Genomic DNA, 57,671 nt, shown 5'->3' with positions numbered 1-57,671 from the left:
ATTCTGGTGAAAGTCGCTTCAACCGCCGTCACCGCGAAACTGATGGGCGCCGATCGCGAGCAACTGTTATCAGCCTTGTCCCATGCATTCGCCGATGGTCAGGCGCTGCGCACTTATCGTCATGCCCCCAACGCCGGCTCGCGAAAATCCTGGGCGGCGGGGGATGCGTCGAGTCGCGGCGTGCGTTTGGCGGATATCGCCATGCGTGGCGAAATGGGCATTCCCGGCGTGTTAACCGCGAAGCAGTGGGGCTTTTATGACGTGCTGTTCAGCCACACCAACAGCGATCTGACGCTGAAACCGGAAGATAAGCGCGCCTTCAGTTTCTCGCGACCCTTCGGCAGTTACGTGATGGAAAACGTCCTGTTCAAGATCAGCTTTCCTGCCGAATTTCACGCGCAAACCGCCTGCGAAGCAGCCGTGACACTGCACCCGCAGGTGCGCAATCGCCTGCACGAAATCGACAAGATTGTCATCACCACCCACGAGTCGGCGATCCGCATCATTTCCAAGGTCGGGCCGCTGGCGAATGCCGCCGACCGCGACCACTGCATCCAGTACATGACCGCCGTGCCGCTGGCGTTCGGCAATCTGGTCGCCGAGCAATACGAAGACGATTTCCACCGGGCGCATCCGATCATCGATGTGCTGCGCGAGAAAATGGTTATCGTCGAAGAACCGCGTTTCACCCGCGAATACCTGGAGCCCGACAAACGCTCGATTGCCAACGCCGTGCAGGTGTTTTTCAAGGACGGCAGCAGCACTGAAAACGTCGTCGTGGAATACCCGATCGGTCACCGTCGTCGCCGTGCCGAGGGCATTCCATTGCTCGAAGACAAATTCAAAGCCAATCTGGCTACACGTTTCACCGGTCAGCGCAGCGGCGAAATTTTCGCGTTGTGCAAGGATCCGGCGCGGCTTGAAGCGACGCCGGTCAATCGCTTTGTGGATATGTGGGTTATCTGAACCACTTTTCCACAGGCAGTTTGGTGATCGCAAAACCGCTCAACAAAATCGCCGAATAGATCATCAGCTCCCGGGACAGGGTTTGCCCCTCGTACCAGGCGCCGATGATCACGGCGAACACCGGGAAAATGATAAACACGAACGACAGAATGATCGGGCTCAAGCGTTTAAGCAGCAAAAAATAAACGATGAATCCACCGACCGAAGCCACCAGCCCGAGATACAGCAGGGCGCCCCACGAGCGTGTGGTCACTTGCGCAAACACTGGCGCCTCAACGCTCAAGCCGACAATAAATAACATCAACCCAGCGATACCGATCGGCAAGGTGTTGTAGGTGATCACGCTGATCGCGCTGCCGTGCTTTTTTGTCACCACGTAACACAGCGCATGCATCACTGCCGCACACAGAATCGCCAGCACTCCCAGCCATTCGGCCTGATCCAGATGCAGCCCCTGGCTGCGAATGATCATGAACAGGCTGCCAAAGCCGATGGCGATGCCGAGCATCTGCGAGGGGTAGATTTTCTCGCGCAGAAACAGCGCGCAAAACAGCAGGATAAACACCGGCATGCAACTGAACAGCAGGGCGGTCAGACCCGATGACACGTGCATCTCGCCGTAGTTGAGCAGGTAGTAGGGCAGGCTGAAATACGACAGCGTGACGAACACAAAGAACCAGCGGCTTTGCCGAGGGAACAGCAACGGTTCCTTGCGCACCATGGCGAAGCTCAGAAACAGCGGAAAAGCGATCAGAAAGCGCAGGCCGGCGGCGGTCAGCGGCGGCACACTTTCCACGGCAATTTTGATCCCCAGCCACGTGGTGCCCCAACTCAGGCAGACGATCAGGAACAGCGCGCTGGTGATCAATCCGGCGAGCCACGGTTTGCTGATGTTTATCGGGACGCTGACAGCTGTAGACATGGTTTGTACTCCGAACGGCAGAATTGACCTGATCACAGAAACAGTCTATTTCTGATTGAACCTGTTTCAAGCACGCTATTCGGGGTGACAATGACTGTCAAAGTAAGTATTGCCATGGTGTCAATCCTCCGTGACGGTCTCGTCAACGGCGTCGGCGTGAAGTACAAGCGCCTTGCAGACGGCGTTGCGCAGGCCATCGAGGAAGGTGTGATCGAGGCAGGCTGTAAATTGCCGCCGCACCGACTGTTGGCCGACAGCCTGGGCGTGACCATTGGCACGATCAGCCGTGCCTACGGTGAGCTTGAACGTGTGGGATTGGTCGTTGCCCGCGTAGGCGATGGCACTTACGTGCGTCAGCGCGGCGTGGATCAGGCGCAGGACAAAGGCTTTCGCAATGTCAGCGATGAGCCGCCAACCTGCTTCGACATGAGCCGCAATCAGCCGATTCCGGGGCAGGAGACAACCTTCATCAGCCAGAGCCTGCAAGACCTCGCCAATGAGCCGGGCGTCTTGCGGCAGCTGTCCGGGTACACCGCCGAGGGTGGCATGGCGCGGCATCGCGTGGCGGGCGCCGTTTGGCTCAGCCATGGCGAGTTCGTACCGCACGCCGATCAAGTGCTGTGCGTCAACGGCGGCCAGCATGGCTTGCTGTGCGCGTTGATGGGTTTGCTCAAGGCGGGGGACACGCTGGTCACTGAGCATTTGTCCTACCCCGGTTTGATCAGTGTCGCTCGTCAGCTCGGGATAAAACTGATCGGCGCAGCGATGGATGACGAAGGACTTTTACCTTCGGCGCTGGAGGACATCTGCCGTCAGCATCGCGTTTCGGCGCTGTATTGCACGCCGACGATCCAGAATCCTACGGCCGCTGTCATGTCGATCACCCGGCGCGAGGCGATTGCCGATATCTGCCGCCAGCACAATCTGCTGATCATCGAAGACGAAGCTCATGCGGTACTGGATCGCCAGCGCCCGTCACCCCTGAGCCATTTCGCCCCGGAGCGTTCGATACTGATCGGCAGTTTGAGCAAGGCTGTTTCAGCGGGGCTGCGCGTCGGTTATCTGCATGCGCCGCAAGCGTTGATCGGGCGTATCAGTTCAGCCATTCGCAGCACCTGCTGGATGGCTAATCCTTTATCGATGGAAGTGGCGAGCCTGTGGATCGAAAACGGCATGGCTGAGCGTTTGCTGGACGAGCAGATCAGCGAGATTGCTCGGCGTAAAGCGCTGGTCGCGCCTGTTCTGCAGGGTTTGAATTACAAGACGCACACCTTTAGCCCGCACTTCTGGGTGGAAGTCCCCGAGTTGTGGCGCGCATCGCAGATTGCGGCGGAGTTGAAGGAAAACAATTATCTGGTCGCCACCGCTGAGGCGTTCGCGGTCGGGCATACGGCGGTGCCGCAGTTTATTCGGGTGAGTGTGTGTAATGCGGTGGGGGATGATCGGTTGTTGCTCGGCGGGTTCGAAGCGTTGGCGCGGGCATTAACCGAGACCGTGTAATCGTTCTTCGCGAGCAGGCTCGCTCCCACAGTGGACCGCATTCTTTCAGTTGGAATGCATTCCCCCAGGTGGGAGCGAGCCTGCTCGCGAAGGCGTCGGATCAGGCAATGCAGAACTATTTGAAGCGCCGCTCGACACCTTTCTCCACCAGAATCTTCGCCGAAATCTCTTCCACGGAAAAATGCGTGGAGTTGATGTTGGGGATGTTCTCGCGGCGGAACAGATTCTCCACTTCGCGCACTTCGAACTCGCACTGGGCGTAGCTCGAATAACGGCTGTTGGGCTTGCGCTCGTTGCGGATCGCGGTGAGACGGTCCGGGTCGATGGTCAGGCCGAACAGCTTGTGCTGATGGGCGCGCAAGGCCGACGGCAGGGTCAGGCGCTCCATGTCGTCTTCGGTCAGCGGGTAGTTGGCTGCGCGGATGCCGAACTGCATGGCCATGTACAGACACGTCGGCGTTTTACCGCATCGCGACACGCCCACTAGTATCAAATCGGCTTTGTCGTAATAGTGCGTTCGCGCGCCGTCGTCATTGTCGAGGGCGAAGTTCACCGCCTCGATGCGCTCCATGTAATTGGAGTTGTGCCCGATCGAATGGGATTTGCCGACGGTGTAGGAAGAATGCTCGGTCAGTTCCTGCTCCAGCGGGGCGAGGAAGGTCGAGAAAATGTCGATCATGAAACCATTGGACGTTGCGAGAATCTCACGGATGTCCTGATTGACGATGGTGTCGAAGATGATCGGACGAAAGCCGTCGGTTTCAGCGGCTTTGTTGATTTGTTGTACCATGGCCCGCGCTTTTTCAACGCTGTCGATGTACGGTCGCGTGAATTTGCTGAAGGTAATGTTTTCGAACTGCGCCAGAAGGCTTTGACCCAGGGTTTCGGCAGTGATGCCGGTGCCATCGGAGATGAAGAAAGCAGATCGTTTCATTTGCACCTTGGGCCTTAAGCTAATGAGCATTTCTGGATATGATAGGCGCGATTTGTCGGCCGCGACTGGCCCGCATTCTCACTTATTTTCCAGGTCCAGGCCATACAACCGGCCAAGGCTCCCCCGGGCCGCCGGTTTCTGAGCTTTTCCAACACAGTTAGTGGAGAGATCACCTTGGTAGAGTACGTAGTTTCCCTCGATAAGCTCGGCAAACACGATGTTGAGCATGTGGGGGGCAAGAACGCATCCCTGGGCGAGATGATCAGTAACCTGGCAGGCGCCGGTGTTTCGGTCCCCGGCGGTTTCGCCACGACGGCTCAGGCTTATCGTGATTTCCTCGAACTGAGCGGCCTCAACGACCAGATCCACCAGGCCCTCGACGCGCTCGACGTTGACGACGTCAACGCCCTGGCCAAGACCGGCGCGCAGATCCGTCAATGGATCATGGACGCCGAATTCCCTGAAAAACTGAATGCCGAGATCCGCACTGCGTTCGCCGCGCTGTCGGCCGGCAACCCTGACGTGGCCGTGGCCGTGCGTTCTTCCGCCACCGCCGAAGACTTGCCGGACGCCTCGTTCGCCGGTCAGCAGGAAACCTTCCTGAACATCCGTGGTGTGGAAAACGTTATCCGCGCCGCCAAAGAGGTGTTCGCTTCGCTGTTCAACGACCGTGCGATTTCCTACCGCGTGCACCAGGGCTTCGACCACAAACTGGTCGCCCTGTCGGCAGGCGTGCAGCGCATGGTGCGTTCGGAAACCGGCACTGCCGGCGTGATGTTCACCCTCGACACCGAATCCGGCTTCCGTGACGTGGTGTTCATCACCGGCGCCTACGGCTTGGGCGAAACCGTCGTACAAGGCGCGGTCAACCCGGACGAATTCTACGTACACAAGGGCACGCTGGAGGCCGGTCGTCCGGCGATCCTGCGTCGCAACCTGGGCAGCAAAGCCATCAAGATGATCTACGGCGACGAGGCCAAGGCCGGTCGTTCGGTCAAGACCGTCGATGTCGACAAGGCTGAGCGCGCGCGTTTCTGCCTGAGCGACGCTGAAGTCAGCGAACTGGCCAAGCAAGCGATGATCATCGAGAAACACTACGGCTGCCCGATGGACATCGAGTGGGCCAAGGACGGTGACGACGGCAAGCTGTACATCGTGCAGGCGCGTCCGGAAACCGTGAAAAGCCGCACCCAGGCCAACGTCATGGAACGTTACCTGTTGAAAGAAACCGGCACCGTGCTGGTGGAAGGTCGTGCGATCGGCCAGCGCATCGGCGCCGGTAAAGTACGCATCATCAAAGACGTCTCCGAGATGGACAAAGTCCAGCCGGGCGACGTACTGGTGTCCGACATGACCGACCCGGACTGGGAACCAGTGATGAAGCGCGCCAGCGCCATCGTTACCAACCGTGGCGGGCGTACCTGCCACGCGGCGATCATCGCGCGTGAGCTGGGTATCCCGGCAGTGGTCGGTTGCGGCAACGCCACCCAACTGCTGAAGGATGGCCAGGGCGTGACCGTGTCCTGCGCCGAAGGTGACACCGGTTACATCTTCGAAGGCGAACTGGGCTTCGACATCAAGAAGAACTCCGTCGACGCCATGCCGGAGCTGCCGTTCAAGATCATGATGAACGTCGGCAACCCGGACCGCGCCTTCGACTTCGCGCAGCTGCCGAACGCCGGTGTCGGCCTGGCCCGTCTGGAATTCATCATTAACCGCATGATCGGCGTCCACCCGAAAGCGCTGTTGAACTACGACGGTCTGCCGCAGGAAATCAAGGACAGCGTCGACAAGCGTATCGCCGGTTACAACGACCCGGTCGACTTCTACGTCGACAAACTGGTGGAAGGCATCAGCACCCTGGCGGCGGCGTTCACGCCGAAAAAAGTCATCGTGCGTCTGTCGGACTTCAAGTCCAACGAATACGCCAACCTGATCGGCGGCAAGCTCTACGAGCCGGAAGAAGAAAACCCGATGCTGGGCTTCCGTGGCGCTTCGCGTTACATCAGCGAATCGTTCCGCGACTGCTTTGAACTCGAATGCCGCGCGCTGAAGCGTGTGCGCAACGAGATGGGCCTGACCAACGTCGAAATCATGGTGCCGTTCGTCCGTACTCTGGGCGAAGCCAGCCAGGTAGTCGATCTGCTCGCCGAAAACGGCTTGAAGCGCGGCGAGAACGGTCTGCGCGTGATCATGATGTGCGAACTGCCTTCCAATGCGATCCTGGCTGAAGAATTCCTCGAATTCTTCGACGGTTTCTCGATCGGTTCCAACGACCTGACTCAGCTGACGCTGGGCCTGGACCGCGATTCCGGTATCATCGCGCATCTGTTCGACGAGCGTAATCCGGCGGTCAAGAAGCTCTTGGCCAACGCGATTGCCGCGTGCAACAAGGCCGGCAAGTACATCGGCATCTGCGGTCAGGGTCCTTCGGACCACCCGGATCTGGCCAAGTGGCTGATGGAGCAGGGCATCGAAAGCGTGTCGCTGAACCCGGATACCGTGCTGGAAACGTGGTTCTTCCTGGCGGAAGGCCAGACACCGGCTTAAAGAGTATGTGAACGGCCCGCTTTCCTTGTGGGAGCGAGCCTGCTCGCGAAGACGGAGCAACATTCAACAGTGATGTTGGCTGACACCCCGCTTTCGCGAGCAGGCTCGCTCCCACAGGAGGCGGGCTTTGAGATTGAAGTAGGGCGGGCTCCTGTAGATGCCGCCCTTTTTTGTGCAAGAGCATTATGCAAAGCAGCAGCAACCTATTTCCTGTCGCCCTGATCAGCGCCGAACGGCGTGGCGATCTGAGCGAAGACGTTTATCGCTTGAAACCCGGCAACAGCCCGGACTGGTCCGTGGAGATCGCCGTCACCCGTCTGGGTATGGCCGACGACTCGGCACCTCGCGGTGTGCCAGTGATTCTGCTGCACGGCAGTTTTTCCAATCGCCGCTTCTGGTTTTCACCCAAAGGCCTGGGCCTGGGCGCGTATCTGACGCGTCTGGGCTACGACGTGTGGATTCCGGAGATGCGCGGCCATGGCTTGTCGCAGCGCAACGAGGAATACCGCCGCAACCGTGTCGCCGACTATGCCCGTTACGATCTGCCGGCGATTGCCGCGTTCGTGCGTGAGCAGAGCGGGCAGATTCCGCACTGGATCGGCCATTCGCTGGGCGGCATCACCTTGGCCGCCGCGCTGGGTGGCGAATACCTTGGCGAGCCTGCGGTGGCTTCTGCCGCGTTTTTCGGCACACAGGTCAGCCGCACGTATTGGCCGTTGAAAATCCCGCCGGTGGAGTGGAGCGGGCGCTTTATCCTCAAGCGCTTTGCGCAACTGTCGGGTTCGCGCCTCAAGCGTGGTCCGGAAGATGAGCCGATCGGCCTGGCGCTGGAAAGCATGCGCTGGTACGGCTTGTTCGGCCGCTTTGGCGACAAGGACAAGGATTGGTGGGCCGGTCTGGCCGATGTTCAGGTGCCGGTGCTGGCGGTTAGCGCCGCCGGCGATCATCAGGATCCGGCCTGGGCCTGTCGCAAACTGTTCGAGCAGATCGGTGCCGAGCACAAGCAATTCATCAACCTGGGCCGCGAGCAGGGCTTCAACGATAATTTCGGCCATGTTGAAATGTTGGTGAGCAAAGCGGCGCAGACTGAGGTGTGGCCGCTGGTGGCGCGCTGGTTGAATGATCAGCACACGCCGTTGCTGGGCGAGAAACCCGACCTGGCTGCGGCGATCTGAGTGCGAAGGCCTTGAAATGGGCATTTCGTTCAGGTTGGCTTGCGGCTAAGATATGACGAATTGTGCGGTTCTGGTCATATTCGGTGGCAGTTTAGCGATTACGTTTCAGCGTTTGTTCAGGTTCATTCAGCGAACATTCAATGAGCTAAGGTAAACAGCGACCACCGGAACTCGTCTCTTCAGAACGCGGCATCCTTGATCGTCTTGCTTTTTACAGGAGTTTTTCGATGAACCATTACCTTACGCCTGACCTGTGCGACGCCTATCCGGAGCTGGTGCAGGTGCTGGAACCGATGTTCAGCAATTTCGGTGGCCGTGATTCGTTCGGCGGCGAGATCGTGACCATCAAATGTTTCGAAGATAACTCGCTGGTCAAGGAGCAAGTGGACCTGAAGGGTCATGGCAAGGTGCTGGTCGTCGATGGCGGCGGGTCCCTGCGTCGAGCGCTGCTGGGCGACATGCTCGCCGAAAAAGCTTCGAAAAACGGTTGGGAAGGCCTGGTGATCTACGGCTGCATTCGTGACGTCGATGTGATCGCACAGACCGATCTGGGTGTACAGGCCTTGGCCAGCCACCCGATGAAAACCGACAAGCGCGGCATCGGTGACCTCAATGTCCCGGTGACGTTTGCCGGTGTGACGTTCCACCCGGGCCACTATATTTATGCGGACAACAACGGCGTGATCATCTCGCCGAGTCCGCTGAAAATGCCTGAATAAGAATTTCGACAAAGGGATGCGGATGTTCGAGGAAGAAAACGCGCAATGGGGGCTGGTGCATGCCCTGGTGCTGGATGGTAAAGGCGGTGCGCGTTCGATAGCCCGGACTGAGCTCGACGATTTGCAACTGCAGGCGCATGAAAGCCTGTGGCTGCATTGGGATCGTAGCCATCCGCAAACCCAGACCTGGCTGCGCAAATCCAGCGGCCTCAATGAATTCACCTGCGACTTGCTGCTGGAAGAGAACACCCGGCCGCGCCTGTTGCCGTTGCCCGATTCCGAGCTGCTGTTGTTCTTGCGCGGGGTCAATCTCAACCCGGGCGCCGAGCCGGAAGACATGGTCTCGGTGCGCATTTTCGCCTCCGCCCAACGGGTTATTTCCCTGCGTTTGCGGCCATTGCGCGCCACCGATGAGCTGTTGGCTCAGTTGGCGGACGGCAAGGGTCCGAAAACGGCCTCTGAACTCATCCTTTATCTGGCGCAGTTCCTCACCAACAAGGTGCAGGATCTGGTCACGTGCCTCTCGGAAATCGCCGATGAGGAAGAAGAAAAGATGGATGCCGACGAACGGTATACCCCCGAGCATGGCGCCATTTTGCACATCCGTCGGCGGGCTGCCGGGCTCAAGCGTTTCCTTGCGCCGCAGCGGGATATTTTCGGGCAGATGACGCGGATAAAACTGCCGTGGTTTGTCGATGACGACGCCGATTACTGGAACGAATTGAACAACAGCCTGACCCGCTACCTCGAAGAGCTCGAATTGACCCGAGAGCGCGTGGGGCTTGTGCTGGAGGCCGAAGACCGGCGCTTGAGCGAGCGCATGAATCGCACGATGTACCGCTTCGGGATCATCACCTGCATCTTTTTACCGATGAGTTTCATCACCGGTCTGTTGGGTATCAACGTCGGCGGAATTCCGTTCTCCAGCAGCCCTTATGGTTTCCTGATCGCCTGTTTGACCGTGCTCGCTCTGGCCTTCGGTCAGTGGTGGTTATTCCGTCGTTTGCGCTGGGTCTGAAAATGGCGCATGTGACCCAAGCAAATTTGCCCGCGTCTTTCACAGACATCACGAGAGGTGCGTATGCACGATCCGTTTGAACAGTCTTTGCGCGACATGCTCAACGCCTCGCCGTCCAGCCGCGACGACGATGCCTGTCTGGGCCGCGTACTCAAAACCGCCAACCGCCAGGTCGGCGCCGGTGATCTGTTCAGCCTGCTGGGCCGCTGGCTGCCCGCGCTGATGATCGCCTTGAACAACGGATCGGCCCATGTCTCGCCGGTTTCCCGTCTTCGTAAACCTACCGCTCGCACTGCTGATAAGGCTGATTGAATATGGAACTCGACCTCTGGACTCAGAGCCTCGTCACTGCAATGACTGCGTTGTGGACCAAAGTAGCCAACTTCATTCCGAACCTGTTCGGCGCACTGGTCGTGCTGCTGTTGGGTTTCGTCGTGGCCAAGCTGCTCGATACCTTACTGTCCAAGCTGCTCGCCAAACTCGGTCTTGATCGCCTGATGGGCGGTACCGGGCTGACCAAATTGATGTCGCGCGCCGGGTTGCAAGTTCCGATCTCGACTCTGATCGGCAAGATCGTTTACTGGTTCGTCCTGCTGATTTTCCTGGTTTCTGCAGCAGAATCCCTTGGCCTTGAGCGAGTTTCGGCTACGCTGGATATGTTGGCGCTCTATTTGCCGAAAGTATTCGGCGCGGCGCTGGTGTTGCTGGTAGGTGTTTTGCTCGCGCAACTGGCCAACGGTTTGGTGCGCGGCGCAGCAGAAGGCGTAGGCCTGGACTACGCTTCGGGGTTGGGGCGCATTGCGCAGGGGCTGGTCATCATCATCAGCCTCTCGGTTGCGATCAGTCAGCTCGAAGTCAAAACCGACCTGCTGAACCATGTGATTGTCATTGTATTGATTACCGTTGGTCTGGCGGTTGCGCTGGCCATGGGTTTGGGAAGCCGGGAAATTGCCGGTCAGATTCTTGCGGGAATCTATGTGCGTGAGTTGTATCAGGTTGGGCAACAAGTGCGTGTTGGCGAGGTCGAAGGCCAGATCGAAGAGATCGGCACGGTTAAAACCACATTGCTGACCGATGAGGGTGAGCTAGTCTCTCTCTCCAATCGGATCCTGCTGGAACAGCATGTGAGTAGCCGCTAACCCGGCAAACCCTGCTAATGTATGCCGCCGCAAAATGCCAGCTGACGCTGGCTGCGGCGGACATTGACCTGACTGTCGGCACGACTTGTTTTGAATAAAGCCCAAACGCTATCCACGCGCTACGACCCCCGCGAGCTCTCTGATGAGGAGTTGGTCGCGCGCGCGCATACCGAGCTGTTTCACGTAACGCGTGCCTATGAAGAACTGATGCGCCGTTACCAGCGAACATTATTTAACGTTTGTGCGAGATATCTTGGGAACGATCGCGACGCAGACGATGTCTGTCAGGAAGTCATGTTGAAGGTGCTGTATGGCCTGAAGAACTTCGAGGGTAAATCGAAGTTCAAAACGTGGCTCTATAGCATCACGTACAACGAATGTATTACGCAGTATCGGAAGGAACGGCGAAAGCGTCGCTTGATGGACGCATTGAGTCTTGACCCCCTCGAGGAAGCGTCCGAAGAAAAGGCGCCGAAACCCGAGGAGAAGGGCGGGCTTGATCGCTGGCTGGTGTATGTGAACCCGATTGACCGCGAAATTCTGGTGCTACGATTTGTCGCAGAGCTGGAATTTCAGGAGATCGCAGACATCATGCACATGGGTTTGAGTGCGACAAAAATGCGTTACAAACGTGCTCTAGATAAATTGCGTGAGAAATTTGCAGGCATTGCTGAAACTTAGTTCAGCGCAAATATCTCTTACGTGTAGGCAAGTTCTGATAGACTTGCCGCCGAGTTGTCCCCCGGTTTGCGGGACTGCTTCACAATCACCAGATGGGGATTTAACGGATGAAACTGAAAAACACCTTGGGCTTGGCCATTGGTTCTCTGATTGCCGCCACTTCGTTCGGCGCTCTGGCACAAGGCCAAGGCGCAGTTGAAATCGAAGGCTTCGCAAAGAAAGAACAATTCGACAGCGCTCGTAACTTCAAGAACAACGGCAACCTGTTCGGCGGTTCGGTCGGTTACTTCCTGACCGACGACGTTGAACTGCGTCTGGGCTACGACGAAGTGCACAACGTGCGTTCCGACGACGGTCGTAACATCAAGGGCGCGAACACCGCTCTGGACGCTCTGTACCACTTCAACAACCCAGGCGACATGCTGCGTCCATACGTATCGGCTGGTTTCTCCGATCAGAGCATCGGTCAGAACGGTTCCGGCGGTCGTGACCGCTCCACCTTCGCCAACGTTGGCGCTGGTGCCAAGCTGTACTTCACCGAGAACTTCTACGCCCGTGCTGGCGTTGAAGCTCAATACAACATCGACCAGGGCGACACCGAGTGGGCTCCTAGCGTCGGTATCGGTGTGAACTTCGGTGGCGGCTCCAAGCCTGCTGCTGCTCCAGTTCCAGCACCAGCTGAAGTCTGCTCCGACAGCGACAACGACGGCGTTTGCGACAACGTTGACAAGTGCCCAGACACCCCAGCCAACGTAACTGTTGACGCTGATGGCTGCCCGGCAGTTGCTGAAGTTGTTCGTGTTGAGCTGGACGTCAAGTTCGACTTCGACAAGTCGGTTGTGAAGCCAAACAGCTACGGCGACATCAAAAACCTGGCTGACTTCATGAAGCAGTACCCATCCACCACCACTACTGTTGAAGGTCACACTGACTCCGTCGGTCCTGACGCTTACAACCAGAAACTGTCCGAGCGTCGTGCAAACGCCGTTAAGCAAGTTCTGACCAACCAGTACGGTGTTGAATCGTCCCGCGTTCAATCTGTTGGCTACGGCGAATCCCGCCCAGTTGCTGACAACAAAACTGAAGCTGGCCGCGCTGTAAACCGTCGCGTAGAAGCGCAGGTTGAAGCTAAATCTAAGTAATTAGATGCCGCTCTGAGAAAAGCCCGGCTCAGGCCGGGCTTTTCTTTGCCTGCGATTTGGCTTTCGAAAACTACGCAGCCCCTGTGCAGGCTGCGATCCGTTGATCTTCAACAACAGCCGCCACCGCGCCGATCACCAGAATCGCCGGGCTTTTCAATCCAAACGCACACGCATCAACACTCATGCGCGACAGATCACTCCGGCATTCGCGCTGCTGCGGCAATGACGCATTCTCGATCATCGCCACCGGCGTATCCGCTACCATCCCGCCCGCCAACAACTGATCGCGAATCTCGCCCAGCTTCGCCACGCCCATGTAAATCACCAGCGTCGTGCCGCCTTGCGCCAGCGCCTGCCAGTTCAATGGGCTGTCGTCCTGGGTATGCGCAGTCACCAGGGTCACCCCACGCGCCACGCCCCGCAGTGTCAGTGGAATATCACACTGCGTTGCCCCGGCCAGCCCGGCGGTGATGCCGTTGACCAGCTCCGCTTCAACACCACGCTCACGCAGCCACTGCGCCTCCTCTGCGCCACGGCCGAAAATGCACGGATCGCCGCCCTTCAGCCGCACCACGCATTTGCCTTGGCGGGCGTAACGCAGCATCAATCGATGGATAAACGCCTGCGGCGTTGAGCGGCAGCCGCCGCGTTTACCCACGGCAATAATGCGCGCGCCGGGGCAGTGTTCCAGTACCGCAACGTTGACCAGATCGTCGATCAGCACCACATCGGCTTCGCGCAAGGCGCGCACCGCTTTGAGGGTCAGCAGTTCCGGATCGCCGGGGCCTGCGCCTACCAGCCAGACTTTTGCATTCATGCTGCTTTCCTCATCAGATGACGGCGACCGGCTGCAACTCGGCAGCCAGCAAGCGTTTTATTTCCGGGACGCACGAGCCACATTGCGTGCCGCAGCCCAATTGATTTTTCAAACCCTGCAGATCCAGCCCTTGGCGAATGCCGTCGCAGACCGCGTTTTGGCTGACGTTCTTGCAATTGCACAGGGTTTTATCCGCAGCGATCTGCGTCCCGGCACTGCCCGGCGGAGCACTCATCGGTGCCAGCAGCCAACGCCTTAGCTGGTCATCGGCGCGACCTTCCAGCCACAACCCTTGCAGCCAGTGCCGGGCGAGGGTTTCGCCGGCCAGGCGAAGCGCGGTAATGCGACCGTTTTCAATACGTACGCGCTTGCCAATGGCACGGCGCGGATCGTCATAGGCCAAAACAGGGCCATCGATCAGCGACAGGCATTGGTCGATCTCACCGAGCAATTGCGCATCAGGCGCCTCGCTGCTGGCAGCGCGTATCAGCAATGCCGATCGTTCACGTCCGACAAGGCTGAGACTCACGTAGGAAAATGCCTCACAGAGCGGCCGTAGCGTCTCGAAATGCCGTTGAACATCGCCCTCGATCAGTGCGAAAAGCTGCCATGGCAGATTGACCGGCTCCAGACGCACACCGCTGTGTTTCAGTTCCGGTTGTTTCGACAATGGATCAAAGGCCGACAGGGTCAGGCTGTTCACGCCGCCCTTGAGAAAGCGGTCACCCCAGTGCATCGGTAAAAAAGCCTGACCCGGGCGCACGCTGTCATCGCTGCCGACCGCGACAATCACCGCGCCGCGACGACTTTTCAGATTGACCAGATCACCCGGCTGCAAGCGCTGCCGGCGCAGTTCGTCCGGGTGCAGGCTCAACACCGCCTCGCTGACATGCCCGAACAGTTGCGCCGCGGTACCGGTGCGGCTCATACCGTGCCACTGATCGCGCAGGCGGCCAGTGATCAACGTCAGTGGAAAGCGTGCGTCGCGCTGTTCTTTGGCGGCGCGATAGGGGTCGGCAATGAACTGCGCGCGCCCACTGACCGTAGGAAAAATACCGTCCTCATACAGGCGTGGCGTGCCTTCGCGGGCACCGACAGGGAAGGGCCATTGCTGCGGCCCGATTTCGTCGATCAGCGCATGACTGATCCCGGACAAATCCAGATCCCGCCCACGTGTCAGTCCTTTGAATTCATCGAACAGCTGCGACGGTTGATTGAACGAAAACAGGCTCGGCTCAGCGGGGCGCAGACGTTTCTCCAGACGCTGTGCGAAGTCCACGGTAATCGCCCAATCCGGCCGCGCGTCACCCGGTGGGAGAATGGCTTTGCGCACGTGAGAAATTCGCCGCTCGGAATTGGTCACCGAGCCTTCCTTCTCGCCCCAAGTTGCGGCGGGTAGCAGGAGATCGGCGAACGCTGCGGTTTCGGTGGTGCGAAAGGCTTCTTGCAGAACCACAAACGGGCAGGCCTCAAGCGCTGCTCGCACCGAATGTTGATCCGGCATTGATTGCGCAGGGTTGGTGCAAGCAATCCACAGCGCCTTGATCTTGCCACTGCGCACCTGCTCAAACAGTTCGATGGCGCTGAGGCCGGTGCTCTCCGGCAATTGATCGACGCCCCAATAAGCCGCCACCTCGGCGCGATGTTCAGGGTTGGCTGCCTCGCGGTGACCGGGCAACAAGTTCGACAAGCTGCCGGTTTCGCGCCCGCCCATGGCATTCGGCTGACCGGTAAGGGAGAAAGGTCCTGCACCCGGCCGGCCGATTTGCCCAGTGGCCAGGTGCAGATTGATCAACGCACTGTTCTTCGCGCTGCCGGCCGTGGACTGGTTCAAACCCATGCACCACAGCGACAGAAAACTTGGCGACGTGCCGACCCATTCGGCGCACTGCTGCAGTTGCTCGACACTGATCCCGCACAGCTGCGAAACCATTTGCGGGGTGTAATCGCGCACCAGATTTTTCAGCTCGGCCAGACCTTCGGTGTGCGCCGTGACGAAGTCGCGATCAATCCAGTCTTCCCACAACAACAGATGCAAAATCCCATGAAACAAGGCGACATCAGTACCGGGCAGAATCGCCAAATGCAGATCGGCGAGGTCACAGGTGTCGGTTCGGCGTGGATCAATGACGATGACTTTCATCTGTGGGCGGCGGGATTTTGCCTCCTCCAGTCGACGAAAAAGTACCGGATGGGCGTAGGCCATGTTACTGCCGACAATCATCACGCAATCGCTGAGTTCCAGGTCCTCATAACTGCACGGCGGGGCATCGGCGCCGAGACTGCGCTTGTAGCCGACCACGGCTGAAGACATGCACAGGCGTGAATTGCTGTCGATATTGTTGGTGCCGACCAGCGCCCGCGCGAGTTTGTTAAAGGCGTAGTAGTCCTCGGTCAACAGTTGCCCGGAGATATAGAACGCCACGCTGTCCGGACCGTGCTCGCTGATGGTTTCGGCGAACACGTTGGCGGCGTGTTCCAGTGCGGTGTCCCAATCGCTGCGGCTGCGTGCCAGGCCTTTGCCCAGACGCAGTTCCGGGTATAGAGCGCGGGCCGCGAGGTCGCCGGTCAGGTGCAGGGTCGAACCTTTGCTGCACAGTTTGCCGAAGTTGGCCGGATGCGCCGGATCGCCGCTGACGCCGAGGATGCGCTCGCCGTCATGCTCGATCAGCACGCCGCAGCCGACCCCGCAGTAACAGCAGGTCGAGGCGGTCGTCTGGCGGTTCATCAGCTGGCGTCCCGCAGGGCCAGTTGCACGCGACCATTCTCGACCCGTGCCGGGTGATGGTGCGCGCAGCCGATGTCCGGCGCCTGAGCTTCGCCGGATTCAAGGTCGATCTGCCAGTTGTGCAGCGGGCAGGCGACGCGTTTGCCGTAGATCAGGCCTTGCGAGAGTGGTCCGCCCTTGTGCGGGCAGCGGTCGTCGAGGGCGAAAACCTCATCGTCGCTTGTACGAAAAATCGCGATGTCGCCTTTCGGCCCGGCAATGATCCGTGAACCGAGGGCGTTGATTTCTTCGAGGGCGCAGATATCCAGCCAGTTCATGCTGGCACCTCCAGATTTTTCACCGGGATCACGTCGAATTCTTTCTTCAGTTGCGGCTGGGCCAGGCGTTCTTTCCACGGGTCCTGCTCGAACGAAAGCGAGAATTGCAGGCGCTCGTTCAGGGCTTTGCGGCGCTCGGGGTCTTCCAGCACGGCTTTCTTGATGTGCTCCATGCCGACCCGTTGCAGGTAGTGCACGGTGCGTTCGAGGTAGAAGGCTTCTTCGCGATACAGCTGCAGGAAGGCACCGTTGTACTCGCGCACTTCTTCGGCAGTTTTAAGCTTGACGAAGAATTCGGCGACTTCGGTTTTGATCCCGCCGTTGCCGCCGATGTACATCTCCCAACCGGAATCGACGCCGATGATTCCTACGTCTTTAATTCCTGCTTCCGAGCAGTTGCGTGGGCATCCGGAGACCGCCAGTTTCACTTTGTGCGGCGACCACATGTTGAACAGGTCGTGCTCAAGCTCGATGCCCAGTTGTGTCGAGTTTTGCGTGCCGAAGCGGCAGAATTCGCTGCCGACGCAGGTCTTCACGGTGCGGATGGATTTGCCGTAGGCATGCCCGGACGGCATGTCCAGGTCTTTCCACACGCCGGGCAAGTCCTGCTTCTTGATGCCGAGCAAGTCGATGCGTTGCCCGCCGGTGACCTTGACCATCGGCACGTTGTACTTGTCGGCGACGTCGGCAATCCGCCGCAGTTCTGACGGATTGGTCACACCACCCCACATCCGTGGCACCACCGAATAAGTGCCGTCCTTCTGGATATTGGCGTGCGCACGTTCGTTGATCAGGCGTGATTGCGGGTCGTCCTTGGCTTCGCCGGGCCAGGTGGAAATCAGGTAATAGTTGAGGGCCGGGCGGCACGTTGCGCAGCCGTTCGGCGTGCGCCAGTTGAGGTAGCTCATGGTGCCGGAGATGGTTAGCAGATGCTGTTCGCGAATCGCTTGGCGAATCTGGCCGTGGTTGAGGTCGCTGCAACCACAGATGGCTTTTTCGCTTTTCGGTTTGACGTCCGCCGCGCCGCCGACGGTGTTGATCAGGATCTGCTCGACCAGCCCGGCGCACGAGCCGCAGGAGCTGGCCGCCTTGGTGTGTTTCTTCACCTCATCGACGCTGAACAGGCCGTGTTCCTGAATGGCTTTGACGATGGTGCCCTTGCACACGCCATTGCAGCCGCAGACTTCGGCGGTGTCGGCCATGACCATGGCTTTGTCCTGGCCCTGATGTCCTACATCGCCTAATGCATTTTCTCCGAACATAAGGTGATCGCGGATCTCGCCGATGGCGTGATTCTCACGAATCTGGCGGAAATACCAACCGCCATCTGCCGTATCGCCGTACAGACAGGCGCCGACCAGCACGTCATCCTTGATCACCAGTTTTTTGTACACACCGCCGATCGGGTCGGAGAGGGTGATCGTTTCGGTGCCTTCACCGCCCATGAAGTCGCCAGCGGAAAACAGGTCGATGCCGGTGACTTTCAATTTGGTCGAGGTTACTGAGCCCTGATAACGGGCGAAGCCCAATTGTGCGAGGTGGTTGGCGCAAACCTTGGCCTGCTCGAACAACGGCGCGACCAAGCCGTAGGCAATGCCGCGATGGCTGGCGCATTCGCCGATGGCATAGATGCGCGGGTCATAGGTTTGCAGGGTGTCGTTGACCAGAATCCCGCGATTGCACGGGATGCCGGCCTTCTCAGCGAGTTCGGTGTTAGGACGAATACCGGCGGCCATTACCACCAGATCAGCGGGGATGATGTCGCCGTTCTTGAATTGCACCGAGCCGACCCGGCCATTCCCGGCGTCGTGCAGGGCTTGGGTCTGTTCGCACAGACGGAAATGCAGGCCACGGGATTCGAGGGCGCTTTGCAGGAGCTGGCCGCTGGTTTTGTCCAGTTGCCGCTCCAGCAACCACTCACCGATGTGCACCACAGTGACGTGCATGCCGCGCAGCATCAGGCCGTTGGCGGCTTCGAGACCGAGCAGGCCGCCACCGATGACCACCGCGTGTTTGTGGGTTTTCGCGGTGTCGATCATCGCTTGGGTGTCGGCGATGTCGCGGTAACCGATCACGCCTTGCAGGGTGTTGCCGGGGATTGGCAGAATGAACGGCGTCGAGCCGGTGGCGATCAACAGGCGATCGTATTCGGCCTCGCTGCCATCCTCGGCGATCACCCGGCGTTTGACCCGGTCGATTTCCACCACTTTGCGGTTGAGCAACAACTTGATGTTGTTTTGCAGGTACCAGTCGAGGTCGTTAAGGACGATCTCTTCGAAGGTCTGCTCACCGGCCAATACCGGCGAGAGCAGGATGCGGTTGTAGTTGGTGTGCGGTTCGGCGCCGAAGACGGTGATGTCGTACAGCTCGTTGCTCAGTTTGAGCAGTTCTTCGAGGGTGCGGACCCCGGCCATGCCGTTGCCGATCATCACCAGTTTGAGTTTTTTCATCAGGTTCTCCGGGGAGCTGCGGCTGGCCTCTTGTGGGCAGTCAGGCCTTGCTCGAGAAATTTTGCGCAAACAAAAAAAGGCGTCCCGCTAGTTGCCTAGCGAGGACGCCTTTGTCCTGGTCCCGTTCTCTCGGGAAGCGCAGCCTTCGTCGTTGAAGGTTGGGCTTTATGTGTGTGTTGAGTGGGGTAATGCAGTGGTTGTGCCAAGTGGGGGCGGTGGCGGGTTTATTGGGATTTGGCAGGTTTTGAGGGTGATTTTTTGCACCGAATCGAAGCGGATTGCTCGTTTGTGGGGCATTCAGGCAGGTGGATTTGTAGTGATTGGACGGGCGCCTTCGCGAGCAAGCTCGCTCCCACAGGGGATCTGTGTCGTCCATAAATCCTCTGTGGGAGCGAGCTTGCTCGCGAATGGCGCGACGCGGTTCAACTGTGAAACAACAAAGTCAGCAGCACCACATTTCCCAGCAATGCCAATAACGCCATCGTCCGCCACACCTTCAAAGGCTCACGCTCCAGTAACGGTCTGGGCCGCACGCTCAAACTGCGCCGCTCCCCCTGTTCCAGCACCAGCAACCACTCTTCAGCCGTTTCAAAGCGTTGCTGGGCATCCGCCGCCACCCCGCGTTCCAGACTCTGCGCCAGCCATTCCGGCAAATCCGGCCGATAACGACTGGCACTCACCGGCAGACCAAAGCGCGGCCGTTGAAACGCTTCAATCTCGCCATAGGGAAAATGCCCGGTCAGCAGGAAATACAGGGTCACGCCGAGCGCATACAAATCCTGCTGCGCACTCGGCGGATCACCGCGAAACGCTTCCGGGGCGATGTAGCTCGGGGTTCCCGGCAACGTCGACGGCGCGTCTTCGGACAAGCCTGGGCAATACGCCAGGCCAAAATCCAGCAGGCGCAATTCGCCGTCATCGCCCCAATGCAGGTTTTCCGGTTTGATGTCGCGGTGCAGAATTTGTCGCCGATGCAGCAGGCCAACCGCGCGCAGCAAACGCTCGGCGATATCCTGCCATTGCGCCAAGGGTAGAGCCGTGAACTGTGCCAAGGTTTTTCCGGAATATTCGCGCATCACGTAGTACAAATGCTGACGCTGGCTGCCCGTGTGGACTTCAGGAAAATGTCGCCCGGCCACCCGCTTGAGGAACCATTCTTCCGACAACAAGGCTTGCCCGGCTTGTGGATCATCCGCCAGCCGCGCAGGCAAGGTTTTCAGCAACCAAGGCTGGCCCTGAACGTCGACAACCCGATACAGCAGCGACTGCTGACTCTGAGCGACAACCCCCTGCACCTGCCAGCCTTCGAACATCTGCCCGGGTTTCAGCGGTGGCGGCAATGGCCATTGCTGCAAATGAATCAGCGCATCACCAATATTCGCCTCACCGACAGCATCGACCCGCACCAGCAATGCACTGGCATTGTCCTGACTCCCGGCCAGATGCGCCGCGTTGACCAGCGTTTGCGCAGCACTGCTCAGATCCGGCTGGTCACGCAGAATCGCCGCAATCGCGGTGTCACCCAACGTCGACCAGACGCCGTCGCTGAGCAGTACAAAGCTTTCGCCTTCACGCAGTTCGCCATCAAGAAAGTCCAGCACCAGATGCTGATCCAGCCCCAGTGCACGCTTGAGCACATGCTGCATGCCCGGCTGATCCCAAACGTGATCTTCACTGATCCGTCGCAAGCTGTCGGCATGCCAGCGATACACCCGGCAATCGCCGACGTGAGCAAGGGTAAAGCGCCGACCACGCATGACCAAGGCACTGACCGTGGTGAGCAACGGCTGGCCACCGCCATTGGCCTGCAACCAGCGATTTTGCGCGAGCAGCAGGCGATCCAGTGCCTGCGCCACGCTCCAGGTTTGCGGCGTGGCGTAGTAGTCGAGCGCCAAGGCTTGCAAGGTTGAACGCGCTGCGAGTCCGCCATCGACGCATTGGCTGACGCCATCGGCGATGGCGAACAGAAAACCCTTGCTCGCCGCCAGCGCCGGAGCGGGCGTTACCAGGCGCACAGCGTCCTGATTTTCCGCACGCGGACCGGTGGCGCTGGCTTCGGCAAAGCTCAGTTGCAGGGCCATCGACGCTTCAGACCCGCGCCGCTGTCACCGCTGCCGAACCCCAAGTGGTTCTCCAGCGACGCTTGACGCCGTGCAGGCCAAACCACGCCAACACGCCAAGGCTGGCGAACAACCACAGGGCCAGTTGATAGCTGCCGGTGCTTTGTTTGATCGCGCCCATGCCCGCCGCCAAGGCAAAACCGCCGATACCGCCGGCCATGCCGATCAAACCGGTCATGACGCCGATCTCCAGACGAAAACGCTGCGGCACCAGTTGAAACACCGCGCCGTTGCCTGCGCCCAGACCGAGCATGGTGCAGACGAAAAGTGCCAGCGCGGCGTAGGAACTTGGCAGGTTGAAGCCCACAGCAGCGATGCAAATGGCGGCCACCGTGTACATCGCCAGCAAGGTGCGGATGCCTCCGAAACGGTCAGCCAGGGCGCCGCCCAACGGCCGCATCAAACTGCCACCGAACACGCAGGCGGCGGTGTAGTAACCGGCGGTTACCGGGCTCAAACCGTATTGATCGTTGAAATAGCCGGGCAGGGCGCTGGCCAGACCGATGAAGCCGCCGAAGGTGACGCTGTAGAAAAACATGAACCACCAACTGTCACGGTCGCCCAAGGCTTTGAAGTAGTCGGTCATGGCTTTGGCTTTTGGCCGCTCAGGGGCGTTTTTCGCCAGCCAGGCGAACAACACCAGCGTCAGGATCAGCGGGATCAGAGCGAAGCCGAAGACATTGCTCCAGCCGAACGCAGCGGCCAGTACCGGTGCGAGCAGCGCGGCGAACACGGTGCCGGAGTTGCCCGCGCCAGCAATGCCCATGGCTTTGCCTTGATGCTGCGGCGGATACCATTGCGACGCCAATGGCAGGGCGACGGCAAACGAGGCGCCGGCCATGCCGAGGAACAGGCCGAGCAGCAGGGCTTGTTCATAACTGTGGATGCCGAGTTTCCAGGCACCGAACAGCGCACAGATGACGATGACCTGACCGATCAGCCCGGCGGTTTTCGGCGATAACCGATCGGCGAGCATGCCCATCACGAAACGCAGCACCGCACCGGCGAGGATCGGCGTGGCGACGACGAGACCGCGTTGTTGCGTGGTCAGGTGCAGGTCGGCGGCAATCTGCACCGCCAGCGGGCCGAGCAGGTACCAGACCATGAAGCTCAGGTCGAAATACAGGAAGGCCGCGAACAGGGTCGGGGTGTGGCCGGATTTCCAGAAGCTTGAATTCATCGCGCACCTCAGCTGAAAAGAGTCTCGAAAGGAGTCGTGCAACAGCAAGTGGAGCGCCGCCACGGCCGCACCACCGGCCCCGAGCTGTGGGGCCAAAACGCAAAAACGCCGCTACCTGATGCGCCGGTTGGGCGAACGGGTGAGCGACGTCTTTGTCGTGGGTGGGGCAACCGCCGTTGGTTACCTGTACGTTTTACATAGCGAGATTTGTGCCAACAGCCGGAAAATCAAAAGCCCCTCACCCTAGCCCTCTCCCGGAGGGAGAGGGGACTGACCGAGGTGTCTGGCGTCAAACATCGACCTGAGAGACCGAGTCGATTATGGGTTCACAGCAGAAATTGCAGGTCGGCGTACATCGCGAGCATCCCCCAATCAGTCCCCTCTCCCGGAGGGAGAGGGGACTGACCGAGGTGTCTGGCGTCAAACATCGACCTGAGAGACCGAGTCGATTATGGCTTCACAGCAGAAATCGCAGGTCGGCGTACATCGCGAGCATCCCCCAATCAGTCCCCTCTCCCTCCGGGAGAGGGGACTGACCGAGGTGTCTGGCGTCAAACATCGACCTGAGAGACCGAGTCGATTATGGGTTCACAGCAGAAAATCACCGGGCGGCGTACGTTGCGAGCATCCCCCAATCCAGTTCACTTTCCCGGAGGGAGAGGGGACTGACCGAGGTGTCTGGCGTCAAACATCGACCTGAGAGACCGAGTCGATTATGGGTTCACAGCAGAAATTGCAGGTCGGCGTACATCGCGAGCATCCCCCAATCAGTCCCCTCTCCCTCCGGGAGAGGGGACTGACCGAGGTGTCTGGCGTCAAACATCGACCTAAGAGACTGAGTCGATTATGGATTCACAGCAGAAATCGCAGGTCGGCGTACATCGCGAGCATCCCCCAATCAGTCCCCTCTCCCTTTGGGAGAGGGCTAGGGTGAGGGGGCTCTTAAGAGGACAGAAAATTTCAGCCAAGCAACTCACTCATGGCAATAATCTGCTCCGCCACCTGAATCAGCTTCTGCTGCCGGCTCATTGCCTGCCGCCGCATCAAGGTGTAAGCCTCTTCCTCATTGCAATCCTTCATCTTCATCAACAACCCCTTGGCCAACTCAATACGCTTGCGCTCAGCCAGTTGCTGATCACGCGCCTGCAACTGCGCGCGCAACGCCTGATCACTTTCGAAGCGCGCCATCGCCACATCCAGAATCGGCTGCAAACGCTGGGCATGAATGCCTTCGACGATGTAGGCGCTGACCCCGGACTTGATCGCCTGGCGCATCACCCCCGGATCATGTTCGTCGGTAAACATCACGATCGGCCGTGGCTGGTCGCGGCTGACCAGCACCACTTGTTCCATGACATCGCGGCTCGGTGACTCGGTATCGATCAGGATCACGTCCGGGCGCACCGTTTCGACGCGCGCGGGCAGGTCGATGGTCAGGCCGGACTCGTCAATCACCTCAAAACCGGCTTCGGTCAATGCGGCTTTCAGGCGCCCGACTTTTTTCGCCGTGTCGTTGATCAGCAGAATGCGCAACATGTTCGCGGGCTCCTGTCAGCGGCGGGCGAGAAGGGCAGCATCGTCGTTCAACGCATGCAACTTGAAACTGCGCGCGTAACCGGCCGGGTCGCTGCCGTCCCAGATTTTGCCGTCGAGCAACTGGCTGCTGCGCATGTCGGTGCCCCACGCGGCAACACCGACCGCCGTCGCGGCGTCGCGATAGAGATCGAGCTGCTGAACCTGGCGGGCGACAGCGAGGTAATCCGGGTCTTCGCGCAGCAAACCCCAGCGGCGGAACTGGGTCATGAACCACATGCCGTCCGACAGATACGGCAGATTGACCTCGCCCTTGCCGTGAAAGCGCAAGGCGTGCGGGTCCTGCCAGCGATTGCCGAGGCCATCGGCATAGTCGCCGAGAAACCGCGGTTCGATGCAGGCAAGCGGCGCGTCGAGGTACTCCGGCGCACTGAGCAGTTGCGCGCTGCTGCGGCGGTTTTCCGGGCTTTCTTCGATGAAGCGGCTGGCTTCGAGGATCGCCATTACCAGCGCCCGCGCCGTGTTGGGGTATTGCTCGACAAACGCACGGGTGCAGCCGAGGACTTTTTCCGGGTGGTCGGGCCAGATGGTCTGACTGGTGGCGAGGGTGAAGCCGAAATCCTGCTGCACCGCGCTGGCCGCCCACGGTTCACCAACGCAAAAACCGTCTATGCGCCCGGCCTGCAGGTGCGCGACCATTTGTGACGGCGGCACCACCACGCTGTCGACATCCTGCAACGGATGAATGCCTTGGCTCGCCAGCCAGTAATAAAGCCACATCGCGTGCGTGCCAGTGGGGAAGGTCTGGGCGAAGGTCAGTTTTGCGCGGCTTTGGTGCACATGGCGATCCAGCGCTTCAGGACTGGTCACACCGAGGTTTTGCAGACCGTGGGAGAGATTGAGGCTCTGGCCGTTCTGGTTCAGGCCCATCAGCACGGCCATGTCGGTCGGGGCGACACCGCCGATGCCCAGGTGTACCGCATAGATCAGGCCGTACAAACTGTGCGCGGCATCCAGTTCACCGCTGACCAGTTTGTCGCGCAGGTTGGACCAGGAGCTCTGACGCTTGAGGTTCAGGGTCAGCCCGTAAGGCTGGGCGAAGCCCTGTGTCGCCGCGACGACAACCGAGGCGCAATCGCTCAGGGCCATGAAGCCGAGGTTGATTGCACTCTTTTCCGGGGCATCGCTGCCATTGACCCAGGCCAGCGGCCCTGCCGAAGATTCATTCATCCAACGCTACCTCGAAAAAAAACGTCGCCACGGACTTTGCGCAGGCAAACCCCGAAGACGACGCCATTGTCCTTGCCCGCCTGCCGCCATTGGCCTGCGCGCTGATGGCAAGGCGGGTGCAAGGCATATGCCAGTGACAGCGATTTGCGCGTGCGCCTCGCGCGGCAGGTCGATGCCCGGCTATAATCGCCGCCTCTTTTCGCCGCCCGAGTCATCGCCGCCCATGTATTCCCTGGCCCGTCAGCTGTTGTTCAAACTTTCCCCGGAAACCTCCCACGATCTGTCGCTGGATCTGATCGGCGCGGGTGGGCGTTTGGGCTTAAACGGCTTGCTGTGCAAGGCCCCGGCGAAAGTGCCGGTGACGGTGATGGGCCTGGAATTTCCGAACCCGGTGGGTCTGGCGGCCGGTCTGGACAAAAATGGCGCGGCCATCGATGGCTTTGCACAACTGGGTTTCGGTTTTGTCGAAATCGGCACCGTGACCCCGCGTCCGCAGCCGGGCAACCCGAAACCACGGATTTTCCGCTTGCCGGAAGCCGAGGCGATCATCAACCGCATGGGTTTCAACAACCTCGGTGTCGATAACCTGCTGGCGCGGGTGGCAGCGGCTAAGTACAAAGGCGTGCTGGGCATCAACATCGGCAAGAACTTCGACACGCCGGTTGAGCGTGCGGTCGACGATTACCTGATCTGCCTGGACAAGGTCTATGCCCACGCCAGCTATGTAACGGTCAACGTCAGTTCGCCGAACACTCCGGGCCTGCGCAGCCTGCAGTTCGGCGACTCGCTCAAGCAATTGCTCGCCGATCTGGCCACGCGCCGCGCCGAACTGGCCCTGCGTCATGGCAAACATGTGCCGTTGGCGATCAAGATCGCGCCGGACATGACTGATGAAGAAACCGCGCAGGTGGCTCAAGCGTTGATCGAAACCGGCATGGACGCGGTGATCGCGACCAACACCACTCTCAGCCGTGTTGGCGTTGAAGGCATGGAGCATGGTGACGAGGCGGGCGGTCTGTCGGGCGCGCCGGTGCGTGACAAGAGCACCAACACCGTGAAGGTGCTGGCCGGTGAGTTGGCTGGGCGTTTGCCGATCATTGCCGCGGGCGGGATTACTGAAGGCAAGCATGCGGCCGAGAAGATTCTGGCCGGTGCGAGCCTGGTGCAGATCTATTCGGGCTTCATCTATAAAGGCCCGGCGCTGATTCGCGAATCGGTCGACGCCATCGCCGCGCTGCGCTGATCCAATTGTGGGAGCGAGCCTGCTCGCGAAGGCGCCAGTTCAGTCAATATTTCTGTGACTGACACACCGCTTTCGCGAGCAGGCTCGCTCCCACAGGTTTTTTGTTTGGGCACAAATAATGTGACAGGCATAAAAAAGGGCTCCTCGAAGGAGCCCCTGGGCCGCAGCCCGCCGTCCGGGAAGGACGTGCATGGTAAGTCGTTACAAATTCAGATTGTCGTGTCGGAGTAAATGCCCTGTGTCAGCCGACGGCGTGAAGTTCGTTGAGTCTGTGGATTCCCGCAGTGCCGGTCATACCGTCCCAGTTGTCGCCGCGTCCTTCTCGCCAGCCGTTGATCCAGGCTTGACGTACCGACGGTAGAGTAAATGGGCAAAGCTCACGGGATTTGCCACCAACGCCATATTGATATCCGCGCAAAAATGCTCTTTCCAACGGATCACGCTTAAGTCTTCTCATAGGGTGTTTCCCTCACTTGTTGACTGTTTTGTATCGCGTTGACCTCAACTGAGGTCTGGCAGAAAAAACCTGCCATGGTGTGGCTCGCTGCCGGCGTGGCGAGCCAAGGTGTTGACGCCGTTGCGACGTCAACCTGTGTTCAGTTCTAACCAATGAGTCACAGCGAGGGAATGATCGTTTTGTCATAAGGACGTAACGAAAGTAGTGCTACAGCCATAAGTAACGACGGGTTTCATGAATGTTTTTTCAGCAAACCCCGGTATGATCAGCCCCGCGCTGCATGATGGGTTTAATTCTTTAGTGAGAATGACCCACGTTTGCGCTGGGGTATAAAGCGACGAAGGGTCGCTTTAAGACTTTTTGTTTCATCAACTTTTTTATCTGTCCCGGCATCTAAGCTCTTTTAACCCGAGCAGCGGGGATGGAATGGCACACCTTCGTGCCACGCGGGCGTTCTTTTAGAAAAGCGCCTGATTGAAAACCGGATCGGCAATGCGTTGCCGATTCACTAGCCAAAGGCTCTGGAAATACCATGTCCGACCGTTTCGAACTCTTCCTCACTTGCCCTAAAGGCCTTGAAGGCCTGCTCATCGAGGAAGCCGTCGGGCTTGGCCTTGAAGAAGCGCGCGAGCACACTTCCGCCGTGCGTGGCATGGCGACCATGGAAACCGCTTATCGCCTGTGCCTCTGGTCGCGTCTGGCCAATCGTGTGTTGCTGGTGCTCAAGCGCTTCCCGATGAAGGACGCCGAAGATCTGTACCACGGCGTGCTCGACATCGAGTGGCAGGATCACATGCTCAGCGACGGCACCCTGGCCGTTGAATTCAGCGGCCACGGTTCAGGCATCGACAACACCCACTTCGGCGCGCTGAAAGTCAAAGACGCCATCGTCGACAAACTGCGCACCCCGCAGGGCGACCGTCCGTCGATCGACAAGCTCAACCCGGACCTGCGCATTCACCTGCGTCTGGATCGCGGCGAAGCGATTCTCTCCCTCGACCTCTCTGGGCACAGCCTGCACCAGCGCGGCTATCGCTTGCAGCAAGGCGCGGCGCCGCTGAAGGAAAACCTCGCGGCGGCGATTCTGATCCGTTCTGGCTGGCCGCGCATTGCTGCCGAAGGCGGCGCGTTGGCTGACCCGATGTGCGGTGTCGGTACGTTCCTCGTCGAAGCGGGCATGATTGCCGCCGACATGGCGCCGAACCTGCGCCGCGAGCAGTGGGGCTTCACCGCTTGGCTCGGTCACGTGCCGGCGCTGTGGAAAAAGCTCCACGAAGAAGCCGCCGAACGCGCCGCTGCCGGTCTGGCCAAGCCACCGCTGTGGATTCGCGGTTACGAAGCCGATCCACGCTTGATTCAGCCGGGCCGCAACAACGTTGAGCGTGCTGGCCTGAGCGAATGGATCAAGATCTACCAGGGCGAAGTGGCGACCTTCGAGCCGCGTCCGGATCAGAACCAGAAAGGTCTGGTGATCTGCAACCCGCCGTACGGCGAGCGTCTCGGTGACGAAGCCAGCCTGTTGTATCTCTACCAGAACCTCGGCGAGCGCCTGCGTCAAGCCTGCCTGAACTGGGAAGCGGCGGTGTTCACCGGCGCCCCGGATCTGGGCAAGCGCATGGGCATTCGCAGCCACAAACAGTATTCGTTCTGGAACGGCGCGCTGCCGTGCAAGCTGCTGTTGATCAAAGTGCTGCCGGATCAGTTCGTCACTGGCGAGCGTCGCACCCCGGAACAGCGTCAGGCCGAGCGCGAGCAAGCGGCTTACGATCAAACCCCGGACGAGCCGCAAGAACGCAAGTTCAACAAGAACGGCAACCCGATCAAACCGACGCCAGCCCCGGCGCCAGTGATCGAGCAGCCGCGCTTGAGCGAGGGCGGGCAAATGTTTGCCAACCGTCTGCAAAAGAACCTCAAGGCGATGGGCAAGTGGGTCAAGCGCGAAGGCATCGATTGCTACCGCGTTTACGATGCCGACATGCCTGAGTACGCGATGGCGATCGACCTGTACCACGACTGGGTGCACGTCCAGGAATACGCCGCGCCGAAGTCGATCGATCCGGAAAAAGCCTCGGCACGGATGTTCGATGCACTGGCGGCCATTCCGCAGGCGCTGAACGTCGACAAGAGCCGCGTCGTGGTCAAACGCCGCGAGCGCCAGAGCGGTACCAAGCAGTACGAGCGTCAGGCTGCGCAGGGCAAGTTCAATGAAGTCAGCGAGGGCGGCGTGAAGTTGCTGGTCAACCTCACCGACTACCTCGACACCGGTCTGTTCCTTGATCACCGCCCGATGCGCATGCGCATCCAGAAAGAGGCCGCCGGCAAGCGCTTCCTCAATCTGTTCTGCTACACCGCGACCGCCAGCGTGCACGCGGCCAAGGGTGGCGCGCGCAGCACCACTAGCGTCGACCTGTCGAAAACCTACCTCGACTGGGCGCGCCGCAACCTGTCGCTGAACGGCTTCTCGGACAAGAACCGTCTGGAGCAGGGCGACGTGATGGCGTGGCTGGAAAGCAGCCGTGACGAGTACGACCTGATCTTTATCGATCCGCCGACCTTCTCCAACTCCAAGCGCATGGAAGGCATCTTCGACGTGCAGCGTGATCAGGTGCAGTTGATCGACTTGGCGATGGCCCGTCTGGCAAGCGGTGGCGTGCTGTATTTCTCCAACAACTTCCGCAAGTTCCAGTTGGAAGAAAACCTCGCCGAGCGTTACGCGGTCGAGGAAATCAGCGCGCAGACCATCGATCCGGACTTCGCCCGCAACACCAAGATTCACCGCGCCTGGAAAATCACGGCTCGTTGACGCTTTGCGATATTGGATCCACAGAGCCTTGATTTTTAAAGGCTCCGTGGATCCTCCCGCGCTAGCTAAATTAGTGGCTAATAGCTATAACTCACACACGGTCAATGGGGTTTTCCCGTAAATGCTGGCGTAGTGAGTTGTCTTTATGTCGTTGCACCCCGTGCGCCCAAAGATTCTGGGTTTCATCAGCGAAGACGTCTCGGCCTGGCTGGTCGCGCTGCTGGTATTGCTCGCCGGCGGGATTCTCACGGGGCTGCTCGCCTGGGCCACCCTCAATCAGTTTCAGCAACAATTGCGTCAGCGCTTTCAGCTGCTGGCCAACGAACGTTACAGCCGAATAGAGGAACGTTTTCAGGATCAAGAGCAACGTCTCGATGGCCTGCGTCGTTTCTTCGCCAACTCCGAATCGGTGTCCCGCGCCGAGTTCGACGGTTACACCCAACCTTTATTACTGCGCACCCAGGCCTATTCGTTCGCCCTCAAAATCAGTGGTGCCGAGCGCGCGGCGTTCGAGCAGCGCGTGCGTGATGAAGGCCTGAGTAACTTCACCCTGCGTGAACTGAATGCCCAGGGCGAGTTGCAACTGGCTGGCTTGCGCGATGAATACGTGCCGGTGCTGTATAGCCAGACGCAAAGCCGCCTCGGTTCACCTTTGGGTTATGACCTGCTCGCGCAACCCCTGCGTCGCGACACCCTGCAACGCGCCGACAAGCTTGGCAGTCTGGCGGTGTCGCAACCGATGCATCTGGTCAGCATCGAACCGTCGTATGCGCGTGGCGTGTTGCTGGTGGCGCCGGTCAGCCGCGAGGGGGCGCGGCAGCCATTTGGCTACGTGATGGCGGTGATCAGCATGCGCCAGTTGCTCGCCGACGGCTTGCCGGATGCCTTTCATGATTACCTGTCGGTGCGCATCCTCGACATGTCGACCAATGACCAGCATGAAGTGTTGTTCGAGTCGACCAACGAACCGGCGCCGAGCGATCTGTCGGCCACGCGGCTGTTGCGCATGGCTGATCACGATTATCAGGTCGATATCCTGCCGAGCGAGGCGTTCGTCCAGGCCAACCATTCGTCGGTCGCCAGCGTGGTCATCTTGGGCGGCCTGCTCAGTCTGCTGCTCAGCGCTTTGCTTTACGTATTGGTCAGCCAACGTCAGCGCGCCTTGCGCATGGTCGAACAGCGCACGCAGGAGTTGCATGCCAGCGAACAGGAACTGCGCGGCACCCACGGGCAATTGCGCGGCGTGCTCAACGCGGCGACCCAGGTGGCGATCATCGCCACGGATTTGCGCGGGGTGATCAATACGTTCAATCCTGGCGCTGAACAAATGCTCGGCTACAGCAGCGCCGACGTGGTCGGGCACATGACCCTGGAAAACCTGCACCTGCCCCGCGAGCTGAGCGCGCGCGCTGCCGAGTTGAGTGCGCGTTACGGCAAAAGCATTCCGACCTGCCACGCGATGCTGGTCGAGGGCGGTGAAGTCGGCGGTCACGAGGCGCGGGAATGGACGCTGGTGCGCAGCGATGGCAGCCATATTCCGGTGAACATGCTTGCCACCCCGGTGCTCGATGAGCAGGGTTTGTGGGTCGGCCATCTAGCGATCTGCATCGATATTACCGAGCGCAAACGCGTACATGAGGTGCTGGCGGCGCGTGATGTGTTGCTGAAGAAACTCAGTGCCCATGTGCCCGGTGGCATCTATCAATTCAAGATGGAATTCGACGGGCGCTTCAGTGTGATCTACGCCAGCGACGGCATCCGCGAGATCTACGAACTGGAGCCGGACGTGCTGCTGTTCAATGCCGAGGCGATCTTCACGCGCATTCATCCACAGGACATTACGCGCGTGCGTAGCTCGATTCGCGCTTCAGCGGACAGCCTCAGCCCGTGGCGCGAAGAGTACCGCGTGCAATTGCCCGAGCGCGGTCTGCGTTGGGTGCGCGGCGAGGCGACACCGGAAGAGCTGCCGGGCGGCGGCGTGTTGTGGCACGGCTATATCTCGGACATCTCCGACCTCAAGCGCGTGGAAGAAGAACTGCGTGCGCTGTCGGTGACCGATTCGCTGACCGGCATTCATAACCGTCGCTACTTTCAAGAGCGCCTGACCACGGAAATGGCCCGGGTCGAGCGCGGTGGTGGCGAGCTGTCGGTGATCATGCTCGACATCGACCACTTCAAACGCATCAACGACCAGTACGGCCACGCCGTGGGTGACCGGGTGTTGCAAGCGGTGTGTGAGCGAATCGGCCATCGTTTGCGGCGTACCGATGTGTTCTGCCGTTTGGGCGGTGAGGAATTCATGGTGCTGTGCCCGGACATCGATGGCGAGCACGCACACACGCTGGCAGTTGAGCTGTGGCAGGGCTTGCGCGGCGCGCCGGTGGATGTGGTCGGCGTGGTCACGGCGAGTTTTGGCATCGCCAGTTGGCGGCCGGGGGAGGGCGCGGATGCGCTGCTGCTGCGCGCGGATTCGGGCGTGTATATGGCAAAGCAGCGCGGCCGTGATCGGGTAGAACAGATGAGTTAGGCCTTGACACCCATCCCCTGTGGGAGCGAGCTTGCTCGCGAAGGGGCCCGAACAGTCAAGGAAGATATCGACTGTACTGACGCCTTCGCGAGCAAGCTCGCTCCCACAGGGTTTGATAGTGTTCTCAGGATCCGGTTACAGAACCGAAGCGGTCTGCGGCAGTTTCGGCTGCTTGTACAGATCCAACAGCACCTGATCCAGCACCGACGATGCCCCAAACGGCGCCTTGTCGTTGAGGATCGCCACCACCGCCCAGGTATTGCCATTCACGTCGCGGCTGAAGCCGGCGATTGCGCGCACGGTGTTCAGGGTGCCGGTCTTGACGTGGGCTTCGCCGCGCATCGCCGTGGTTTTCAGGCGTTTACGCATGGTGCCGTCGGTACCGGCGATCGGCAGCGAGCTGATGTACTCGGCGGCATACGGGCTGTGCCACGCGGCTTGCAGCATTGCCGCCATTTCACGGGCGCTGACACGTTCGGCACGCGACAGACCGGAGCCGTTCTCCATCACCAGGTGCGGCGCGGTGATGCCTTTCTTCGCCAGCCACTGACGCACAACGCGCTGTGCGGCTTTCGCATCATCACCGTCGGCGTCGTTGCGGAATTTCTGGCCGAGGCTGAGGAACAGCTGCTGGGCCATGGTGTTGTTACTGTATTTGTTGATGTCGCGGATGATTTCCGCCAGGTCCGGCGAATAGGCACGGGCCAGCAGTTTGGCGCTGCTTGGGGTCGGCGCCAGACGATCCTTGCCCTGAATGCTGCCGCCCAGTTCTTTCCAGATCGCGCGCACGGCGCCGGCGGTGTAGGTCGCGTGGTCGAGCAGCGACAGGTAAGTCTGCGAGCTGCAACCTTCGCCCAACTGCCCGGCAACGGTCACGTTGACGCTACCATCGGCTTGCGGCACCGGGTTGTAGCGCACGCCGCCGGTGCATTGCTTGGACGGCAGCGCCTTGACGGTGTTTTCGATATGGATGCTGGCAATCGGCGGTTCGACCGAGATCAACACGCGGCCACCGTCATTGCGCGCCACGAAGCGCAGGGCCTTGAGGTTGACCAGCAGCGAGTCCGGTTTGACCAGGAACGGCTTGTTCTCGTCGTTGCCGTCATCGTTGAATTCCGGCAGCACTGGTTGCACGAAGAAGTTGCGGTCGAGGATCAGGTCACCGGTGATTTGCGTCACGCCGTTGGCGCGCAGGTCGCGCATCAGCAGCCAGAGTTTTTCCATGTTCAGCTTCGGGTCGCCGCCACCCTTGAGGTAGAGGTTGCCGTTGAGGATGCCGCCACTCAGGTCGCCGTCGGTGTAGAACTCGGTTTTCCACTGATGGTTGGGGCCGAGCATTTCCAGCGCCGCGTAAGTGGTGACCAGTTTCATGGTCGAGGCCGGGTTGACCGAAACGTCGGCGTTGTACACGGTCGCCGTGCCCGGGCCTTCCAGCGGCACCATGACCAGCGACAGGGCGTTGGGCGGCAGTTTGCTGGCCTTGAGGGCTTTTTCGACGTTGGGGGTCAGGGCGGTGTTGAGGGTGGCAGCAGAAACAGGCAGGGCCAGGGGCAGAAGAAGGCCGGCGAGAAACAGAGGACGCAACGATTTGATCATATGAAATAAAACCCTACAGCCGAGGGGAAAATAACGAGGACATGGATGAAAAAGCCCTCAGTGGTCATGAAAGTGTCGGCATTATGCCCCAAGGTGTTATCGCTTGTGCCTTGTCCGGGCCGGCCAACAGGTTATTTTTTTACAGGCGGTCGGCTTCCGGGGCCAGAGAGGCGGGCAATCGGCGGCTTAAACTGGTAAAGTGCCGGCCGTTAATACTTAAGAGGATTGTTCCAATGGCGACTAACCGTTCCCAGCGTCTGCGCAAAAAACTGTGCGTTGATGAATTTCAAGAGCTGGGTTTCGAGCTGAACCTGGACTTCAAAGAAGACTTGTCCGAAGAAGCCATTGACGCTTTCCTCGAAGCCTTCATCAAAGAAGCCATGGAAGCCAATGGTCTGGGTTATGTTGGCGGCGACGACTTCGGTCTGGTTTGCCTGCAGAAGCGTGGCTCGGTCAACGAAGAGCAGCGCGCTGCCGTTGAAGCCTGGCTGAAAACCCGTTCCGAGCTGACAAAGTACGAAGTCAGCCCGTTGCTGGACGTTTGGTATCCGGAAAAGCCGATCAACGCGGCTAAGTGATACTGAAAAAAACGGCGACCTGAGGGTCGCCGTTTTTTTTCGTCTGGTGTTTGGGGGTTCGGCTTGGGATTTGCGGTGAGTCTGCCCCTCACCCCAGCCCTCTCCCGAGGGAGAGGGAGCCGATTTGCGAGCTGTTCAAAACCTGAGTTCGACTCGTTATCACGTGTCGCTATAACTCTCGCATACAACGCGGTCAGTCCCCTCTCCCTCCGGGAGAGGGCTAGGCGGGCGGCGTTCCGATGAGGGGCTTTTGATCCTAAGCTTTACGCCAATTCAGAATCACCAGTGTCAAAACCCCCGCCACAATCCCCCAAAACGCCGACCCAATGGAAAACAGCGTCAGACCCGACGCCGTGACCATGAAGGTAATCAGCGCCGCTTCCCTTTCCTTCACCTCGGTCATGGCAATGCTCAAGCCATTGATGATCGATCCGAACAGCGCCAGCGCAGCAATCGACAGCACCAATTCCTTCGGCAGTGCGGCAAACAATGCGGCCAAGGTAGCGCCGAACACCCCGGCAATCCCGTAGAAAATCCCGCACCAGACTGCGGCGGTGTAGCGCTTGTTGCGATCCTCATGGGCATGCGGCCCGGTGCAAATCGCCGCGCTGATCGCCGCCAGGTTGATACCGTGTGAACCGAACGGCGCCAGCAGCAGTGAGGCAATACCAGTGGTGGTAATCAACGGCGAGGCCGGCACGGTGTAGCCGTCGGCGCGCAGGACGGCGATGCCCGGCATGTTCTGCGAGGTCATCGCCACCACAAACAATGGAATGCCGATGCTGATGGTCGCCGCGAGCGAGAAGTGCGGTGTGGTCCACACCGGCGTCGCCACTTCCAGATGGAAGCCGCTGAAATCCAGCAAACCCATCAAGCCCGACAACGCAGTGCCGATCAGCAACGCGGCGAGCACGGCATAACGCGGCGACAGGCGTTTGACCACTAGATAAGTGAAGAACATGCCCAGCACCAGACCGGTGCGGTGCTGCGCGGCGACGAAAATCTCGCTGCCGATCTTGAACAGAATCCCCGCCAGCAAGGCTGCCGCCAAGGATGCCGGGATCTTTTTCACCAGCCGTTCGAAGCTGCCGGTCAGCCCGCAAATCGTCACCAGTACGGCGCAGGTGATGTACGCGCCAATGGCCTCGCCATAGCTGACGCCGCCAAGGCTGGTGATCAGCAAGGCGGCACCGGGGGTCGACCAGGCAATGGTGATCGGTGTGCGATAGCGCAGCGACAGGCCGATCGAGCACACCGCCATACCGATCGAAATCGCCCAGATCCACGAAGAAATCTGCCCGCTGGTCAGGCCCGCCGCTTGCCCGGCCTGGAACATCAGCACCAGGGAGCTGGTGTAGCCGGTCATCATTGCGATGAAACCGGCGACGATGGCTGAAGGCGAAGTGTCGGCCAACGGGCGCAGTCGGGTGTGGGTGGCGTCGTTCATGACGGCGGTGTTCCTTATACCAATGAAGATCCCTTGTGGGATCGAGCTTGCTCGCGAAGGCGGTGTGTCAGTCGACATCTGTATTGACTGTCACGCCGCCTTCGCGAGCAAGCTCGCTCCCACAGGGAATTGTGGGCGAGCAGCGGATTCTGCGAACAAGCCTAAACTCAAACGTAACGGATCGTTGCAATACAGCCGGGGTCACAAACAGCCATACAGTCGTGTTGCCACCATCCATTGTGTACAATCGCGCTGTTTTTTACGCGATACTTGCCAGCGACCTACTGTGCCGTATTACAGTCACGGTCTATTCGCCGCAGTTCTCCCGACTCGAGTGCCCATGAACGAACAGTTGCAACCCCTCAAGAAACAACCGCGAGCAGGCAAAGCCGGCCGCAGCGGAACCCAGGACGATATTGTCTACGCGCATATCTTCGAGGCCATCCTCGAACAGCGTCTGGCGCCCGGCACAAAATTGAGCGAAGAAGCGCTGGGGGAAATCTTCGGGGTCAGCCGCACCATCATTCGCCGCGCGCTGTCGCGTCTGGCCCATGAAGGCGTCGTGCTGTTGCGGCCGAACCGTGGCGCCGTGGTCGCCAGCCCGAGCGTTGAAGAAGCGCGTCAGGTGTTCATGGCCCGCCGACTGGTCGAGCGCGCGATCACTGAACTGGCGGTGCAACACGCCACCGCCGAGCAAATCGCCGAATTGCGCCAGATGGTCAACGACGAGCGCGACAGCTTCTCCCGTGGCGATCGCGGTGCCGGCATTCGTCTCTCGGGTGAATTCCACCTGAAACTGGCCGAAGCGGCGAAAAACGCGCCACTGGTCAGCTTCCAGCGCAGCCTGGTTTCGCAGACTTCGCTGATCATTGCCCAGTACGAGAGCGGCAACCGTTCGCATTGTTCGTACGACGAACACACGCAGTTGATCGACGCGATCGAGAAGCGCGACGCTGAGTTGGCGGTGAACCTGATGATGCATCACATGGATCACATCGACAGCAAGCTCAACCTCGACGAGGAAGGCGCGTCGGATGATCTGCATGCGGTGTTCTCGCATTTGTTGCAGACCAAGAAGCCGGGGCGTCCTGCGGCCAAGCTCTGAGCTGATACCGAGTCGCGCCCTTCGCGAGCAGGCTCGCTCCCACAGGGGCATGCATTTCAACTGTGGGAGCGAGCCTGCTCGCGAAGGCGATCTGACAGGCAACAAAAAATCCCCCGGGGCTGAACACCTCCGGGGGATTTTTTTGTGCCTGTGAAAGCTTAGCGTTGATGCACCAAAGCCCCCGCCGCATACGTCTGCTGCACCGTGCGGTCATCGCCCAGGGTCATCAACACAAACAGCGTCTCGGCGATGTTGTTGGCCTGCTTCAGGCGATAGCTGAGCAGCGGCGTGGCGTTGTAATCCAGCACCAGGAAGTCGGCATCGGAACCGGGTTGCAGGTTACCGATCTTGTCTTCCAGACGCAGCGCCCGCGCACCGCCCAGCGTCGCCAGATACAGCGACTTGAACGGGCTCAGTCGCGCACCCTGCAGTTGCATCACTTTGTACGCTTCGTTCAGCGTCTGCAGCAGCGAGAAACTGGTGCCGCCGCCGACGTCAGTGCCCAGACCGACATTGAGTTTGTGCTTCTCGGCCATCGGCAGATTGAACAGGCCGCTCCCCAAGAAGAAGTTCGAGGTCGGGCAGAACGAGATCGCCGAGCCGGTTTCCGCCAGACGCGCGCATTCGTCGTCGCACAGGTGCACGCCGTGGGCGAACACCGAGCGCTCGCCGAGCAGTTTGTAGTGATCGTAAACGTCGAGGTAGCCCTTGCGCTCCGGGAACAGCTCCTTGACCCACTCGATTTCCTTGAGGTTTTCGCTGATGTGGGTCTGCATGTACAGATCCGGGTATTCGGTCAGCAGTTGCCCGGCGAGGGTCAGTTGTTCCGGGGTGCTGGTCGGGGCGAATCGTGGGGTGACCGCGTAGTGCAGGCGACCCTTGCCGTGCCAGCGCTCGATCAGCGCTTTGCTCTCGACGTAGCTCGATTCGGCGGTGTCGGTCAGATAGTCCGGCGCGTTGCGGTCCATCATCACCTTGCCGGCGATCATCCGCAGGTCGAGCTTTTCGGCGGCTTCGAACAACGAGTTCACCGACTGCGGGTGCACGCTGCCGAACACCAGCGCGGTGGTGGTGCCGTTGCGCAGCAGTTCCTTGACGAAAATGTCAGCGACTTCGTCGGCGTGAGCCTTGTCGCCGAACTGGCTTTCGCACGGGAAGGTGTAGGTGTTCAGCCAGTCGAGCAGTTGCTCGCCGTAGGCACCGACCATGCCGGTTTGCGGAAAGTGAATGTGCGTGTCGATGAAGCCCGGGGTGATCAGCGCGTCTTTGTAGTGCTCGATTTCGATGTCCGCCGCCAGGTTCGGCAGCAAATCACTGGCGTGGCCAAGGGCGCTGATCTTGCCGCCATCGACCACCAGCAGGCCGTCCTCGAAATATTCGTAGGAGGCTTCGATCCCGACTTCGGCGGGGTCGGCAATGCTGTGCAGGATGGCGGCGCGGTAGGCTTTGCGAGTCAGAGGCATGAGGGTTCTCTAATCAGTTTGAGGCTTTGAGTTTGGCGGCCTGACTGCGCCGTGAAACCGGCAGCAGTTTGGCAATCGGTTCGGCGCTGGCAGTCTGCTGGCCGAAGTTGGCGTTATAGGTGGCGATGATTTCGCCGGCGATGGAGATGGCGATTTCCACAGGCAGTTTGCCTTTGACTTCGCCGATGCCCATCGGGCAGCGCATGCGTTGCACGACGCCGCTGTCGAAACCGCGATCCCGCAGACGGTGTTCGAACTTGGCGCGTTTGGTCTTTGAACCAATCAGGCCGAAGTAGGCGAAGTCGTTGCGCTTGAGAATCGCGGCAGTGAGTTCAAGGTCGAGCTGATGGTTGTGGGTCATGACGATGCAATAACTGCCGGCGGGCAGGTCATCGATTTCATCCACAGGCTCTTCGGACACGATTTTACGCACGCCGTGGGGGATCTGTTCGGGGAATTCGGCATCACGCGAATCGATCCAGCGCACCCGGCAGGGCAGGCTGGCGAGCAATGGCACCAAGGCGCGGCCAACGTGGCCGGCACCGAACACGGCGATTTGCGCCTGCACCTGGCCCATCGGCTCGAACAGCAACACGGTGGCGCCGCCGCAGCACTGGCCAAGGCTGGCGCCGAGGCTGAAGCGCTCCAGATGAGTGTCCTGCTTGCCGCTGGCGAGCATCTCGCGGGCGATCTGCATGGCTTTGTATTCCAGATGCCCGCCACCGATGGTGTCGAAGCTCTGGTTAGCACTGATGACCATTTTCGAGCCGGCGTTGCGTGGCGTCGAGCCGAGTTCTTCGATGATCGTCACCAGAACGCAGGGTTCGCCCTGGTTCTGCAGGTCGGCGAGGGCGTCGATCCAGTTGTACATAGTTCACCCCTACAACATCGTTGTCTGTTCGGGCCTCTTCGCGAGCAAGCTCGCTCCCACAGGGGAATGCATTCCAAATGTGGGAGCGAGCCTGCTCGCGAATGGCCGCGCCTCGGTCCTAGAGCGGAGCCAACTCGGTTTCAGCTTCGACGGCTTTCACCGCTTTGAGCTGACGCACCTGCTCACACCCCCACAACACCCGCTCCGGCGTCGCCGGCGCATCGATCTGCGGCTGATGCTTGTAATCACCAAGGCTCGCCACTGCATCCTTGATCGCACACCACGATGCAATCCCGAGCATGAACGGCGGTTCACCGACAGCCTTGGAATGGAACACCGTGTCTTCCGGATTCTTGCGGTTTTCCACCAGCTTCACGCGCAAGTCGAGCGGCATGTCCGCCACGGCCGGGATCTTGTAGCTGGCTGGGCCGTTGGTCATCAGCTTGCCTTTGTTGTTCCAGACCAGCTCTTCCATGGTCAGCCAGCCCATGCCCTGGATGAATCCACCCTCGACCTGACCGATGTCGATGGACGGGTTCAGCGAAGCGCCGACGTCGTGCAGGATGTCGGTACGCAGCATCTTGTACTCGCCGGTCAGGGTGTCGACGATCACTTCGCAGCACGCCGCGCCAAAGGCGAAGTAGTAGAACGGACGGCCGCGCGCCTGGCTGCGGTCGTAGTAGATTTTCGGCGTTTTGTAGAAGCCGGTGCTCGACAGCGAGACCTGATTGAAATACGCCTGCTGGATCAGCGCTTCGAAAGTCAGAATATGGTCACGAACCCGCACATGGCCGTTGTGGAATTCAACGTCTTCTTCAGTGACTTTGTAGTGACGCGCAGCGAATTCGATCAGGCGCTTCTTGATGATTTCCGCCGCGTTCTGCGCCGCTTTACCGTTCAGGTCAGCACCACTGGAAGCCGCGGTTGGTGAGGTGTTTGGCACTTTGTCGGTGTTAGTCGCGGTGATCTGCACGCGATCGATTTCAACCTGGAACACTTCAGCCACGACTTGCGCGACTTTGGTGTTCAGGCCCTGACCCATTTCCGTGCCGCCGTGGTTCAGATGGATGCTGCCGTCGGTGTAGATGTGGATCAAGGCGCCTGCCTGGTTCAAGAAGCTCGCGGTGAAGGAAATACCGAACTTCACCGGCGTCAGCGCGAGGCCTTTTTTCAGGATCGGGCTGTTGGCGTTGTAGCGGCGGATCGCTTCACGGCGTTCGTGGTACTGGCTGCTTTCTTCCAGTTCAGCGGTCATCTCTTCGAGCATGTTGTGCTCGACGGTCTGGTAGTAATGGGTGACGTTGCGCTCGGTCTTGCCGTAGTAGTTGGCCTTGCGAACCGCCAGCGGATCGAGCTGCAGGTGACGGGCAATCGCGTCCATCACTTCTTCGATCGCGACCATGCCTTGCGGGCCACCGAAACCACGGTAAGCGGTGTTCGACGCGGTGTTGGTCTTGCAGCGGTGACCGTTAATGGTCGCATCGCCGAGGTAGTACGAGTTGTCCGAGTGGAACATCGCGCGGTCAACGATCGACGCGGACAAGTCCGGCGAGCAGCCGCAGTTGCCAGCCAGGTCCATGTTGATCCCGTGCAGGCGCCCGGTGCTGTCGAAGCCGACGTCGTATTCGACGTAGAACGGGTGGCGCTTGCCGGTCATCAGCATGTCTTCGACGCGCGGCAGGCGCATCTTGGTCGGCTGGCCGGTGAGGTGCGCAACCACCGCGCACAGGCAGGCCGGGCTCGCTGCTTGAGTTTCCTTGCCGCCGAAACCACCGCCCATGCGGCGCATGTCGACGACGATTTTGTTCATCGACACGTCGAGCACTTCGGCGACCAGTTTTTGTACTTCGGTCGGGTTCTGCGTCGAGCAGTAAACGATCATGCCGCCGTCTTCGGTCGGCATTACCGAGGAGATTTGCGTCTCCAGATAAAAGTGTTCCTGACCGCCGATGTGCAGCGTGCCTTGAATGCGGTGTTCAGCCGTGGCCAATGCCGAGACCGAATCGCCGCGCTGGTGGGTGTGGCTGTCGAGCACGAAGTGGCGTTTGCGCAAGGCTTCAACCACGTCGAGCACAGGTTCGAGGTCTTCGTATTCGATGATCGCGGCCATCGCGGCTTTGCGCGCGGTTTCCAGGTCTTTCGCCGCGACGGCGAGCACCGGTTGACCAACGAACTGCACGTCATCGATGGCCAGCAGCGGATCGCCCGGCATCAACGGGCCGATGTCTTTCAGGCCCGGCACGTCTTCGTGGGTGATGGCGATGCGCACGCCTTCGAAGGCGTAGCACGGCGAGGTGTCGATGCTGATGATTTTCGCGTGGGCGCGATCCGACATGCGTGCATACAGGTGCAACTGGTTGGGAAATTCCAGGCGGTCATCGATGTACTGCGCTTCACCGGACACGTGCTTGGCGGCGCTGTCGTGTTTGACGCTGCGGCCGACACCGGAGGTCAGATCCTTGGCGAACAATTCAGCCAGTTCAGCTTGGGTTTTTTCTACGCCGTGATGGTTAGACATAAGCGGTCACCCGAGTCTCGATGTGCGGTGTTTGCAGTTCGATGAAGTATTTACGCAGGAGGTTCTGCGCGCTGAGCAGGCGGTATTCCTTGCTGGCGCGGAAGTCCGAGAGCGGGGTGAAATCTTCCGCCAGTGCGGCGCAGGCACGTTCGACCACGGAATTGTTGAACGGCGCACCGATCAGCGCGGCTTCACAATGGGCCGCGCGTTTCGGGATTGCGGCCATACCACCGAAGGCCATGCGCGCATCGGCGATCACGCCGTTTTCGACGCGCAGGTTGAACGCGGCGCAGACGGCGGAGATGTCGTCGTCCAGACGCTTGGAGACTTTGTAGGCGCGGAACAACTGCTCGGCGCTGGCGCGCGGGACGATGATCTTCTCGATGAATTCACTTTCCTGACGGGCCGTGACTTTGTAATCGATGAAGTAATCGTCGAGGTTCAGGGTGCGGCGGGTTTCGCCTTTGCACAGCACAACCTGCGCGCCGAGGGCGATCAGCAGCGGTGGCGAGTCACCAATCGGCGAGGCGTTGCCGATGTTGCCGCCGAGGGTGCCCTGGTTGCGGATTTGCAGCGAGGCGAAACGGTGCAGCAGTTCGCCGAAGTCCGGGTACTCGGCGTTCAGCGCTTCGTAGCAGTCGGAGAGGGCAGTGGCGGCGCCGATTTCGATGCGGTCATCGAAGGTTTCGATGCGCTTCATTTCCGCGACGTTGCCGACGTAGATCATCACCGGCAGGGTGCGGTGGAACTGGGTGACTTCCAGCGCCAGATCGGTGCCGCCAGCGAGCAGGCGCGCTTGTGGATAAGCGTCGTAGAGATCGGCCAGATCAGCGACGGTCAGCGGCACCAGGCAGCGCTTGTCACCGCTGTTGAGTTCGCCGATATCGGTCGGGGCGATGGCTTTGAGGCGCTCGATGGTTTGCGCTTCGCGGGAATCGAACTGATCCGGTTGCTTGCCGCAGCACGATTGCTCGGCCGCCGCCAGAATCGGCCGGTAGCCGGTGCAGCGGCAGAGGTTGCCGGCCAGCGCTTCGTGGGCCTTGGCGTGATCCGGTGCGTCGCTGTTCTTTTGCAGGGCGAACAGCGACATGACGAAACCGGGGGTGCAGAAGCCGCACTGCGAGCCGTGGCATTCGACCATGGCTTTCTGCACGCTGTGCAGTTCGCCTTTGTGTTTGAGATCTTCGACGCTGATCAGTTGTTTGCCGTGCAGCGACGACACAAAAGTCAGGCACGAATTGAGGCTGCGATAGCGAATGTGTTCGCGGCCATCGTCATCCGTTTGCAACTCGCCGACCACTACGGTGCAGGCGCCGCAGTCACCGCTGGCGCAACCTTCTTTGGTGCCCGATTTACCGACGTGTTCACGCAGGTAATTGAGCACAGTCAGATTCGGGTCCAGGGCGTGCTCGCTACGGAGTTCCTGGTTAAGTAAAAACTGGATCACGGAAGGCCTCGCAGACTCATTATTGTTGTTAACCGACTTGAACCGAATTTAGCAGGTCTGACTTTTCGGTCAATGGTTTTCTGACTTAAAGGTCAGGAAAATGCATTTCGTCGATCAACAGCGTGTCTATTCAGTATTGACCTTCATTGGTCAGCCTGGTTTTTTGTTTGGTTTTCTAAAGAAAACTGCGGGATTCGTGCCAAAAACCGCTGAGTGGGCACTCCGCCATGACCTTGCATTTGCGCTACACTGCGCCGCTTGTGCAGATCGATAGAGTTTGAAGGACAACCATGACGTTCAAGGCGCCGGACAGCCTCGCCGAGCAAATCGCTCACCACCTCGCCGAACGCATCATTCGTGGCGAAATGAAGCCGGGAGAGCGCATCCAGGAACAGAAGGTCACGCTGGCGCTGAATGTCAGCCGCGGCTCGGTCCGCGAAGCTTTGCTGATCCTCGAACGCCGCCACCTGATCGCGATCCTGCCGCGTCGTGGTGCGCACGTCACCGAGCTGACGCCGCACAAGGTGCAGAGCCTGTGCACGCTGATGAGCGAGTTGTACATCCTGCTCGGCAACTCGGTGGCCAACGGCTGGCAAGTGCAGTCGGACATGGCGCCGTTCGTGCAAATCCAGCAGCGCCTGACTACCAGCTACGAGCGTCAGGACATCCGCAGCTTCGTCGACGACAGCTTCAGCGTGATGCGCGCCGCCTATCCGTTCGCCAACAATCCGTACCTGCAAGAGACGGTCGAGAACCTGCAGCCGGCCATGAGCCGCGCCTACTTCCTCGCCCTCGAACAGCGCAAGGCCTCCATGAGCGAATTCCTCGAACTGTTTGAACGCCTGCTGGCCGCCGTCCTCGCCCGTGATTTGCCGCAGATCCGCATCGTGCTGACGGCGTACGCCCAGCGCAGCTGCGATCTGGTGGTCTCCGCGCTGACGGTTGCCTAAGCGTGCGGCTCAAGTGCATCAAACTGGCGGGATTCAAATCCTTCGTCGACCCGACCACGGTGAACTTCCCCAGTAACATGGCGGCGGTCGTCGGGCCGAACGGTTGCGGCAAGTCGAACATCATCGACGCCGTCCGCTGGGTGATGGGCGAAAGTTCGGCGAAGAACCTGCGTGGCGAGTCGATGACCGACGTCATCTTCAACGGCTCGACCAGCCGCAAACCGGTAAGCCAGGCGAGCATTGAGCTGGTCTTCGATAACTCCGACGGCACCTTGCTCGGCGAATACGCGGCCTACGCGGAAATCTCGATTCGCCGCAAAGTCACCCGCGACAGCCAGACCACGTATTACCTCAACGGCACCAAATGCCGTCGTCGCGACATCACCGATATCTTCCTCGGCACCGGCCTCGGCCCGCGCAGCTATTCGATCATCGAGCAGGGGATGATCTCCAAGCTGATCGAATCCAAGCCCGAAGACCTGCGTAACTTCATCGAAGAAGCCGCTGGCATCTCGAAATACAAAGAGCGCCGCCGCGAGACCGAAAATCGTATCCGCCGCACCCACGAGAACCTCGCGCGTCTGACTGACCTGCGCGACGAACTCGAGCGTCAACTCGAGCGCCTGCACCGTCAGGCCGAAGCGGCGAAGAAGTATCAGGAATTCAAAGCCGAGGAGCGTCAGCTCAAGGCGCAACTGTCGGCCCTGCGCTGGCAGGATCTCAACGATCAGGTCGGCCAACGTGAGTCGATCATCGGCACCCAGGAAATCAGTTTCGAAGCGCTAGTCGCCGAGCAACGCAATGCCGACGCGGCCATCGAGCGCCTGCGCGACGGTCACCATGACCTGTCCGAGCGCTTCAATCTGGTGCAGGGGCGCTTCTATTCGGTCGGCGGCGACATCGCCCGGGTCGAGCAGAGCATCCAGCACGGCCAGCAACGTCTGCGGCAGTTGCAGGACGATCTGAAAGAAGCCGAACGCGCACGCCTGGAAACCGAATCGCATCTGGGCCACGACCGCACCTTGCTGCTGACCGTCGGCGAAGAGCTGGACATGCTCACCCCCGAGCAGAAAGTCACCAGCGCCGCCGCCGAAGAGGCCGCCGCTGCGCTGGAAGATTCCGAATCGGTCATGCACGGCTGGCAGGAGCAGTGGGACGCCTTCAACCTGACCGCCGCCGAACCGCGTCGTCAGGCCGAGGTCCAGCAGTCGCGCATCCAGCAGCTGGAAACCAGCATGGAGCGTCTGGCTGACCGGCAAAAGCGTCTCGGCGAAGAGCGCGCGTTGCTCTCGGCTGACCCGGAAGACGCGGCGATCATGGAACTCAATGAGCAGCTCGCCGAGTCCGAAGCGACCCTCGAAGATTTGCAGACCAGCGAAGAAGCGCAGGTCGAAAAACTCGAGCAGCTGCGTCAGGAATTGCAGCAAGCACTGACCGCGCAGCAGCAGGCGCAGGGCGACTTGCAGCGCCTCAACGGTCGCCTCGCGTCCCTTGAAGCCTTGCAACAAGCCGCGCTCGATCCAGGCACCGGCACCGCCGAATGGCTGAAAGAACACAACCTCGCCGAGCGTCCGCGTCTGGCCGAAGGCCTGAAGGTCGAGGCCGGTTGGGAACTGGCGGTGGAAACCGTGCTCGGCGCCGATCTGCAAGCGGTGCTGGTTGACGATTTCAGCGGTTTCGATTTGTCCGGTTTCACTCAAGGTGATCTGCGCCTGCTCAGCCCCGGTAATGATGGTGTGCGAGCGGCGGGCAGCTTGCTGGATAAAGTCGAGGCACAGATCGATCTGTCGCCGTGGCTGGGTAAGGTCAAACCGGTCGACAGCCTTGAGCAGGCCCTGGCCTTGCGCGGGCAATTGAGCGCCAGCGAGAGCCTGATCAGCCGCGACGGTTACTGGGTCGGCCGGCACTTTTTACGCGTGCGCCGGGCCAGCGAAGCGGAAAGCGGCATGCTCGCCCGTGGCCAGGAAATCGAAGCGCTACACCTTGAGCGCGAAGAGAAAGAAGCCACCGTCGAGGCCATGGAAACCCGCTTGCAAACCCTGCGCGCGCAACAGCGTCAACAGGAAAACGGCCGCGAGCATTTGCGTCGTTTGCTGCAAGACGAAGCGCGTCAGCAAGGTGAATTGAAAGCCCAGTTGTCGGCCGGCAAAGCCAAGGCCGAGCAACTGACCCTGCGCCGCACTCGTCTCGATGAAGAGCTGGTCGAACTCGGCGAGCAGCGCGAGCTTGAGCACGAACAGATCGGCGAAGCACGCATGCAATTGCAGGACGCGCTGGATGCCATGGCGCTCGACACCGAGCAGCGCGAGTTGCTGCTGGCCCAGCGCGACAGCCTGCGCGAACGCCTCGACCGCGTGCGTCAGGAAGCGCGGCAGCACAAGGATCATGCGCATCAACTGGCCGTGCGTCTTGGCTCGTTGCGCGCGCAGCACGACTCCACGCGGCAGGCGCTTGAGCGTCTGGAAATGCAGGCCGAGCGCCTCACCGAAAAACGCGAACAGTTGAGTCTGAACCTGGAGGAGGGCGAGGCACCGCTGGAAGAGCTGCGCCTGAAACTCGAAGAACTGCTCGACAAGCGCATGACCGTCGACGAAGAACTCAAGACCGCGCAGATCGCCCTCGAAGACGCTGACCGCGAACTGCGCGATGCAGAAAAACGCCGGACCCAGGCCGAGCAGCAGTCGCAGCTGATTCGCGGCCAGCTCGAACAGCAACGCATGGAATGGCAAGCGCTGACCGTGCGCCGCAAGGCCTTGCAGGATCAATTGCTCGAAGACGGCTACGATCTCAATGGCGTGCTCGCGACATTAACCGCGCAAGCCAGTGAACGCGAAGCCGAAGAAGAACTCGAACGCATCAATGCGCGGATTCAGCGCCTGGGCGCGATCAACCTCGCGGCCATCGACGAATACACGCAACAGTCCGAGCGTAAACGTTATCTGGATGCGCAGGACGCTGATCTGGTTGAAGCGCTGGAGACCCTCGAGAACGTTATCCGCAAGATCGACAAGGAAACCCGCAACCGTTTCAAAGATACCTTTGATCAGATCAATGGCGGTTTACAGGCACTTTTTCCAAAAGTTTTCGGTGGTGGACGGGCGTATTTGGAACTGACGGGCGAAGATCTACTCGATACAGGAGTAACGATCATGGCGCAGCCGCCAGGGAAGAAGAACAGCACCATCCATTTGCTCTCCGGCGGGGAAAAAGCCCTGACCGCGCTGGCACTGGTTTTTGCCATCTTCAAGTTGAACCCGGCGCCGTTCTGCATGCTCGATGAGGTTGACGCGCCACTGGATGACGCTAACGTTGGACGCTACGCACGCTTGGTCAAAGAGATGTCGCAGACCGTGCAGTTCATCTATATCACCCACAACAAAATCGCCATGGAAATGGCCGAGCAGTTGATGGGCGTAACGATGCATGAACCGGGTTGTTCGCGACTGGTAGCCGTGGATGTCGAGGAGGCGATGGCGATGGTGGACGCCTGAGTCAGCGTGGTGTCGGAAAAGGTAATTAAGGGCTGTAGGACTTTTTTACCAACTGCGACTTGCTGGCCAATCGACATATTCGCGCAAGCCAAATGAGACAGACGGTGTAAAGTTGTCTTTGGTCGTGCTAGTTTAATGTCAATTTTTCGTATACGTGGGCAAAACGCCTGTCAGAACATAGAGTTGGCGCCACGTTTTAAAGCGGTTTGCACAGTGTAAACCCCTTATTTTTCAGCATTTTTTATAGAGGCACGGGATTACATGGAAATCGGTCTGCGCGAGTGGCTGATCGTCATCGGCATCATTGTGATAGCCGGTATTCTTTTCGATGGCTGGCGCCGTATGCGCGGCGGCAAGGGAAAACTGAAATTCCGTCTTGACCGAAGTCTGTCCAACCTGCCGGACGAGGACACCAGCGCCGAGCTGTTGGGCCCGGCCCGCGTTTTGGACAACCATAAAGAACCACAGCTGGACGAACACGATCTGCCATCGGTGAGCATGCCGGCCCGCGAAGCACGCGAGCCTCGCGAATCCGCTTCGAAACGTGGCAAGCGTGGCAGCAATGGCCCGGCTCAGGGCGACCTGAATCTGGACCTGGATCTGGACGGCGGCCCGAGCTTCAGCAGCCGTGACGACGATTTCGTTGAAGACAGCAAGCCTGCACCGGCGGTAGTCGACAAGGATCAGCCGCAAGCTGAGGAAGTTTTGGTGATCAGCGTGATCTGCCGTGACGCTGCCGGCTTCAAAGGCCCGGCGCTGTTGCAGAACATTCTGGAAAGCGGTCTGCGTTTCGGTGAGATGGATATTTTCCACCGTCACGAAAGCATGGCCGGCAACGGTGAAGTGCTGTTCTCCATGGCCAATGCGGTCAAGCCGGGCATCTTTGATCTGGACGACATCGACCATTTCAGCACCCCGGCGGTGAGCTTCTTCCTCGGCCTGCCAGGCCCGCGTCATCCGAAGCAAGCCTTCGACGTGATGGTCGCTGCAGCGCGCAAGCTGTCGCAGGAACTGAATGGCGAGTTGAAAGATGACCAGCGCAGCGTTCTGACCGCGCAGACCATTGAGCACTACCGTCAGCGCATCGTTGAATTCGAACGCCGCGCCCTGACCCAGAAGCGTTGATTGAAAAGATTGCCTCGGCACAAGAGGCAGTCGGCAATATAGATTGAGCAGCCTCGGCTGCTCTTTTGCTTTATGAGAGAACACCCATGACCGCCGCCAAAAACCGCATTCTAGAGCTGCGTGCTGAACTCGATCAGCACAACTACCGTTACCATGTCCTCGACGAGCCGAGCATTCCGGACGCCGAGTACGACCGGTTGTTCCACGAGCTCAAGGCGCTGGAAGCGGCCAACCCGGAACTGATCACCAGCGACTCGCCGACCCAGCGCGTCGGCAGCGTGGCACTGACCGCATTCACGCAGGTGCGTCACGAAGTGCCGATGCTCAGCCTCGGCAACGCCTTCGAAGAAACTGACATGCGCGAGTTCGATCGCCGTGTCACCGAAGGTCTGGACCTGCCGGTCGGCGATCTGTTCGGCGGCGGCGCGGCGGTGGAATACAGCTGCGAACCGAAACTCGATGGCCTGGCGGTCAGCCTGCTGTATCAGGATGGCGTGCTGGTACGCGGCGCCACACGCGGCGACGGCACCACCGGCGAAGACATCAGCGTCAATGTGCGCACTGTGCGCAACATTCCGCTGAAGCTGCACGGCGAAGGCTGGCCAGCGACCCTGGAGGTGCGCGGTGAAGTGTTCATGTCCAAGGCCGGTTTCGAGCGCCTCAACGCCTCGCAACTGGAAGTCGGCGGCAAGACTTTCGCCAACCCGCGCAATGCCGCCGCTGGCAGCTTGCGTCAGCTTGATTCGAAGATCACCGCCAACCGTCCGCTGGAATTCTGCTGCTACGGCATCGGTCAGGTCTCCCACGATATTTCCGACACCCACATCGGCAACCTCAAGCAGTTGCAGAAGTGGGGCATGCCGATCAGTCACGAACTGAAACTGGCCAAGGGCATCGGCGAGTGCCTCGATTATTACCGCGACATCGGCGCGCGCCGTAACTCGCTGACGTATGAAATCGACGGTGTGGTGTTCAAGGTCAACAGCATTGCCGATCAGCGTGAGCTGGGCTTTCGCGCCCGCGAACCGCGTTGGGCGATTGCGCATAAATTTCCGGCCATGGAAGAGCTCACCGAGTTGCTCGATGTCGAGTTTCAGGTCGGTCGCACCGGCGCTGTTACCCCGGTCGCACGGCTCAAACCGGTCAAGGTTGCCGGCGTCACCGTGGCCAATGCCACGTTGCACAACATGGATGAAGTCGCGCGTCTGGGCTTGATGATCGGCGACACCGTGATCATCCGCCGCGCCGGTGATGTGATTCCGCAAGTGGTGCAAGTGGTCATGGATCGCCGTCCGGAAAACGCGCGCGCGGTACAGATTCCCGAAAGCTGCCCGGTGTGCGGTTCGCACGTTGAGCGCACGCAACTGATCAAACGCAGCAAAGGCAAGGAAACCGTCAGCGAAGGTGCGGTGTACCGCTGCGTGGGACGACTGGCCTGTGGTGCGCAACTCAAGCAGGCGATCATTCACTTCGTCTCGCGCCGGGCGATGGACATCGAAGGCCTGGGCGACAAGAGTGTCGAGCAACTGGTTGATGAAGGTCTGGTCAGTTCGCCGGCCGATCTGTATGCACTGAAGTTCGACGACATCGTCGATCTGGAAGGTTTCGCCGAGGTGTCGAGCAATAAACTGCTAGCGGCCATTCAAGACAGCAAGAAGCCGGGCCTGGTGCGGTTCATTTATGCGCTGGGCATTCCCGACGTCGGCGAGGAGACCGCCAAGGTGCTGGCGCGCTCGCTGGGTTCGCTGGAGCGCGTGCAGCAGGCATTGCCGCAAGTGCTGACCTACCTGCCGGATGTGGGGCTGGAAGTGGCGCACGAGATTCACAGCTTCTTTGAAGATGCGCATAACCAGCAGGTGATTACCGAGTTGCTCGGCCATGGTTTGCAGATTCAGGATCAGGGTGAACTGGGCGCCGAATTCGCGGCCAGTACTACGCTGGGTGGCTTCCTCGACAAGCTGCACATTCCTTCGGTCGGCCCCGGTGGCGCGCAGAAACTGGCGGACAAGTTTGGCTCGCTGGAAGCGGTGATGAATGCGGATTGGCTGGACATGCGTCAGGCCTTGCCGGAGAAACAGGCGAATTCGGTTCGCGAGTTTTTTGCCGTTGCGGAGCATCGTCAGTTAGCCGAAGAGTCCGAAAAACAACTGCGCGATTTCGGCATGCACTGGCAGAGCGAGAAGAAAGTCGTCGAAGGCTTGCCGCTGTCCGGCGAGACCTGGGTGCTGACCGGCAAGGTCGAGTTGATGAGCCGTGATGTGGCTAAAGATCACCTCGAAAGCCTGGGGGCCAAGGTTGCTGGTTCGGTATCGGCGAAAACGCATTGCGTGGTGGCCGGCCCCGGTGCCGGATCGAAATTGACCAAGGCCAACGAACTGGGCGTGAAAGTGATGGACGAAGAAACCTTTATCGCCTTCCTCAGAACCCATGGCCTTCAGGTCTGACGCAAAACCTGTGGTGAGAGGGCTCTCACCTGAAAGTACCGTTATACGCGGGAACGATGTTGTCTTAAGGATGATCTAGTCTTGGCAAGCCCCAGGGAGAGATCGCCATGCACCGTTTTTTCGAGCAGCTCAGTTCTCGCATCATCGCGCCGTTCATGGGCGAATCCTCACGCAACAGCAAAGTCTGGCCGTGCCGCTGCGGCCAGTCGCTGTTCTTTCGCAACAGCCAGTGTCTGGCGTGCAATGCCTTGCTCGGTTATCAGCCTGAAGAAAGTCGCCTGACCTCGCTGCAGCCCGGGCCGTACAAGGGCACCTGGATGCTCGACGCCGATCCCGACTCGGGATTGTTCCGCCGCTGCGCCAACCTCGACACAGCCGCCGCGTGCAACTGGCTGCTGCCGGCCAACGATCACGACAGCCTGTGTATCGCCTGCAGCCTCAACCGGACCATTCCCGACCTGTCCGACCCGGACAACCCCGAGCGCTGGCGCAAAGTCGAAATCGCCAAGCGTCGCCTGGTCGCGCAACTGATCACCCTCGGTCTGCAAGTCGTCCCGAAAACAGTCGATGAAGACACCGGGCTGGCTTTCGATTTCATCGGCGTCGACCTTGAAGGCAACGCGCCGATGACCGGTCACGCCAACGGCCTGATCACCCTCGACATCAAAGAAGCCGACGACGCACACCGCGAGCAGGTGAGGGCGCAGATGCACGAACCGTATCGCACGCTGCTTGGGCATTTCCGTCATGAGGTCGGGCATTACTACTGGGACCGCCTGATCGCCAATGGCCCATGGCTCGGCTCGTTCCGCAGTCTGTTCGGCGATGAGCGCGCCAGTTATGCAGAGGCCCTCGATCGCCACTATCAACAAGGCGCACCACTGGACTGGCCGCAGCAATACGTCAGCGCCTACGCAACCATGCATCCGTGGGAAGACTGGGCGGAAACCTGGGCGCATTACCTGCACATGATGGACGCAGTCGACACCGCGCTGGGTTTTGGCATGAGTGCGCGGGAAATGGATTTCGACTACCAGCCGTTTCCGACCAGCACGCTGTATGACCCGGAGCATCCCGGTGGCGAGGCGTTTCTGTCGTTCGTCAACGCGTGGATCGAATTGGCGGGGATGCTCAATGAACTGTCACGCAGCATGGGCCAGCCGGATTTCTACCCGTTCGTGCTGCCGGCGCCGGCGATTGCCAAGCTGCACTTCATTCATCTGGTGATCCAGCAGGCGGGCGGCAGGGCGGACGAGGTGCTGGCCCTGTAGAAGCTGCCGCCGGCTGCGATCTTTATGTCCTTGAACCCGTTCATATTTTTAATATGCAGCCAACGGTTGTAACTTCGTCTCAGATAGGTACAATGGCGCGGCTCGCCGACAGGCAAGCGTCGTTATGGTGACCCCATCGGTCCCCCCGCAACGATTACCCGTGAACCTGGTCAGAGCCGGAAGGCAGCAGCCACAGCGGGAACATTGTGTGCCGGGGTGTGGCTGGTGGGGTTACCACCTTAACGAACAATCGAACGCTTCAACCAGAACTGCATGGGTTTCGCCCACTGCGGTTTTTTTGTGTCTGCGATTTGTTAACTCTACCGAGCTCTTCATTGATTATGATCGCCTCTGATCTGCCATAAGCGGACAAACCCGAACGTTTTTGGGTTAGGGTTATTAGTTATTTTGCCGTATAGATCTGTCTGAACTGGTGCCTTTTGTGCGAGCGGAAAGACCATTCCGCATTTCGATCCGATGATGAGAGTCGTCCCTCAGGCTTTTGGCTTTATCCTGTCCTTGTAGGAGTGCCAATGGTTGCAAATATCACTTGTGGAAACTGTGGTGTGTATGGTAGCTGTTTTTTGTGGGGAGGATTTCCCTGATGTATATTTTGTGTCAATTCAACGAAACCTTCTCTTAATCATAGTTTGGGCAAAAAAAAAGCTATATATTCGACATTTGTCCACCTGAATAAGCGAATGTTGCGGTGTTGAAAAAGGACGAGACATTGTCGCGGAAGATGACCGAAAAGACAGCGAATAAGCCAAGCATATTGCCTTTCCTGAAATGGGCGGGTGGAAAGCGTTGGTTCGTCCATCGACATGCGGATCTCTTACCTCATAAGTATGGGCGATATATTGAACCCTTTCTCGGTGCAGGTTCAGTTTTTTTTCATTTACAACCTGAAAATTCTTTACTTGGAGATTTCAATTCTGACCTTATTGAAGCTTATCGGGGGATACAGCAAAATTGGTCTGGTCTTCTGAAAAGCCTTAAATTTAGGCAGCAGGCTCATCTCGAAGATGCGGATTATTATTACGAAACTCGTAGTGCGCAGGCGGATAATTTAGTCCAGCGAGCATCACGTATGATTTATTTAAATCGAACGTGTTTTAATGGTATATATCGCGTAAATGTTAAGGGGCAGTTTAATGTCCCTCGCGGGTCAAAAGATAGTGTGTTGCTAGATACTGATAACTTTGAAGCAATGTCAGCGTTGCTAAAAAAAGCAGAGCTTCGGGTTTCGGATTTTGAGTTGTTAGTTGATTCGGCTGTTAAAGGTGACTTTGTTTTTGCTGATCCTCCTTATACGGTTCGCCATAACTACAACGGATTTATTCAGTATAATGAGGTTTTGTTCTCGTGGAACGATCAACTGCGCCTTGCAGGTGCACTTTTGCGTGCGGCTAAGCGCGGGGTAAAAATAATTTGCACAAACGCGAATCACGAGTCCGTCAGGGAGCTTTATAGTAATAAAAAGTTTGAATTGATACAGGTTTCAAGAAGTTCTACTATCTCAGCAAAAGCTGAAAGTCGAAAGAGCTTCGAAGAGCTTGTGATTCGGGCCAATATCTGAAGGATAGGAATTATGTCGGGACTGACCGCTCTTGTTAATACGGCTGCAACGCAGGGAAATCCAATTGATGTATTACGTCATTTTTTGGAGCGAGAAAATGCAATGGAAACTGCTCAGCAGATCGATAAGATGCGGTTTGTTGGATATGTGTTGGATCTAGGATTTGACACTGCAAAAATAATAACGAGTGATCCTTATAAGATCGCAGTTGGTGGTATACCTCGTGGTTCATTTCTTATAATGACCCCGATCAATGCAGGAAATGCACCTCCGCATTTTACACTGTTGCGAGTTACAGGTGTATCTCCTACGCCTCTATCTAATCAAGTGCAACAAACCTATTTTGAATTGCATAAGAAATCAATGCCTGAGCTTGATGTTTGGACTCAGAGTGAATTGCAGTGGGGGGCGCTTGATTGCGACGTGCTGGGCATGTTTTATGCTAACCCGCAGAATATGCGACAGCTTGAATTTTCTGGGGATGTAAACAATGTCGTAAGCGCTCATCGCTATAAGGTGTTTGCTCCTGATGAAGCGCTTTTAAAATTGATTGTAAATGGCATGGTGAAGGCTGAGCAACAGGTTTCCATTGGGAAGCTTCGAACTATGGAGTGTGGGCTTTTCAGTGGTGGTAGCGTCGCAAACGTGCCGGTAAGTGTTTCTATGCGTGATTTTAAAGGTTGTCGAACTGCAATGTTCGGTAAAACCCGGCTCGGAAAATCAAATGTTGTGAAGTTACTTGCTCAAGGAATGCTAAGCGCATCTGAAAAGGACGCAAGTGTTGGTCAATTGATTTTTGATGTGAACGGAGAATATGCGAATGACAATCCTCAAGATGGGAACCGCTCACTACGCTCTGCTAATGAATCAAAGTGTAAAGTTTATGCGTTAACCAACCGGGCTGAGACTCCTTCGTCCCCACTTCGTCTAAATTTTTTTGAGCAGCCAGAATCAACTATTGAAATACTAGGGGCAATGCTTGCACAAGATAATCGTTCTTCTGGATACATAGCTAGTTTCTCCAGTGCGAAGCTTCCTGATATCCCTAGTGTTGCCAGTATGCCAATTGATGAAAGAACTCGTCCGGCTCGGAAGATATTAATCTACTGGGCAATACTTCATAAAGCGGGTTTTGAATCAGATGTCTCTCGGCTAAAGGGGCTCGGTATTAGTCTTCCTCGTGTAGGTGTTTTTGATCCGCATTTTTCAAAAGATATGCGAGAAAATGCGTATAAGGCAGTGGCGAACTCTCTTCCACCAGCGGCCCCGAGCTCTCTTGATACTTTAGTTTCGGAGTTGGAGGTGATTGCTGAATTTCGCCGGCAACAACCTTCTCACAATGTTTTTGGCCCTTCTAAATCATCGGGGAAGCCATTATTTGATGCTGACGACGGGGCATTGTTGGATTTTTTAGCGCCTGCTCCTGGACGCTCGGGAACGGTTATGCTTCGGCCCTATCGGACGTTTCATTCCCCGGATGCGGGTGACTTCGTTGCAGAGATTCTTGTTCATTTAGATAAAGGCAATACAGTGATTCTTGATCTGGGCAACGCTACAGACCAGATTCGTCGCTATTTCGCCGATATGCTATCTAGATCGGTATTTTCTCATCAAGAAACAAAGTTTGTTGCGAACAAATTGAATGATCATTTCGTGCAGTTGTACTTCGAAGAGGCTCACAATCTTTTTCCTCCTGATAGCAAGGACTTGACAGGAGTTTATGCTAGGTTTGCAAAAGAGGGTGCGAAATTTCATATCGGCATGGTGTATTCAACTCAATCACCGTCAACTATAAATAGAGAGCTTCTTGCTCAAACCGAGAATTTTTTCATTGGTCATTTGTCTAGTCAGGATGAGGCGAAATCGCTCGCTCGTGTACAAGTAGCATTTTCTGGTATTGAAGAAGATATTCTACGAGCTAAGACGCCTGGTTATATGCGTATGTTGACAATGTCGCACCGTTTTGTTGTGCCGGTGCAAGCATTTCGTTATGAGGTTGGTTAACTTTTAGCGCGTGGAATTTTAGTCAAGGAGAGATAAATGCCATACGGTCAAGGTACGCGGCTTCCAGGAGAGGCGGCCTCAAAGTTGGGACATCTTACTGTTATAAAAAGCGAGTGGGTTAGAGCTTTAGTCGACGATTTTGAAAGTTTAGATGCACTAGATGGTGATCCTTCCAACACGGTCTGGAGCGTTTTCAGCCCATCGGACGCCGTTGCTCCGTTGCGAGGCGTCTGGGCTGTTGATGGCTCTTTTGTGTCAGTCAAATCTACGCAAAAGCCTCAAAAAGAGGTGGCTTTTGTAAAGACTGCACTTTTGATGCTTGATAAATCAAAGCTAGATGCTATTGATAAAGACTTGCCTCATCCACTTTTGCTCAGGGAAGCGCTCAAAGATAGCGGGATTCAGCATTCGACAGTTTTTCCACTAAGGAATGTTCGTACCAGCCTAGGAAGTAATTATGATGCGGTTCGACATATAGTACGGGACTCATTGAAGGTCGATCAAAATGGTGCTTTCTACGAGACGCTAAAGTGGTTGGCTTACCGAAAGTGGGAGCGCGATTCTTCCGTTAGATCGCCAAGATATGAATGCCCTCATTGTAATGAGCTTATTTCCATGGGTTTGAAGTATGATTCTGATGACGATAATTGTCTAAAATGCAATGGGAATGTTTTTCTTTCAGATATATGGGGGTTTCATCTTGATATGGATGAAGATAGTGCGCCGGAGGCGGTCGCTTCTTCATATATGATGGTGATGGAGCACCTTATGTTGTTTACTGCGGTTCGTTTGATGTGGCAGCACTCGGATGAGTCTCTAGTTAGTGATACTTTATTTATTAAGGATGGACCGCTATCGCTTCGAAGTCAGTATTCTAAGATGGTTCCAAATATCCGGTCGTTTCTAGAGTTTGCTAAAAACAAACAGCGTCCCGTCCATATAGTGGGACAGGAAAAAAGCGGTGCTTTTTTTGATCATTTAGCGTCTATTGTTCGTCTGGCGGCTCCGCACGCGCGCGGTGAGGAAATGACGTATGTTTCACTATCGCATGAATTTGTAAGGCGAGAGGTTTATAGAACTCCGGATTTATCTAATCCTTACGGGTTTCGAACTAATTGGGGGGAGAAGCTCTATGTTAAAATCGATCCAGGTTCTTACATGGTTTTGAATGTGCCGACTGGAGATTATATTAACGAGGATTCTAGGCCTATCTCTTCGGATTTGATAGGTCTCAATCGGATTTTAGCGTCTCTTCCAAGTTTGGTTAGCCATAAGTTTGAAGGTGCAATGTACCCTGTTGAGCTGGCTAATGGTATTGCCTCGATGTCCAGTTATCCGTCTGCAGCAATATTGCAGCGATTTATCGATGCGGGACAAAATTAAATTCGGGTTGACAATTGATCGCGACCAGAAAAAATTGTTGTTTTGAAAATTTGCTCTATTTTATGGTTTCGGGGGAGCCGGTATACAGCCGGATAATCTCGTCAATCTCCCCCGACATCTTCATCCGCAACAACGTGCGCAAAATCCGCTGCACCGGCACTCTCGGATCATTCCTCACATAGCAACCCACCTTCTGCTCCTGCAACACGGCGACACCTTGAAGTTGCTGTTCAGGCAGCAAGCGCTGG

At 58.4% G+C, this 57,671-nt stretch carries 41 protein-coding genes and 1 other RNA gene (2 of these 42 cut by a window edge); 24 read left to right on the top strand and 18 right to left on the bottom strand.

Translation table 11 applies throughout. The features are described from left to right. On the top strand, positions 1–966 hold the 3' portion of the coding sequence (gene prpD, locus A8O26_RS04365) for a 2-methylcitrate dehydratase (protein ID WP_064116931.1). 519 nt of this gene lie to the left of the window's left edge; only the last 966 of its 1,485 coding nucleotides appear in the window; its start codon lies beyond the left edge, outside the window; its stop codon occupies positions 964–966. Here prpD and A8O26_RS04360 read toward each other — a convergent pair. After that, on the bottom strand, positions 959–1,888 hold the full coding sequence (locus tag A8O26_RS04360) for a DMT family transporter (protein ID WP_064116930.1): 930 nt from the start codon (positions 1,886–1,888) through the stop codon (positions 959–961). The genes prpD and A8O26_RS04360 overlap by 8 nt on opposite strands. A gap of 90 nt (positions 1,889–1,978) precedes the next feature. On the opposite strand from A8O26_RS04360, the gene A8O26_RS04355 reads away from it, so the two are divergent. Then, positions 1,979–3,388 (top strand): PLP-dependent aminotransferase family protein, encoded by a 1,410-nt coding sequence (locus A8O26_RS04355; RefSeq protein ID WP_064116929.1) that lies wholly within the window; start codon positions 1,979–1,981, stop codon positions 3,386–3,388. Between the two features lie 115 nt (positions 3,389–3,503). Here A8O26_RS04355 and ppsR read toward each other — a convergent pair whose 3' ends face one another. Next, positions 3,504–4,322 carry a posphoenolpyruvate synthetase regulatory kinase/phosphorylase PpsR gene (gene ppsR / locus A8O26_RS04350; protein WP_064116928.1) on the bottom strand — a complete coding sequence of 273 codons (819 nt, stop codon included), beginning with the start codon at positions 4,320–4,322 and terminating at the stop codon, positions 3,504–3,506. A gap of 174 nt (positions 4,323–4,496) precedes the next feature. Between ppsR and ppsA the strand changes: the two genes are divergently transcribed. From ppsA to A8O26_RS04310, 8 genes are all read left to right on the top strand, one after another. Continuing rightward, the gene (gene ppsA / locus A8O26_RS04345) at positions 4,497–6,872 is read left to right on the top strand and encodes a phosphoenolpyruvate synthase (RefSeq protein WP_064116927.1); all 2,376 of its coding nucleotides are present in this window, start codon (positions 4,497–4,499) and stop codon (positions 6,870–6,872) included. A 185-nt stretch (positions 6,873–7,057) separates the two neighbouring features. Next, positions 7,058–8,047: an alpha/beta fold hydrolase gene (locus tag A8O26_RS04340; RefSeq protein ID WP_064116926.1), complete on the top strand. Its 990-nt coding sequence runs from the start codon at positions 7,058–7,060 to the stop codon at positions 8,045–8,047. Between the two features lie 227 nt (positions 8,048–8,274). Continuing rightward, a complete protein-coding gene (gene rraA / locus A8O26_RS04335; RefSeq protein WP_064116925.1) occupies positions 8,275–8,766 on the top strand; it encodes a ribonuclease E activity regulator RraA in 492 nt (163 codons plus the stop codon). A gap of 22 nt (positions 8,767–8,788) precedes the next feature. Continuing rightward, the gene (locus A8O26_RS04330; RefSeq protein WP_064116924.1) at positions 8,789–9,784 is read left to right on the top strand and encodes a zinc transporter ZntB; all 996 of its coding nucleotides are present in this window, start codon (positions 8,789–8,791) and stop codon (positions 9,782–9,784) included. A 63-nt stretch (positions 9,785–9,847) separates the two neighbouring features. Beyond that, positions 9,848–10,096: a hypothetical protein gene (locus A8O26_RS04325; RefSeq protein WP_008076827.1), complete on the top strand. Its 249-nt coding sequence runs from the start codon at positions 9,848–9,850 to the stop codon at positions 10,094–10,096. A 2-nt stretch (positions 10,097–10,098) separates the two neighbouring features. Continuing rightward, complete coding sequence (locus A8O26_RS04320) at positions 10,099–10,923, top strand: mechanosensitive ion channel family protein (protein WP_064116923.1); 825 nt, start codon at positions 10,099–10,101, stop codon at positions 10,921–10,923. 90 nt (positions 10,924–11,013) lie between these two features. Then, positions 11,014–11,604 carry an RNA polymerase sigma factor SigX gene (gene sigX / locus A8O26_RS04315; protein WP_064116922.1) on the top strand — a complete coding sequence of 197 codons (591 nt, stop codon included), beginning with the start codon at positions 11,014–11,016 and terminating at the stop codon, positions 11,602–11,604. A gap of 107 nt (positions 11,605–11,711) precedes the next feature. Next, positions 11,712–12,746 carry an OmpA family protein gene (locus A8O26_RS04310; RefSeq protein WP_064116921.1) on the top strand — a complete coding sequence of 345 codons (1,035 nt, stop codon included), beginning with the start codon at positions 11,712–11,714 and terminating at the stop codon, positions 12,744–12,746. 70 nt (positions 12,747–12,816) lie between these two features. Here A8O26_RS04310 and cobA read toward each other — a convergent pair whose 3' ends face one another. The 8 genes from cobA to A8O26_RS04270 all read right to left on the bottom strand — a co-directional run bounded on the left by cobA (position 12,817) and on the right by A8O26_RS04270 (position 25,121). Continuing rightward, positions 12,817–13,563, bottom strand: coding sequence for a uroporphyrinogen-III C-methyltransferase (gene cobA / locus A8O26_RS04305; RefSeq protein ID WP_064116920.1), 747 nt, complete (start codon positions 13,561–13,563; stop codon positions 12,817–12,819). 13 nt (positions 13,564–13,576) lie between these two features. Continuing rightward, the gene (locus tag A8O26_RS04300) at positions 13,577–16,291 is read right to left on the bottom strand and encodes a nitrate reductase (protein ID WP_064116919.1); all 2,715 of its coding nucleotides are present in this window, start codon (positions 16,289–16,291) and stop codon (positions 13,577–13,579) included. Next, the gene (gene nirD / locus A8O26_RS04295; RefSeq protein ID WP_064116918.1) at positions 16,291–16,608 is read right to left on the bottom strand and encodes a nitrite reductase small subunit NirD; all 318 of its coding nucleotides are present in this window, start codon (positions 16,606–16,608) and stop codon (positions 16,291–16,293) included. Before nirD ends, A8O26_RS04300 begins: the two co-directional genes overlap by 1 nt. After that, positions 16,605–19,058, bottom strand: a complete 2,454-nt coding sequence (nirB, locus tag A8O26_RS04290; RefSeq protein WP_064116917.1) for a nitrite reductase large subunit NirB — start codon at positions 19,056–19,058, stop codon at positions 16,605–16,607. Before nirB ends, nirD begins: the two co-directional genes overlap by 4 nt. Positions 19,059–19,480: 422 nt before the next feature. Then, positions 19,481–21,139, bottom strand: a complete 1,659-nt coding sequence (locus A8O26_RS04285; RefSeq protein WP_064116916.1) for a bifunctional protein-serine/threonine kinase/phosphatase — start codon at positions 21,137–21,139, stop codon at positions 19,481–19,483. A 7-nt stretch (positions 21,140–21,146) separates the two neighbouring features. Further along, the gene (locus A8O26_RS04280) at positions 21,147–22,358 is read right to left on the bottom strand and encodes a nitrate/nitrite transporter (protein WP_064116915.1); all 1,212 of its coding nucleotides are present in this window, start codon (positions 22,356–22,358) and stop codon (positions 21,147–21,149) included. A 960-nt stretch (positions 22,359–23,318) separates the two neighbouring features. Then, positions 23,319–23,894 (bottom strand): ANTAR domain-containing response regulator, encoded by a 576-nt coding sequence (locus tag A8O26_RS04275; RefSeq protein ID WP_007916390.1) that lies wholly within the window; start codon positions 23,892–23,894, stop codon positions 23,319–23,321. 15 nt (positions 23,895–23,909) lie between these two features. Next, positions 23,910–25,121, bottom strand: coding sequence for a CmpA/NrtA family ABC transporter substrate-binding protein (locus A8O26_RS04270; protein WP_064116914.1), 1,212 nt, complete (start codon positions 25,119–25,121; stop codon positions 23,910–23,912). 223 nt (positions 25,122–25,344) lie between these two features. Here A8O26_RS04270 and A8O26_RS04265 point away from each other — a divergent pair, with 223 nt between their 5' ends. Next, a complete protein-coding gene (locus tag A8O26_RS04265; protein WP_064116913.1) occupies positions 25,345–26,364 on the top strand; it encodes a quinone-dependent dihydroorotate dehydrogenase in 1,020 nt (339 codons plus the stop codon). A 241-nt stretch (positions 26,365–26,605) separates the two neighbouring features. On the opposite strand, the gene rmf is transcribed toward A8O26_RS04265, so the two are convergent. Then, a complete protein-coding gene (gene rmf / locus A8O26_RS29295; protein WP_003223300.1) occupies positions 26,606–26,821 on the bottom strand; it encodes a ribosome modulation factor in 216 nt (71 codons plus the stop codon). A gap of 532 nt (positions 26,822–27,353) precedes the next feature. On the opposite strand from rmf, the gene rlmKL reads away from it, so the two are divergent. Both rlmKL and A8O26_RS04255 read left to right on the top strand, forming a co-directional pair. Then, positions 27,354–29,624, top strand: a complete 2,271-nt coding sequence (rlmKL, locus tag A8O26_RS04260) for a bifunctional 23S rRNA (guanine(2069)-N(7))-methyltransferase RlmK/23S rRNA (guanine(2445)-N(2))-methyltransferase RlmL (RefSeq protein ID WP_064116912.1) — start codon at positions 27,354–27,356, stop codon at positions 29,622–29,624. 145 nt (positions 29,625–29,769) lie between these two features. Beyond that, on the top strand, positions 29,770–32,151 hold the full coding sequence (locus tag A8O26_RS04255) for a sensor domain-containing diguanylate cyclase (protein ID WP_064116911.1): 2,382 nt from the start codon (positions 29,770–29,772) through the stop codon (positions 32,149–32,151). A gap of 135 nt (positions 32,152–32,286) precedes the next feature. Here the strand turns inward: A8O26_RS04255 and dacB are convergent, their stop codons facing one another. Further along, positions 32,287–33,747, bottom strand: a complete 1,461-nt coding sequence (gene dacB / locus A8O26_RS04250; protein WP_064116910.1) for a D-alanyl-D-alanine carboxypeptidase/D-alanyl-D-alanine endopeptidase — start codon at positions 33,745–33,747, stop codon at positions 32,287–32,289. A gap of 233 nt (positions 33,748–33,980) precedes the next feature. Between dacB and A8O26_RS04245 the strand changes: the two genes are divergently transcribed. After that, complete coding sequence (locus A8O26_RS04245) at positions 33,981–34,325, top strand: YggL family protein (protein ID WP_007916365.1); 345 nt, start codon at positions 33,981–33,983, stop codon at positions 34,323–34,325. Positions 34,326–34,581: 256 nt separating this feature from the next. Here A8O26_RS04245 and A8O26_RS04240 read toward each other — a convergent pair whose 3' ends face one another. After that, on the bottom strand, positions 34,582–35,772 hold the full coding sequence (locus A8O26_RS04240) for a benzoate/H(+) symporter BenE family transporter (protein WP_064116909.1): 1,191 nt from the start codon (positions 35,770–35,772) through the stop codon (positions 34,582–34,584). A 340-nt stretch (positions 35,773–36,112) separates the two neighbouring features. Here A8O26_RS04240 and A8O26_RS04235 point away from each other — a divergent pair, with 340 nt between their 5' ends. After that, positions 36,113–36,877 carry a GntR family transcriptional regulator gene (locus A8O26_RS04235; RefSeq protein WP_064116908.1) on the top strand — a complete coding sequence of 255 codons (765 nt, stop codon included), beginning with the start codon at positions 36,113–36,115 and terminating at the stop codon, positions 36,875–36,877. A gap of 158 nt (positions 36,878–37,035) precedes the next feature. Here A8O26_RS04235 and guaD read toward each other — a convergent pair whose 3' ends face one another. The 4 genes from guaD to xdhA all read right to left on the bottom strand — a co-directional run bounded on the left by guaD (position 37,036) and on the right by xdhA (position 43,176). Continuing rightward, the gene (gene guaD / locus A8O26_RS04230; protein ID WP_064116907.1) at positions 37,036–38,340 is read right to left on the bottom strand and encodes a guanine deaminase; all 1,305 of its coding nucleotides are present in this window, start codon (positions 38,338–38,340) and stop codon (positions 37,036–37,038) included. 13 nt (positions 38,341–38,353) lie between these two features. Then, positions 38,354–39,211: a xanthine dehydrogenase accessory protein XdhC gene (gene xdhC / locus A8O26_RS04225; protein ID WP_064116906.1), complete on the bottom strand. Its 858-nt coding sequence runs from the start codon at positions 39,209–39,211 to the stop codon at positions 38,354–38,356. A 118-nt stretch (positions 39,212–39,329) separates the two neighbouring features. Then, entirely contained in the window at positions 39,330–41,729 is a 2,400-nt protein-coding gene (xdhB, locus tag A8O26_RS04220) for a xanthine dehydrogenase molybdopterin binding subunit (RefSeq protein WP_064116905.1), read from the bottom strand. Continuing rightward, positions 41,722–43,176 (bottom strand): xanthine dehydrogenase small subunit, encoded by a 1,455-nt coding sequence (gene xdhA / locus A8O26_RS04215; protein WP_064116904.1) that lies wholly within the window; start codon positions 43,174–43,176, stop codon positions 41,722–41,724. Before xdhA ends, xdhB begins: the two co-directional genes overlap by 8 nt. Before the next feature lie 290 nt (positions 43,177–43,466). Here xdhA and A8O26_RS04210 point away from each other — a divergent pair, with 290 nt between their 5' ends. The 9 genes from A8O26_RS04210 to A8O26_RS04170 all read left to right on the top strand — a co-directional run bounded on the left by A8O26_RS04210 (position 43,467) and on the right by A8O26_RS04170 (position 57,423). Next, on the top strand, positions 43,467–44,126 hold the full coding sequence (locus A8O26_RS04210; protein WP_064116903.1) for a GntR family transcriptional regulator: 660 nt from the start codon (positions 43,467–43,469) through the stop codon (positions 44,124–44,126). A 2-nt stretch (positions 44,127–44,128) separates the two neighbouring features. Beyond that, positions 44,129–47,617 carry a chromosome segregation protein SMC gene (gene smc / locus A8O26_RS04205; protein WP_064116902.1) on the top strand — a complete coding sequence of 1,163 codons (3,489 nt, stop codon included), beginning with the start codon at positions 44,129–44,131 and terminating at the stop codon, positions 47,615–47,617. Positions 47,618–47,878: 261 nt separating this feature from the next. Beyond that, positions 47,879–48,742: a cell division protein ZipA gene (gene zipA / locus A8O26_RS04200; RefSeq protein ID WP_064116901.1), complete on the top strand. Its 864-nt coding sequence runs from the start codon at positions 47,879–47,881 to the stop codon at positions 48,740–48,742. Between the two features lie 86 nt (positions 48,743–48,828). After that, positions 48,829–51,186, top strand: a complete 2,358-nt coding sequence (gene ligA, locus A8O26_RS04195) for an NAD-dependent DNA ligase LigA (protein WP_064116900.1) — start codon at positions 48,829–48,831, stop codon at positions 51,184–51,186. A 107-nt stretch (positions 51,187–51,293) separates the two neighbouring features. After that, on the top strand, positions 51,294–52,457 hold the full coding sequence (locus A8O26_RS04190; RefSeq protein ID WP_064116899.1) for a zinc-binding metallopeptidase family protein: 1,164 nt from the start codon (positions 51,294–51,296) through the stop codon (positions 52,455–52,457). A 134-nt stretch (positions 52,458–52,591) separates the two neighbouring features. Next, an RNA gene (ffs, locus tag A8O26_RS04185) (signal recognition particle sRNA small type) lies at positions 52,592–52,688 on the top strand. Positions 52,689–53,199: 511 nt separating this feature from the next. Then, entirely contained in the window at positions 53,200–54,036 is an 837-nt protein-coding gene (locus A8O26_RS04180; RefSeq protein WP_064116948.1) for a DNA adenine methylase, read from the top strand. 12 nt (positions 54,037–54,048) lie between these two features. Then, on the top strand, positions 54,049–56,040 hold the full coding sequence (locus tag A8O26_RS04175; protein WP_064116898.1) for an ATP-binding protein: 1,992 nt from the start codon (positions 54,049–54,051) through the stop codon (positions 56,038–56,040). 36 nt (positions 56,041–56,076) lie between these two features. After that, on the top strand, positions 56,077–57,423 hold the full coding sequence (locus A8O26_RS04170) for a hypothetical protein (protein WP_064116897.1): 1,347 nt from the start codon (positions 56,077–56,079) through the stop codon (positions 57,421–57,423). Between the two features lie 55 nt (positions 57,424–57,478). On the opposite strand, the gene A8O26_RS04165 is transcribed toward A8O26_RS04170, so the two are convergent. Continuing rightward, positions 57,479–57,671: the 3' portion of a substrate-binding periplasmic protein gene (locus A8O26_RS04165; RefSeq protein WP_064116896.1), read on the bottom strand. The gene runs 557 nt beyond the window's last position; only the last 193 of its 750 coding nucleotides appear in the window; its start codon lies off the right edge, out of view; its stop codon occupies positions 57,479–57,481.

The organism is Pseudomonas fluorescens, assembly GCF_001648775.1.
Taxonomy (GTDB): domain Bacteria; phylum Pseudomonadota; class Gammaproteobacteria; order Pseudomonadales; family Pseudomonadaceae; genus Aquipseudomonas; species Aquipseudomonas fluorescens_M.
The sequence above is the reverse complement of the archived record's forward strand: the minus strand, read 5'-3'. Positions and strand labels throughout refer to the sequence as shown.

Coding starts and splice junctions, on each gene's coding strand:
- A8O26_RS04360 (WP_064116930.1), bottom strand. CDS start 1,888: ATGTCTACAGCTGTCAGCGTCCCGATAAACATCAGCAAACCGTGGCTC.
- A8O26_RS04355 (WP_064116929.1), top strand. CDS start 1,979: ATGACTGTCAAAGTAAGTATTGCCATGGTGTCAATCCTCCGTGACGGT.
- ppsR (WP_064116928.1), bottom strand. CDS start 4,322: ATGAAACGATCTGCTTTCTTCATCTCCGATGGCACCGGCATCACTGCC.
- A8O26_RS04340 (WP_064116926.1), top strand. CDS start 7,058: ATGCAAAGCAGCAGCAACCTATTTCCTGTCGCCCTGATCAGCGCCGAA.
- rraA (WP_064116925.1), top strand. CDS start 8,275: ATGAACCATTACCTTACGCCTGACCTGTGCGACGCCTATCCGGAGCTG.
- A8O26_RS04330 (WP_064116924.1), top strand. CDS start 8,789: ATGTTCGAGGAAGAAAACGCGCAATGGGGGCTGGTGCATGCCCTGGTG.
- A8O26_RS04325 (WP_008076827.1), top strand. CDS start 9,848: ATGCACGATCCGTTTGAACAGTCTTTGCGCGACATGCTCAACGCCTCG.
- A8O26_RS04320 (WP_064116923.1), top strand. CDS start 10,099: ATGGAACTCGACCTCTGGACTCAGAGCCTCGTCACTGCAATGACTGCG.
- A8O26_RS04310 (WP_064116921.1), top strand. CDS start 11,712: ATGAAACTGAAAAACACCTTGGGCTTGGCCATTGGTTCTCTGATTGCC.
- cobA (WP_064116920.1), bottom strand. CDS start 13,563: ATGAATGCAAAAGTCTGGCTGGTAGGCGCAGGCCCCGGCGATCCGGAA.
- A8O26_RS04300 (WP_064116919.1), bottom strand. CDS start 16,291: ATGAACCGCCAGACGACCGCCTCGACCTGCTGTTACTGCGGGGTCGGC.
- nirD (WP_064116918.1), bottom strand. CDS start 16,608: ATGAACTGGCTGGATATCTGCGCCCTCGAAGAAATCAACGCCCTCGGT.
- nirB (WP_064116917.1), bottom strand. CDS start 19,058: ATGAAAAAACTCAAACTGGTGATGATCGGCAACGGCATGGCCGGGGTC.
- A8O26_RS04285 (WP_064116916.1), bottom strand. CDS start 21,139: ATGGCCCTGCAACTGAGCTTTGCCGAAGCCAGCGCCACCGGTCCGCGT.
- A8O26_RS04280 (WP_064116915.1), bottom strand. CDS start 22,358: ATGAATTCAAGCTTCTGGAAATCCGGCCACACCCCGACCCTGTTCGCG.
- A8O26_RS04275 (WP_007916390.1), bottom strand. CDS start 23,894: ATGTTGCGCATTCTGCTGATCAACGACACGGCGAAAAAAGTCGGGCGC.
- A8O26_RS04270 (WP_064116914.1), bottom strand. CDS start 25,121: ATGAATGAATCTTCGGCAGGGCCGCTGGCCTGGGTCAATGGCAGCGAT.
- A8O26_RS04265 (WP_064116913.1), top strand. CDS start 25,345: ATGTATTCCCTGGCCCGTCAGCTGTTGTTCAAACTTTCCCCGGAAACC.
- rmf (WP_003223300.1), bottom strand. CDS start 26,821: ATGAGAAGACTTAAGCGTGATCCGTTGGAAAGAGCATTTTTGCGCGGA.
- rlmKL (WP_064116912.1), top strand. CDS start 27,354: ATGTCCGACCGTTTCGAACTCTTCCTCACTTGCCCTAAAGGCCTTGAA.
- A8O26_RS04255 (WP_064116911.1), top strand. CDS start 29,770: ATGTCGTTGCACCCCGTGCGCCCAAAGATTCTGGGTTTCATCAGCGAA.
- dacB (WP_064116910.1), bottom strand. CDS start 33,747: ATGATCAAATCGTTGCGTCCTCTGTTTCTCGCCGGCCTTCTTCTGCCC.
- A8O26_RS04245 (WP_007916365.1), top strand. CDS start 33,981: ATGGCGACTAACCGTTCCCAGCGTCTGCGCAAAAAACTGTGCGTTGAT.
- A8O26_RS04240 (WP_064116909.1), bottom strand. CDS start 35,772: ATGAACGACGCCACCCACACCCGACTGCGCCCGTTGGCCGACACTTCG.
- A8O26_RS04235 (WP_064116908.1), top strand. CDS start 36,113: ATGAACGAACAGTTGCAACCCCTCAAGAAACAACCGCGAGCAGGCAAA.
- guaD (WP_064116907.1), bottom strand. CDS start 38,340: ATGCCTCTGACTCGCAAAGCCTACCGCGCCGCCATCCTGCACAGCATT.
- xdhC (WP_064116906.1), bottom strand. CDS start 39,211: ATGTACAACTGGATCGACGCCCTCGCCGACCTGCAGAACCAGGGCGAA.
- xdhB (WP_064116905.1), bottom strand. CDS start 41,729: ATGTCTAACCATCACGGCGTAGAAAAAACCCAAGCTGAACTGGCTGAA.
- A8O26_RS04210 (WP_064116903.1), top strand. CDS start 43,467: ATGACGTTCAAGGCGCCGGACAGCCTCGCCGAGCAAATCGCTCACCAC.
- zipA (WP_064116901.1), top strand. CDS start 47,879: ATGGAAATCGGTCTGCGCGAGTGGCTGATCGTCATCGGCATCATTGTG.
- ligA (WP_064116900.1), top strand. CDS start 48,829: ATGACCGCCGCCAAAAACCGCATTCTAGAGCTGCGTGCTGAACTCGAT.
- A8O26_RS04190 (WP_064116899.1), top strand. CDS start 51,294: ATGCACCGTTTTTTCGAGCAGCTCAGTTCTCGCATCATCGCGCCGTTC.
- A8O26_RS04180 (WP_064116948.1), top strand. CDS start 53,200: ATGACCGAAAAGACAGCGAATAAGCCAAGCATATTGCCTTTCCTGAAA.
- A8O26_RS04175 (WP_064116898.1), top strand. CDS start 54,049: ATGTCGGGACTGACCGCTCTTGTTAATACGGCTGCAACGCAGGGAAAT.
- A8O26_RS04170 (WP_064116897.1), top strand. CDS start 56,077: ATGCCATACGGTCAAGGTACGCGGCTTCCAGGAGAGGCGGCCTCAAAG.